Raw genomic sequence first — 56,639 nt, 5'->3', positions numbered from 1 at the left:
GCAAGTTGGACAGAGAAAACCCATCTTGAGATGGAGTGTAGCTGAGACATGTCCACGGGTCAAGTCAAGCCCCCGTCCGAAATTTCTGCCGACCGCTCCCCCGGGGACGCGCGCGCCGCCGCGCTCGCGGCCGAGCAGCGGCGTGTCGCGCGCGTGTACGCCCGGCTGGACGCGGAACGGGCCGCGGCCGAGCGCGTCCTGTCGGCGGGTCCGGGCCGGGGCGGCGGCGCGGGCTTCCAGGCGCAGATCGAGCGGGAGGTGGGCGTGGCCGAGGCCGGGCGGCGGCTCGCCCGGCTGAACGGCGTCGAGCGCGCGCTGGTCTTCGGCCGGATCGACCACCGGGGCGACGGCGACGAGCCCGGCGACACGTTCTACGTCGGCCGCGTCGGACTCCGCGACGAGGACCGCGAACCCCTGCTCATCGACTGGCGCGCGGCGGCGGCCCGGCCGTTCTACACCGCCACCGCGAGCGACCCGGGCACCCTCGCCCGCCGCCGCCACCTGCACCTGCGCGGCCGGACGGTCCGCCGGGTCGACGACGAGGTCTTCGACCTGGCGGGGCTGCGGCCCGGCGACCGCGCGGAGATCGTCGGGGAGGCGGCGCTGCTCGCCGCGCTGCGGCGCGGGCGCACCGGGCGGATGGGCGACGTCGTCGCGACGATCCAGGAGGAGCAGGACCGGGTGATCCGGTCCGGGCTCCAGGGCGTCCTCGTCGTGCAGGGCGGGCCCGGCACCGGAAAGACCGTCGCGGCGCTGCACCGCGCCGCGTACCTGCTCTACACCTACCGGGACGTGCTGGAGCGGCGCGGCGTCCTCATCGTCGGGCCGAACGCGACGTTCCTGCGCTACATCGAGCAGGTGCTGCCCGGCCTCGGGGAGAGCGACGTCGCGCTCGCGACGGTCGGGGAGCTGTTCCCTGGCGTGCGCGCGACGGCCGAGGAACCGCCGGACGCCGCCGTGGTGAAGGGCGACGTCCGGATGGCGGGGCTGGTCGAGGCGGCCGTCCGCGACCTGCAGCGCGTCCCGCCGGGCGGCCTCGCGGTCGAGGCGGACGGGCTGACGCTGCGCGTTCCCGAGGACGCGTGCCGCCGCGCGCGGGACCGGGCGCGCGCGCTGCGGGCCGGGCACAACGTGGCGCGGCGGCTGTTCGTCCACGACCTGCTGGACGCCCTCGCCCGCGACCGGGCCGCGCAGTACGACGCGCTGGCGGACGAGCCGATCCAGGAGATGATCGACGCGGGGACCGTCCCGGCCTGGCTCCAGGAGCTGATGGACGAGGCCGAAGACGATCCGCTGCTCGACGAGGAGGACGTCCGCCTGTCCAAGGCGATGCTGTGGGAGCAGCCCGCCGTCCGCGCCGCGATCGACGCGCTGTGGCCGGAGCTGACGCCCGCGCGGCTGCTCGACGGCCTGTTCGCCGACGCCGACGCGCTGCGCCGCGCGGGCGGCGACGCGTTCACGGCGGACGAGCTGGCGCTGCTGGAGCGGCCGCCGGGCCTGCCGTGGACGGTCGCGGACGTCCCGCTGCTGGACGAGGCCGCCGAGTGGCTGGGCCGCGACGACTCCCGGGAGCGGGCGCGCGAGCGCGCCGCCGCGCAGGCCCGCGCCGTGGACGAGCGGTACGCCCGCGAGGTGCTGGAGTCGGCGGGCATCGAGGAGTCCGACGTGGTGGACGCCGCGTCGCTGGCCGACCGCAACGCCGACGACGGGCCGCGCCGCACGACCGCCGAGCGCGCCGCCGCCGACCGCGAGTGGGCGTACGGGCACGTCATCGTGGACGAGGCGCAGGAGCTGTCGGCGATGGCGTGGCGGTCGGTGATGCGGCGCGTCCCGACGCGGTCCCTGACGGTCGTGGGGGACGTCGCGCAGACGGGCAGCGCGGCGGGCGCGCGCTCGTGGGGCGAGATGCTGGACCCGTACGTGGCGGGGCGGTGGCGCGAGCAGCGGCTGATGGTCAACTACCGGACCCCGGCGGCGATCATGCGGGTGGCGGAGCGCGTCCTGGCGCGCGTCGCCCCGGACCAGGTCCCGCCCGAACCGGTCCGCGACGACGGCCCGCCCCCCTTCCGCGTCCGCGTCTCCCCGACCGACCTCCCCACCGCCCTCCCCGCGCTCATCACCACCGAACTGGCAGCGGTCACGACCAAAACCCCGACCGCCGAGCCGAACACGCCGCCCGCCGCCGACGCGGCGGCCGTCGCTGCGGCCGACGCGGCGTCGCCCGCTGCGCGGGACGCGGCACCCGCCGCACAGGACGCGGCCGATGAGGTGGATGCCGGGCGGCTGGCGGTGATCGTTTCGGGGCGGCGGCACGCGGCGGTGTGCGCGGCGCTGCCGGACGCGGGCGTCGGCGCGGCGCCGGAGGCGCTGGACGCCCCGGTGGTCGTGCTCACCGCGGGCGAGGCGAAGGGCCTGGAGTTCGACGCGGTGGTCGTCGTCGATCCGGCGGGGCTGCTCGCGGCGTCCCCGCGCGGCGGCCAGGACCTCTACGTCGCGATCACGCGGGCGACGCGCCGCCTGACGTTCGTCCACGACGGCGACCTGCCGCCCGACCTGGCGGACTGAGCGCCCGGCACCGAGCACCGCCCCGGCGCGCCGCGCGGCGGGAGGGGAGGTCCGCGCGGCGCCCACCGGCCCGGCCGCCGCGCGGACTTCCCCTCCCTTGATGAACAAGCGTACGCTTGGTTACTCGGTGACGGGAAGGGACGGCGATGACGGAGCCGCACGAGTACTCCAACCTGATCGGCGGCGAGCCGCGTCCGGCGGCGGACGGGCGCACGCTCGACTCGGTGAACCCCGCGACCGGCGAGGTCTGGGCGCGCGTCCCGCGCGGCGGCGCGGCCGACGCGGCGGCGGCCGTCGCGGCGGCCCGCGCCGCGTTCCCGGCCTGGTCGCGGCTGCCCGCCGCCGCCCGCGCGCACACGCTGCGCAAGGTCGCCGGGGTCATCGCCGCGAACGCGCGGGAGCTGGCCGAGCTGGAGACCCGCGACAACGGCCGGACGATCAACGAGACGGCCGGGCGGGACCTGCCGGGCATGGCGTACCTGTGGAACAACGCGGCGGCCGAGTGCGCGTCGGCCGCCGAGGGACGCAGCGTGGACTTCGGGCCGGGCAGCCTCGGCCTCACCCGGCGCGAGCCGTACGGCGTGACGCTCGGGATCATCCCGTGGAACTCCCCGATCTCGACGTTCTCCGCCAAGGCCGCGTTCGCGCTCGCCGCCGGGAACACCGTGATCATCAAGCCCGCCGAGCAGGCGGCGGTGTCCTCGCTGCGCCTCGGGGAGCTGCTGCGCGAGGTGCTGCCGCCGGGCGTCCTCAACGTCGTGTCGGGGCTCGGGGAGGAGGTCGGCGACCCGCTCGTCCGCAGCCGGGACGTCGACAAGATCAGCCTGACGGGCTCGGTCGGCACCGCGCGGGCCATCACGCGCGCGTCCGCCGACGCGCCCAAGCCGCTGGCGCTCGAACTCGGCGGCAAGTCCCCCAACATCGTCTTCGCCGACGCGGACCTGGACAAGGCCGCGCCCGGCGTCACCACGCAGGCGATCTTCACGGCCAACGCGGGGCAGATCTGCTACGGCGGTTCGCGCGTGCTGGTCCAGCGGCCCGTCTACGACGAGATGCTGCGCCGCATGACCGAGATCGCCGCCGGAATCCGGCTCGGCGACCCGTCCTCGCCCGGGACGGGCATGGGGCCGATCGTGTCCCGCGACCAGTTCGAGCACGTCACGTCCTATCTGGAGACGGGCGTGAAGGAGGGCGCGGAGCTGGTGTTCGGCGGCCGGTCCGGCGCCGCCGCGATCGACGATCCGGCGCTGGCGGGCGGCTACTGGGTCGAGCCGACGCTGTTCGCGACGGCCGACAACTCGCTGCGGATCTGCCAGGAGGAGATCTTCGGGCCGGTCGCGGTCGTGCTGCCCTTCGACACCGAGGAAGAGGCCGTGGCCCTCGCCAACGACTCCGTCTACGGCCTCGCGGCGGGCGTCTGGACGCGCGACCTCGGTACCGCGCAGCGCATGTTCCGCGAACTGGAGACCGGGACGGTCTGGGTCAACACGTTCCGCAAAGTGCTCTTCCCCTTGGAGGGCGTCAAGGACAGCGGCTACGGCCACGACTCCGTACTCGCGTACACCCGCGAAAAGGCGTGCGTCATCGAAATCTGACCCGCGCCGGGCGGGTCAGAGGCCCGGGGGGAACGGCAGGTCGGGGCGGTCGAGGCCGGTGTCGGCGTAGGACACCGGGTCCTCGATGGGTTCCAGGTGGGTGAACACGGTCGCGTGCGGGAGCGCGGCGCGCAGTGCCGCCTCGACGGCCTCGGCCTGATCGTGCCCGCGCTGGACCGTCCACGCGCCGGGGACGAGCAGGTGCAGCGACACGAACGCGCGGCGGCCCGACTGGCGCGTCCGGACGGCGTGGAACGCGACGCCGCGCTCCTCGAAGCCCGCGAGCACCGCGCGGATCGCGTCCTGCTCGGCGGGTTCCAGCGCGCGGTCCATCAGGCCCGCGCCCGAGCGGCGCAGCAGCCCGACGCCCGCGTACACGATGTTCGCGGCGACGGCGAGCGCGATGACCGGGTCCAGGACCGTCCAGCCGGTGACCGCGACGGCCCCGACCGCGACCAGCACGCCCGCCGACGTCCACACGTCCGTGAGCAGGTGCTTTCCGTCCGCCTCCAGGGTGATCGACCGGTGCCGCCGCCCGGACCGCAGCAGCGTCAGCCCGACCGCGAGGTTGATCGCGGACGCGACCGCCGACACCAGCAGGCCCGGCCCGACCTGCTCGATCCCGTGCGGGTGCAGCAGCCGGTCGATCGCGGCGACGGCGATGGCGAGCGCCGCCACGAAGATCATCATGCCTTCGGCGCCCGCCGAGAAGTACTCCGCCTTGGTGTGCCCGTAGGCGTGCTCGGCGTCGGCGGGCTTGCTGGCCCAGCGCAGCGCGCCGAGCGCGACGATCGCCGCGACGAGGTTGACCACCGACTCCAGCGCGTCCGACAGCAGCCCGACCGACCCGGTCACCGCGTACGCGGCGGTCTTCAACGCGATCGTCGCGACCGCCGCCGCCACCGACAGCCACAGCAGCCGATACAGCCGAGGCCCTCCCCCGGCGTCCCCGCCGCCCGCGCTGCCGCCGCCGTTCGAACCGTCGTCCGTGATCTCGTTCAATCCCGGCCCGCCACGGTGCTGCGCCGTTCCAGGTACACCACGTCGCGCCACACGGACCGGCCGCCGAAGTCGTGCCGGCCGATCCGCTCGCGGACGCCGACGAGCCGGAACCCCAGCGCCTCGTGCAGCCGCAGGCTCGCGGTGTTCTCCGGGAAGATCCCGGCGAGCAGCGACCAGATCCCCCCGCGCTCGCTGGAGTCGATGAGCGCGCCGAGCAGCGCGCGCCCCACGCCGCGCCCCTGCGCGTCGGGGTGGATGTAGATGGAGACCTCGGCGACGCCCTCGAACACCGGTCGCGCCGACGTCGGGGACAGCGCGGCCCAGCCGAGGATCTGCTCGGCGTCGCGCGCGACGAACCGGTGTTCGGCCAGTTTCCCGGCCGAGAACACCGCCCAGTCGGGCACGGCGGCCTCGAACGTGGCGTTGCCGCCGTCGATGCCGTGCTGGTAGATGGCGAGCACCTCGGGGGCGTGCTCGGGAAGCATGGGTACGATCTCCACGACCCCAACTTTACGGACGCGAACCCGTCTCGCGAACCGCCGTCCACACTGTGGATAACTCGGGTCAGGCGCCGAGTGCGGCCAGCGTGCGGGCCAGTTCGTCGGCGACGGCGGTGCGCGCGGCGGCCGGGTCTCCGGCGCGGATCGCGGCGACGAGCGCGGCGTGCGCGGCGGCCCCGTGCGCGGCGTCGTGGGCGCGGGCGTCGATCATCCGGACGAGGTCGAGCAGCCCCTCCCGCAGCACCGGCGTGAACCCGGTGAACAGGTCCGCCAGCAGCGCGTTGCCCGCCGCCGCGACGGCCGTCGCGTGCAGGGCGATGTCGGCGTCGACGTACTCCTCGTCCGTCCCGTCCGCGACGGCCCGGTCGCGGGCGGCGAGGGCGCGGTCGAGCGCGGCGAGGTCGGCGTCGGTGCGGCGCTCCGCCGCCAGCTCGGCCGCCCGCACCTCGACCATCAGCCGGATCTCGTACAGCTCCGCGACGGACGCGCGCCGCACCCGCTCCGGCCAGCCCTCCGCCGCCTCGGCCGCGAGCACGAACACGCCCGCGCCCTGCCGCGCCCGCACGAGCCCGGCCCCGGCCAGCACGCGGATCGCCTCGCGGACGGTCGAGCGCCCGACGCCGAGGTCGCGCGCGAGCGTGGTCTCCCCGGGCAGCTTCGCGCCGACGGGCCAGACCCCGGCGGCGATCTGGTCGCGCAGCCGGTGAGCGGCCTGTTCGACCAGCGGGCTCGGGCGGAGGGGGCCGAGGGACACGAAGACCTCTCAGGTTGTCTGAGGAGCTGATGTGTGCTTATGCTACCGGCCATGTCGCAGCGCGTCCTCCTTCTCGGCCGCCGCGGCGGGGCCTGATCCGGACCGGCACCCCGCCGCGGGGTCCGGTGCTGCCGGTCGACCGAACCGGCCCCGAACCAGGAAGACCCCGACATGTTCCCCACGCTCCGCACCCCGTCCGGCCCCGTCGCGGACGACGCCCCGTTCTGGAATCCGCAGCGCGCCAGTTCCATGCCGTCCCACCGGTACCGGTCGGTGTACGACCGCGTCGAAGTTCCCGAGTTCACGCGGATCTGGCCGACGCGGCGGCTGGAGGCCCCGCCGCTGTGGGTTCCCGTCGACCTGCGCGACGGCAACCAGGCGCTCGCCGAACCGATGGACCCCGCCCGCAAGCGCCGCTTCTTCGACCTGCTCGTCGCGATGGGCTTCAAGGAGATCGAGGTCGGCTACCCGTCCGCGAGCCGCGCCGACTTCGACTTCGTCCGGCACCTGGTCCGCGATGATCTGGTCCCGGACGACGTGACGGTCGTCGTGTTCACCCCGGCCCGCGCCGACCTCATCGAGCGGACGTTCGCGTCGATCGAGGGCCTGCCGCGCGCCGTCGTCCACCTCTACACCGCGACCGCCCCGACCTGGCGCGACGTCGTCCTCGGCCGGGACCGCGACGAGCTGCACCGCCTGGTCCTGGACGCGGCCGGGCTGGTCGCGCGGCTCGCCGGGGACCGGCCCGGCGTCCGCTTCGAGTTCTCCCCCGAGGTGTTCAACCAGACCGAGCCCGACTACGTCCTGCGGGTCTGCGACAGCCTGACCGAGCTGTGGGACGCGTCCCCCGACCGACCGGTTATCCACAACCTGCCCGCGACGGTTGAGATCGCGTCCCCGAACGTGTACGCCGACCAGATCGAGTTCATGCACCGCAACCTGGCCCGCCGCGATTCGGTGATCCTGTCCGTCCACCCGCACAACGACCGGGGCACCGGCGTGGCCTGCGCGGAACTGGCCGTCCTCGCGGGGGCGCAGCGCGTCGAGGGCTGCCTGTTCGGCAACGGCGAGCGCACCGGCAACGTGGACCTGGTCGCGCTCGCGCTGAACCTGCACGCGCAGGGCGTCGACCCGCGGGTGGACTTCTCCGACATCGACGAGATCCGGCGCACCGTCGAGCACTGCAACCGCATCGCCGTCCACGAGCGCCACCCGTACGGCGGCGACCTGGTTTACACCGCGTTCTCCGGCACGCACCAGGACGCGATCGGCAAGGGCATGGCGCACCACGCCGAGCGGGCCGCCGCGCTCGGCGTCGCGCCCGGCGAGGCGCCGTGGAACGTGCCGTACCTGCCGATCGACCCGCGCGACGTGGGCCGCGACTACGAGGCGGTCATCCGCGTCAACAGCCAGTCCGGCAAGGGCGGCGTCGCGTACCTGCTGCGGACGGGGCACGGCTTCGACCTGCCGCGCGGGCTGCGCGTCGAGTTCTCGCGCCGCGTCCAGGCCGCGACGGACGCCAGCGGCGCGGAGATGACGGCGAAGGAGATCGGGGAGCTGTTCCGCGCCGAGTACCTGGACGCGACCGGCCCGGTCTGCGCCGTGGACTGGCGGACGGCGTCCACCGGCCCCGGCCGCCGCGACTTCACGGTGACCCTGCGCGTGGCCGGAACCGACCGCACCGCCATCGGCGAGGACCCCGCCGCCGCGCTGACGAACGCCCTCCGCGCGGCGGGAACCCCCGTCGAGATCACCGACCTGATCCCGCAGCCCGACGACCCGACCACCGTCTACGCCGCCGTCCGCGTCAGCGGCCGTCCCGCCTGGGGCGCCGCGACCGACCCCTCCCCCGCGACCGCCACGATCAACGCCGTCCTCAGCGCCGTGAACCGAGCCCTGACGACCTGACCGCCCCGCGTCAGTGCCGGTCGTCGGGTGGTGTCGCGAGTTGGGTGAGTGCTTCGGCGGCGGCGTCGGTGCTGCCGCCGAAGTACGTCCGGACGACGGCCGCGAGCGCGCCCAGCGCCCGGGGCGGAAGGTCGCGTCGCGCGCCGGGTGGTCGCAGCATGGGGTCGATGTCGCGGACGCGGTATCGGCGTTGGCCGCCGGGCAGCAGGATCGAGGGGATCTGCCCGTCCACGGCCCAGCGCAGCACCGTGTTGGGTCCGACGCGGAACAGTCCCGCGACCTCTTGCGTGGTGTAGAGCGGTTCGACCGGTGGCTTCGTCATTGGTCTTTCCTGGGGGTTGGTGGGGCGGCCTCCGGGCCGTGCTGCGGGGTCGCGCCGATAGGGGGCACGGCCCGGAGGGGTTCGGGTCGGACGTCCGTGGGCGCCCTGCGGACAGGTGCGCCGGACGCCCGTGGGGGTCCGGCGGACGGGTGCGCGGGACGCCCGTGGGCGTCCGGCGGACGGGCGCGCGGGACGCCCGTGGGCGTCCGGCGGACGGGCGCGCGGGACGCCCGTGGGCGTCCGGCGGACGGGTGCGCGGGCCGCGCCGGGGGGCGTCCCCGGTGCGGCCCGCGCGGGGACGTCACGGGGCGGGTGCCTCCGGGTGGAGTCCCCTCCTGGGGGACGGGTCGTCGGGCGGCGGGACCGGTCCCCGCTCCACCCGGAGGAGTTCGGCGTCCCGCGCGGCCGCCGCCAGCGTCGGGAAGAGAAGACGTGCCCGCTCCCGCACCGCGTCCACGGTCAAAGGCGCGAGGCCGTGCCGCAACATCGCCGCACGGAACACGGCCTCGGCCAACGCCCAGGCATCGCCCTCGGGAACCCAGCAGGCGACGGGCGGTTCATGCATGACGCTCCTTCGACGGACGATCCCGGCCGCGCACCACGGACGCCCCGGCACTGATCCGGGCCGAGGGACGCCCTAGCCTGTCTCTACCTGTCCTGATGGGCGATGGGAACGACCCGAATGAAAGACGAGACCAGACCCGGACGGACGACCCCGGCGCGGCGAAGCTTGCGATCCCGATGGGCGACATGGCTGGCCGCGAACTCGCTGAGGGAGCCGTCAGGGACAGGCGGACGGACGACGGACAGGCGGACGGACGGACGGGCGGCGGGCGGCGGGCGGGCGGACGGACGGGCGGCGGGCGGGCGGGCGGGCGGGCGGGGTCAGCGTCCGGGACGTTCGGGAATCCCGAGGACGGCCGCGATGACCTGGGCGGCCCGCACCGGGTCTCCGGCCGGCCCGATGACGCGACGCGGGTCGAACCCCCAGACGAACGTCCAGCCGTCGTGCGTGAGGTCGGCCCCGACGTCCTTGCCGATGTTGCGCCAGCGGATGCGCAGGATCGGCGGCAGCCCGGCGGTGAAACGGGCGACCTCGGTCGACACGCCGGAGTACCGCTCCCCCAGCGTCATGCCCAGCGCCTCCAGGAAGACGACCCGCTGGTTGACCGGCCGGGGCGGCTCGGGCGGTTCGGGCGGCTCGTGATTGGGATTCTCACCGAACTGGGAATTCCAGTCAGCGTCATCGATCCTCTCCGCTCTTTCCATAACGGGCGGCGGGACGATGTTCGGGGCGTTCCCATAAGGGAACCGCCGATGCGTCGGCATCGCGCTCCTTCCTTCCGGGGCCGTTTTGAGCATGATCGAACCCCGGCCTAAAAAATCTTGACCGAGTTTTCCCTGCGCTCTACCGATCGTCCTCCGTCCCCGTTACTCTCGCCACGAAGCGTCAACAACTGCTTACGTTAGGGGGCTGCCATGACGCTCGCCGACGAGATCGATCCGGACAATTCGCTCTGGGACTGGCTCGCCTTCGAGGTGCGTCGATGGCGGACCGTCCACGGCATCTCGCAGTCGCTGCTGGCCAGGAGGGCGAAAACGCATCGGCAGACTGTAAACAACGTGGAGTCGGGCCAGCGCCCACCCACCGAAGAGCTGTGCGACGCGATGGACGAGCTGTACGGCTCGCAAGGGTTCTTCCGCCGCCTGCTGATGTTCGCCCGACTTGCCCACAATCGTGACTGGTTCCGCCAGTTCGTGGACTACGAGAAGCGGGCCTACCTCATCAAAATTTACGAGCACTCGCTGATCCCCGGCCTGCTCCAGACCGAGGACTACGCCCGCGCGTGTTTGCGTGCCGGGCGTTTCAAGGATCTGGAGGCCGAAGTCATCAAGCGCATGAAGCGGCAGTCGATCCTGTCCCGCCCCGACGCGCCCCGGCTCCAGGTCCTGCTCAGCCAGTCGGTCCTCTACCACTGGGTCGGCGGCCCGGAGGTCATGAAGGCCCAGCTCGCGCGGCTGCTGGAGTTGTCGAAGCATCCCGACTACATCATCCGCATCGCGCCTTGGCGTGCCGGAGCCCATCCCGGCATGGATGGCGCATTCCGGCTGGCCCGCGTTGCGGAAGGGGAAATCGCGTTCACCGAGGCTCCGGGTGGTGGAAGACTGGTCGAAGAGCCCGCCGAAGTCCTCGACTTCTCCGTGTGGTACGACTGCATCGGCGCCGTGGCTCTGTCCGAGGACGCCTCCCGGCGTCTGATCGAGCGAGTGATGGAGAGTTTTGATGACCCGTCCGACCTGGCGTAAGGCAACCCGCTCCACCGTCACCAAGGGTGGCGACTGCGTGGAGCTGGCGGCCCTACCGAGCGCGCTGGGCGTCCGCGACTCCAAGCACCCCGAGGCCGGTCACCTGACCCTCCCCACCGAGGCCGCCACCGCATTCCTCACCGACGCGAAGTCCGGCGTCCTCGACCCGCGCTGGTAACCGCGCCGCCCCGCTCCCGAGGCCCGTCCCCCTGACCGGGATGGGCCTCGCCGCATTGTCGGGACCTCGTCGGGGGTAGACCTCCACGCACCGACCCCCGACCAAGGGAGATCCCCCATGCCCCGTCCCACCTGGCGCAAGGCAACCCGCTCCACCGCCCAAGGCGGCAACTGCGTGGAACTGGCCGCCCTACCGAGCGCCCTCGGCGTCCGCGACTCCAAACACCCGGACGCGGGCCACCTGACCCTCCCCGCCAAGGCCGCCACCGCATTCCTCACCCAAGCGAAGTCCGGCACCCTCGACCCGCACTGGTAACCCCGCCGCCCCACTCCCGAGGCCCGTCCCCTGACCGGGATGGGCCTCGCCGCATTGCGGGCTCGTGGTGGCGGGTACAGATGCGTCGTCGGTGCCCGCCCAAGCAAAGGAGACCCCATGACCCGTCCGACCTGGCGCAAGGCAACCCGCTCCACCGCCACCAAGGGTGGCGACTGCGTGGAACTGGCCGCCCTACCGAGCGCCCTCGGCGTCCGCGACTCCAAGCACCCCGAAGCCGGTCACCTGGCCCTCCCCGCCGAGGCCGCCACCGCATTCCTCACCCACGCGAAGTCCGGCGTCCTCGACCCGGGCTGGTAACCCCGCCGCCCCCACCTTCGACGCCACCCCGACCAGCGTGACCATCGGGATCTACGGCTCGGATGCCGCCGCCCGGATCACCGTGCTGCGCGTGATGCTGGCCGCGCTCGTCACCGAACACGGGCCGACCCCCCGCGACGGCCCCTGGTGAACATCACCCGTTTCCCGCGTCCCGGCTCTTACCGCGCGAGGAACTCGTGTGCGCCGCGCAGGCGGGTCGTGAGTTGTTTCTGGGTGCGGGTTCCGTCGAGGCGGATATCCAGTGCTCCCGGCCTCGCGGAGTCGGCGCGGCGGCCGGGTCGCAGCAGGGCGGGGTCGAGTCCGTCGCGGCGGGCGAGGAGGACGCCGAGTTCGTGGCGGCTGACCGCGTCCGTCCCGGCGAGGTGGACGGTCCCGGTTCCGTCTCCGGCGGCGATCTCCAGGAGGGCGGCGGCGAGGTCGTCGGCGTGGACCGGGCAGCGGATGTCGTCGACGAACAGTTCACCGTCGCGTCGCCCGGTGGCGAGGTCGCGGACGAGCGTCTCGTGTTTGGAGTCGCCGTCTCCGATGATCAGGGAGGTGCGGGCGATGACGGCCGAGGGAGTCAGCGCGCGGATCGCCGATTCGGCGGCGGCCTTCGCCGCACCGTAGGGCGTGACGGGATCGGGGAGGGCGTTCTCGTCGTAGTGGACGTCCCTGCCGGAGAAGACGGCGTCGCTGGAGACGTGGACCAGACGGCACCCGTGCCCACCGACCGCGGCGGCCAGGCGTGCGGCTCCGTCAGCGGTGGTGGCCCAGTCCGCCGACCGGACCGCGACGTTGATCACGACGGACGGGCGGACGGCGGTGAAGGCGGCGGCGATCTGCTCGGGAACGCGCAGGTCGACGGACAGCCACCGCACGTCGGCGTCACCGGGACGGCGGGTGTAGGTGGCTGCCACGGCGTGCCCGGCAGCGACGGCTTGCCGGACGACACAGCGGCCCAGGTAACCGCTTCCGCCCACGATCAGAATGCTCACGGGCGGAAACGATAGGACCCTCACGCCGGGTGGGCCGAGGAACCGTCCCGGCTCGCCGGGTTCGCGGCCTTCGACACCGGCCGCCACCAGGCCGCGTCGAAGTCCGCCCGTCGTACGGGGACGGAACGGGCGGGCGTCTCCAACTCCGTCCCGCCGACCGCGCCGACGCGGTCCAACAGGGCGGTCGCCAGGTCTTCGGCGTCCTCGGGTTCCTGGACGGCCTCGGTGAGGACGGCCCGGACATCGGCTTCCACGGGAACCACCTCCTAGGACATCAGCGCCCGCAGTGCCGTCATTCGGTGGGGCGGGCCTTGCTGGGTTGGACCCGTTTGGGCTCGCCCGCCATCTTCGGGTAGTTGGGCGGGTACGGCATGTCGCCGAGGCCGTGGTCGCGTTCGTCGCGGTCGGCCAGGTCGAGCAGGGGCTCCAGGGAAAACCGGCGGTCGTCGATGGCGGCGTGGACGTCGCCCAGCTCGGCGAAGCGCGCGGGCATCGTCGCGATCGTGAAGTCCTCGGTGGCGACGTCCGGCAGCTCGTCCCACGTCACCGGGGCCGACACGGTCGCGGCCGGGACCGGGCGGACGCTGTACGCCGACGCGATCGTCCGGTCCCGCGCGTTCTGGTTGAAGTCCACGAAGACCTGCTCGCCGCGCTCCTCCTTCCACCACTTCGTGGTGATCTCGCGGGGGGCGCGGCGCTCGATCTCCCGGCCGAACGCGAGCGCGGCCCGGCGGACCTCGGTGAACGTCCAGCGCGGCTCGATCCGCACGTAGATGTGGACGCCGTGCTTGCCGGACGTCTTGACGAAACCCGTGTAACCCAGCTCGTCCAGCAGGTCGCGGGCGGGGCCGAGCGCGACGCGGACCGCGTCGGCGAAACCGGTGCCGGGCTGCGGGTCCAGGTCGATGCGCAGCTCGTCGGGGTGGTCGACGTCGGCCGCGCGGACCGGCCACGGATGGAACGTCAGCGTGCCGAGGTTCGCCGCCCACGCGATCACCGCCCGCTCCGTGGGGCACACCTCGTCCGCCGAGCGGCCGGACGGGAAGTCGATGCGGGCCGTGCCGACCCAGTCGGGCGCGCCCTTCGGAACGCGCTTCTGGTAGAACGCGTCGGCGTTGCGGCCGTCCGCGCGCGTCGCCAGCTTCGCGCCGGGGAACACCCCGGACGGCCAGCGCTCCAGCGTCGTCGGCCGGTCCCGCGTGGCGCGCAGGATGCCGTCGCCGACCGCCAGGTAGTACTCCACGAGACGCCGCTTGGTGTAGCCGTGCTCCGGAAAGTAGACGCGGTCGGGATTGCTCACCTTGACGAGCCGATCCCCGACCGGGATCTCGATGAAGGGCGAGGCCATATCCGCACGGTAACCCAGGGGTCCGACAGCTCCCGGGGCCGCCCTCGGCGCGGCGCGCCGCACGCGCCGAGGTACCGTCAGGGGCATGGAGAAGATCCGCAAGAGCGACGCGGAGTGGCGGGCGCAGCTCAGCCCGGAGGAGTTCCACGTCCTGCGCGAGGCCGGCACCGAACGGCCGTTCACCGGCGAGTACACCGACACCAAGACCGTCGGCGTGTACCGGTGCCGCGCCTGCGGCACCGAGCTGTTCCGCTCGGAGGCGAAGTTCGAGTCCCACTGCGGGTGGCCGTCGTTCTTCGAGCCGTCCAAGTCGGAGGCGGTCGTCCTCAAGCAGGACGACTCGCTCGGGATGACCCGCGTCGAGGTGCGGTGCGCCACGTGCGACTCGCACCTCGGGCACGTCTTCCACGGCGAGGGGTACGACACCCCCACCGACGACCGGTACTGCATCAACTCGGTCTCGCTGACGCTGGAACCGGCCGAGTGACGCCGGAGCCCTGACACGGGGCCGGGACGGGCGTCCGCCCGTCCCGGCTCCCAGCGTTACGGCAGGGACGCGATCAGCTCGCCGATGTCGCGGCGGCGGCCGGTGTAGAACGGCACCTCCTCGCGGACGTGCAGCCGCGCCCGCGACCCGCGCAGATGGCGCATCAGGTCCACGATGCGGTGCAGCTCGTCGGCCTCGAACGCCAGCATCCACTCGTAGTCGCCCAGCGCGAACGACGACACCGTGTTCGCCCGCACGTCGGGGTAGCCGCGCGCCATCTGCCCGTGCTCGGCGAGCATCGCGCGGCGCTCCTCGTCCGGCAGCAGGTACCAGTCGTAGGACCGGACGAACGGGTACACGCACACGTAGTCGCGGGCCTGCTCCTCGGCCAGGAACGCCGGGACGTGGCTCTTGTTGAACTCGGCGGGCCGGTGCAGCGCCATCTGCGACCACACCGGGTCGCTCGCGCGGCCCACCGCCGTGCGGCGGAACCGCGTGTAGACCTCCTGGAGGTCCTCGGCGGTCGGCGCGTGCCACCAGAACAGGTAGTCGGCGTCGGCGCGCAGGCCCGCGACGTCGTAGGCGCCGCGCGTCACCACGTCCTTCTCGGCGGCCTGGTCGAGCACGGCCGCGACCTCGGCGGCGTCGCGCTCGCCGAACTCACCGGGGGTCCTCACCCGGAAGACCGACCACATCGTGTAGCGGATCACCTGGTTCAGGTCCCGCGCCTTCGGCCGGCCCTCCCTCTCCGTCGCTGCCATGCTCCGCTCCTCCCCGACGCTCCAGATGTTCCAGTATCCGCCCGGCCGCCGCGTCGGCCGACGCGAGGCAGGCGGGGATGCCGACGCCGTCGTAGGCGGCGCCCGCGACGGCCAGTCCGGGGACGGCGGCCACGGCGGCGCGGACGCGCCCCACGCGGTCGGCGTGCCCCACGTTGTACTGCGGGAGCCCGCCGCCCCACCGGGTCACGCGGGCGTCGATCGGCAGCTCCGTCACCCGGGACGTCGCCGCCAGCTCCGCGAGGGCGGCGGCCTTCAGCTCGTCGTCGCTGCGCTGCAACGCCGCCTCGTCGCCGAACCGGCCGATCGAGCAGCGCACCGCGATCACGTCGGGATCGCGGTCCCGCAGGTGCGGCCACTTCACCGAACTGTAGGTGACGGCCTTGACGGCGCGGCCCTCGACGGCGGGCACCAGGTACCCGGTGCCGGTCGGCAGCTCCGGGAACGCGCTCGGCCGGTACGCCAGCGTCACGATCGCCATGCTCGCGTACTCGATCGCCGCCAGCTCGCGTGCGGCGGCGGGCACGTCCTCGGCCAGCAGCCGCGCGGCGGGCGCGGCGGGGACGGCCAGCACGACCGCGTCGGCCGTCAGGACCTCCGGGTCGCGGGCGGAGCCGACGACCAGCCGCCAGACGTCGCGGCCGTCCTCGGTGCGGCGGCGCAGCTCCCGCACCGTCGCGCCGGTCCTGATCTCGCCACCGGCGCGTTCCACGTCGGCGGCGACGAGTCCCGGGAGCGTCCCGATCCCGCCCGGCAGCGTCGCGAACACCGGCCCGGGCGACGCGGGCGACGCCGCCCGCAGGCCGCGCGCCGCCTGGATCAGCGACCGGTGCGCCCGCGCGGCCGACGCCAGCGCGGGCATCGTCGCCTCGAACGACAGCAGCTCGACGCGGCCCGCGTAGACGCCGCCGAGCAGCGGCTCCACCAGCCGGTCCACGGCCTCGCGGCCCAGCCGCGCCCCGACGTACGCCGCGACGGACACGTCCCCGCCGCGCCGCGTCGCGGGCAGCGCCAGGTCGAGCGGGACGCGCGCCAGGCCGCCCGTGGACAGCACCCCCGACGACGCCAGCGCGCCGAGGTCCGCCGGGACGCCCATCATCTGGCCCGCGGGCAGCGCCCGCAGCTCGCCGCGGCTCAGGATCGCCGACCCCGACCCGCCCGGATGCACCAGCTCGTCGCCGCGCCCCAGCGCCCGGACCAGGCCGACGCCCTCCGGCCGCCGCGCCAGCATCGACTCCGCGCCCTCGTCCACCGGAACCCCGGCGACCTCGCTGACGTGCAGCTTCCCGCCGATCCGCGGCGAGCCCTCCAGCACCGTCACCCGGACGCCGCGCAGCGCCAGCGAGCGCGCGGCGGCGAGCCCGGCGATGCCCGCGCCGATGACGATGGTTCGCACGTTCCTACTTCGCAGTCTGCTCGTGGACGAATTCCGTGAGGCGGGTGAGGACGTCCGGGTCCGTGCGCGGCTGGACGCCGTGGCCCAGGTTGAAGATGTGCCCCTCGGCCGCCTTCGCGTTGTCGAGGACGAGACGGGTCCGGCTCTCGATGACGCTCCACGGCGTGAACAGCGTCGCCGGGTCCAGATTGCCTTGGAGCGCCTTGCCCGGCCCGACCCGCTTGGCCGCGACGTCCAGCGGGACGCGCCAGTCGACGCCCACGACGTCCGCGCCCGCCTCGGACATCTGCCCGAGCAGCTCGCCCGCGCCCACCCCGAAGTGGATGCGCGGGACGCCCAGCTCGCCGATCTCGTCGAGGATGCGGCGCGAGTACGGCAGGACCGACGTGCGGTAGTCGATCGGCGACACCGCGCCCACCCACGAGTCGAAGAGCTGGATCGCGCTCGCGCCCGCCTCGACCTGCACGCGCAGGAACGCCAGCGTCAGGTCGGTCAGCGTCTCCATCAGCGCGGCCCACAGGTCCGGCCGCCCGTACATCATGGCCTTGGTGCGGTCGTGGCCCTTGGACGGGCCGCCCTCGATCAGGTACGACGCCAGCGTGAACGGCGCGCCCGCGAACCCGATGAGCGGCGTCGCGCCCAGCTCCCCGGCCAGGTTCCGGACGGCCTCGGCCACGTACGGCACGTCGTCGGGCGTCAGCGCGCGGATCGCCCGGACGGCCGCCTCGTCGCGCACCGGCTCCGCGATGACCGGCCCCACGCCCGGCTTGATGTCCAGGTCCACGCCGACGGCCTTGAGCGGCACCACGATGTCGCTGAAGAAGATCGCCGCGTCCACGCCGTAGCGCCGCACCGGCTGGAGCGTGATCTCGGTGATCAGGTCCGGTCTGCGGCACGCCTCCAGCATCGGGACGCCCTCGCGGACGCGCAGGTACTCCGGCAGCGCGCGCCCGGCCTGGCGCATGTACCAGACGGGGGTGCGGTCGACGGGCTCGCGGCGGCAGGCGCGCAGGAACGGGCTGTCGCGCAGCGCGGCTGCGCGCTGATCGGTCGGGTGCTCGGCTTGGTGTACGGCCACCCCCCGATCGTCCCACGGCCCCGCGGGCGGCCCGATCCGGCCCCGGCCGCCGGGCGCGGCGGACGAAGTTCCGGACACGCCGAGCGAAGTCCCGCATTCTGTCGGCGGAGCGTGCGAACGTGATCCGTGTCATAGCCGAGGGAGGTCCCCCGTGTTCCGCTTCACCTGCGGCGACGGACGAGCCGCGCCGCGCACCGCCGCCCGCGACGGCCGCGTCCGCCCGGGTCCGGTCCCAGCACCGGGCCTCCCGTCCCGCCCCGCGCGGGCCGCGGCCTGACGGCCCGGCCCTGGAAACGAAACCCCGTGTCGTGCCTGCATCCCCGCTCTGCCCCCCGCTGGCCCCGGCGGCCCGGCCCGCGCCGCCGCCCGGTGCGCCCATGACCCCCCCGACCCCGCCCGCGCCCGAACCCCCCGCGTTCCGCCGCGCCGCCGACGCGCTGCGCGCCGTCCTGTCCGGCCCGCCGCTGCGGCCCGAACTGGACCTGGAGGAGATGCCCGCCCCGCAGCGCCTCGCCCCGTACGCGGCGGCGCTGTCGGGCGGCGTGTGGCGCGACGACGACACCGAGGCCGCCACCGGGCGGCTGATCCTGCTGTACGACCCCGCCGGCCGCGACGGCTGGACGAACGGGTTCCGCATCGTCGCCTACATCCAGGCCGACCTGGAGCCGGAGATCGCCGCCGACGAGCTGATCGGCCCGGTGGCGTGGAGCTGGCTGCTGGAGGCGCTGGAGCCCGCGGGCTACGCGGGCGAGTCCGGGACGATCACCCGCGCCGTGTCGGAGAGCTTCGGCGACAAGGCCGGGGAGCCGTCCACGACGGAGCTGGAGCTGCGGGCGTCCTGGTCCCCGACCGGCGACGACCTCACCGGCCACGTCGCGGCGTGGTGCGAGGTCATGTGCGTCACGGCGGGGCTGCCGCCGGCGGGCGTGACCGCGCTGCCCCCGCGCGAGGGCGGTTTCGGGCGTTGAGCGACGTACGGTAGGAGTCGTGGGTAGCACAGCGTCCGAGACCGATGCGGCAGGCGAGAACACCGAGACCGCGGGAGCGCCTGAATCACCGCCCCCGACCGTCGAGCCGGCGGCGGTGCCGCTGCTGGAGCCGCGCGAGGGCGTCCCGCCGGTCCTGACCACGGCGGCCGAGCTGGACCGCGCCATCGCGGCGTTCGCCGCCGGGACGGGACCGGTCGCGGTCGACGCCGAGCGCGCGTCCGGCTACCGGTACGGGCAGCGCGCCTACCTGATCCAGCTCCGGCGGCGGGGCGCGGGCTCCGCGCTCATCGACCCGATCGCGCTGCCCGACCTGTCCGGGCTGGACGCGGCGCTCGCCGACGCCGAACTGGTGCTGCACGCCGCGAACCAGGACCTGCCGTGCCTGGCCGAGGTGGGGCTCGTCCCGCGCCGCCTGTTCGACACCGAGCTGGCGGGGCGGCTGCTGGGCTACCCGCGCGTCGGGCTCGGGTCGATGGTGGAGAACGTCCTGGGATTCCTGCTCGAGAAGGGGCACTCGGCGGCCGACTGGTCGACGCGGCCGCTCCCGGAGGACTGGCTGAAGTACGCCGCGCTGGACGTCGAACTGCTGGTCGAGCTGCGCGACGCCCTCGCCGAACGCCTCGCCGAGACCGGCAAGCTGGCGTGGGCGCTGGAGGAGTTCGCCGCGATCCTCGACGCGCCGCCCAAGCCGCCGCGCGCCGACCCGTGGCGGCGGACGTCCGGCATCCACAAGGTCCGCAACCGGCGGGCGCTCGGCATCGTCCGGGAGCTGTGGGAGACGCGGGACCGGATCGCCCGCGAGCGCGACCTGTCGCCCGGCCGGGTGCTGCAGGACGCGGCGATCGTCGAGCTGGCGACCAAGCCGCCGCGCACCGCCGCCGACCTGACGGCGCTGCCGTCGATGCGGAACCGGGGCGCGCGGCGGCACCAGGCGCAGTGGCTGCGGGCCGTCCACCGGGCGCGGGCCATGCCCGACCGGGAACTGCCCGAGCCGAGCGTGCCCGGCGACGGGCCGCCGCCCGCGCACCGGTGGGCCGAGCGCGACCCGGTCGCGGCGGCGCGGCTGGCGGCGGCGCGCGCGGCGGTGACGGCGCTGGCCGACAAGCACGAGATGCCCGCCGAGAACCTCGTCCAGCCGGACGCGGTGCGGCGGCTCGCCTGGACGCCGCCCGGCGACGCCTCGGCCGAGGCGGTCGGGGACGCGCTGCGCGCGCTCGGCGTGCGGGAGTGGCAGATCGGGCTCGTCGCGGAACCGGTCGCGGCGGCGCTGCGGCACCCCTAGGGCCTCCGCGCGGGCTCCGGCGGGCGGATGTGAGCAGCGTCCCACCGCCGGGGCTTGCCATCGCCGCACGTCGGGCGCACAGTATTAAGGTTTGCTTTACCTAAGTGCTGTCCCGGAGGAGCGCGACGATGCTGGGCAACTATCTCATCGGGCTGCGCGAGGGGCTTGAGGCCGCCCTCGTCGTGACGATCCTCATCGCCTACCTCGTGCGGTCCGGGAACCGCGCCGCGCTGCGGCCCGTGTGGGCGGGCGTCGCGCTCGCCGTGCTGTGCGCCGTCGGGTTCGGGATCGCGCTCACCGCCGCGTCCGCCGAGATGCAGTTCAAGACCCAGGAGTTCTTCGGCGGCAGCCTGTCCATCATCGCGGTCGGGCTCGTCACCTGGATGGTCTTCTGGATGCGGCGCACCGCCCGGTTCATGAAGGCCGAACTGGAGGGCAAGCTGTCGGACGCCCTCAACGTCGGGCCGGCCGCGCTCGCCGCCGTCGCGTTCCTCGCGGTCGGCCGCGAAGGGCTGGAGACCGCCCTGTTCCTGTGGACCAACATCAACAGCTCCACCGACGGGTCCGCCGTCCCCATCGTCGGGGCGCTCCTCGGCCTCGCCACCGCCGTCGTCATCGGCTACCTGCTGTACCGGGGCGGGCTCAAGCTCAACCTCACCCGGTTCTTCACCTGGACGGGCGCGGCGCTCATCGTCGTCGCCGCGGGCGTCTTCGGGTACGGGTTCCACGACCTCCAGGAAGCCGACGTCCTGCCCGGCCTCAACTCCGTCGCCCTCGAACCCGGCGTGTTCTTCGCCGAGTACGGCAGCTTCGGGGACTGGGTGCAGCACCTGCTCCAGGGCGTCCTCAACGTCACGCCGCAGATCACCTGGCTGCAGCTCGTCATGTGGGCGCTGTACCTCGTGCCCGTCATGACGGTGTTCCTCTGGCGGTCCGGCGGCGCGCCCAAGCCGCGCAGCGCCGCGCCCGCCGCGCAGCACACCGCGTCCTAGCCGCTCACAGATCCGGGAGCGGGTCGCGGGGCAGCAGCTCCGGGTGGAACGCCTCCGCGTCCGCCGCGTTCAACACCGGGACGTACTGGTCGTCCAACTCGAAATACGAGCCGTCGAACTCGAACACTCCGTCGTCCGGGTCCACCGGGCCGATCCGCGACTCCCGCGGATACGTCCCCCACACGCTCTTCGGCTTCTCCCGGCCCAGACCGCCGGTCGACAACACGCTGATCTGGTCGTCCGTCACCACGAAGAAGAACCCCGCCCCGCCGCCGCGCGCCGACGCGGGGAACAGATAACGGATGCCGTCCCCGGCACCCAGGAACTCGCGGCAACGATCGCGCGCCGGACGTGACACGGGCATGGCGGACAGGCACCTCCCGGGGGGACGGACGGCATCGGCCGCTTTCATGATGCCCTGTTTTTTGTGGGGGGACGACCCCCCACGCCCCCCGCGAGCGGTGAGGCTTCGTCCTCGCTCGCTGGCGCTCGCTGCGGTAAGCCTCACCGCTCGCGTTCGCCCGGCCACTCGCTGGCGCTCGCGGCCGGGCGAACGCGTGGGGTCTTGGGTGGGCCGCCGCTGTTTCTTGGGTTGGTCGTCGTTGTCTGGTTTTCTTCTGGGCTTGGCTGGGTTGCGTGACTGGTGGGGGTTCTGGGGGTTGTGGGGGGTCCGGTTCGCGGTTGGCTGACAAAGTCGGGGGGTGAAGATATGAGCCAGCCTCAATACAGCGGTGCCGAAATGCCGCAATAATCCGTTCGGTGTCCAGCCAAACTGGGGCGCCGCCGTCCGACGACGACGTCCGGCTGACCGAAGCCCTCCGCGAACGGCGTCCGGGGGCGGTCGGCCACGTCTACAACGTTTACGGCCCTTGGCTCTTCGCCTACGCCCAGGAGATCATCGGGGACCGCGACCAGGCCGTCGAGGCCGTGCGCGCGGCCCTGCTCACCGCGCGCTCGGACCCCGACCGCATTCCGCCGCCCGAGCAGTTCCAGAACTGGCTGACCGACCTCGTCCGCGCCGAGTGCCGCAAGACGGTGCCGGAACCCGCGCCGGAGCCGGTGGCCGAGCCCGCCGCGAAGCCCGTGGTCGAGCCCGTGGTTGAGCCCGTGGTCGAGCCTGCGCCGGAGGCCGACTCCGCGCCCGCCGCCGTCGAGGACGCGCCCGCGCAGGCGCCCGCGCCCGCGCTCGACGAGCCGCAGGAGCAGCGCAAGCGGCTGACGATGCGCGCCATGCGGTCGCTGCTGTCGGGGAAGTCCGCCCCGGCCGCGCCCGCCGCGCCGCCCGCGCCCCCGGCCGTCGCGGACGAGCCCGCCGAGCGGACGCCGCCGCCCGACCCGGCCGCTCCCCCGCCGCCGCTGCGGTCGCCGCTGGCGTTCCGGCCGATCCCCGTCGTGCAGCCCGGCCCCGAGTCGCGGCCCGCGCCGCGGGACGTCCGGTCCGCGCCCGCCGCGCCGCCCGCCCCGCCCGCGCCGAAGACCCCGCCGCAGGCCCCGCCCGCGTTCGGCGCGGGCGCCCCGCCGGACGCCCCGGTGTTCGACGAGCTGCCGGACGCGCCCGACGCGCCCGTCGGCCGGACCGTCTGGGAGGACGCGCCGCCCGCGACCGAGCCGCCCGCCGCGCCGCCGCTGTTCGACGCGACGGCCGACCGCCGCCCGGACCCGCTGTCCGCGCCCCTCTTCGACCTCGCCCCGCCGCGCCCCGAGCCCACGCGGGCCGAGCCGGCCGCGCCGCCCGCGCCGACCGACGAGCCGCCCGCGACGGACACGGTCACCGACCCGCCCGCCGCGCCCGCGCCGCAGCCCGAGCCCCCGGCGCAGGAACCCCCGGCGGTCACGGTCACGGACCTGCCCGCCGTCCCACCGACGCCCCAGGACACCGCGCCGCCCACCGAGGAAGCACCCGCCACCGCGCAGGCCACACCGCCCGTCGAGGAAACGCCCGTCCGGGACGCCCCCGTCGCGCAGGACGACGTTCCCCCGATCGCGGAAACGCCCGCCGCCGAGGTCCCCGCCACGCAGGACGACGCGCCCCCGGTCGAGGAGGCTCCCGTCCCGGAAGGGCCCGCCGCGCAGGACGGCGTGCCGCCGGTTGTCGTGGACGAGCCCGAGACGACGAACGACGCGTCCACGACCGTCGTGGACCTGCCCGCCGTCCCCGCGCCGCAGCCGGAGGCCCCGGCCGACGAGCCCGTGGCCGAGGCGGAGCCGGACACGAGTGCCGCCGTCGCGGTGGACGGCAAGCCCGCCGACGCCGCGACCGCCGTGGACCTGCCCGCCGTCGAGGCCGACGCGGAGGCCGACAAGCCCGCCGAGGGCGAGGGCTCCGCGCCGGTCACCGTCGTGGATCTGCCCGTGGTCGAGGCGGCTCCGGTCGGGGACGCCGCGCCGGACGAGCCCGAGTCCAAGAAGGGCGCCGCCGGTGCGGCCGTCGCGGCCGGTGCGGCCGTCGTCGCGGTCGGCGCGGGTGCGGCGGCGGACGAGAAGCCCGCCGAGGACGCCGCGCCGGACGCGCCCGCCGACGACCCCGCGTCCGACGACGTCCCCGTCGCCGGTGCGGCCACCGCGTCCGAGAGCGCGCCGGACGAGCCCGCCGGAGACGCGTCCTCGACCACCGCGCCCGTCACCGTCGTGGACGCGCCCGCCGCGGCGTCCTCCACCGACGCGCCCCTGGGCGGCACGCCCGTCGTCGTTCCCGACGCCGCGCCCAAGGACGACGAAGGCGGCAACGCCACCGCCGTCCTCGCTGCCCCCGCAGGCGGCGACGGCGGCGACGGAAACGACGGCGACGCCCCGAACAAGCGCCGCCCCGCCGGCCTCAGCCCCAAGCAGGCCCGCCTCCTGCTCGTCGCGGGCACGGCCGCCGTGATCGTCGTCCTGCTCGCCGTCCTGCTGATGCCCGGCGACGGCGGCCCGCCGCGCACCGGAGCCGCCCCGGCGACGGGCGAGCCGGTGGCCTCGCAGGGCCCGGCCGTGCCGAGCGAGTCCGCGACGCCGAGCCCGACGCCGAAGGAGAAGAAGAAGGCGAAGGACGAGCCGAAGTCCAAGCCCAAGAAGAAGCCCGCGCCCAAGAAGAAGACCTCGCCGAAGAAGCGGTCCGGCGGCCACGGGTCGCTGGTCGTCAGCTCCAACGGCTGCCGGGGCGTGCGCGCCAGCTCGCTCGGCGGGTCGTGCCGGATCACGGTGACGGCGCGCGGCGGGACGGTCCGCTGGTCGGTGCGCGGGGTGTCGGGCCGGATGTCGGCGCGCGGCGGGGGGACGCTGCGCTCCGGCCAGTCCGCGACGGTCACCGTCCGCATCTTCGCCCCGCTGAGCTGCGCGCTGGGCGCGGGCGGCAGCGGCACGGTCGCGTTCTCGCCCTCGGGGGCCGCGGCCGTGACCTACACGTGCCACCTGCTCTGATCCTTATCGGGGTTTAACGCCCGGCACGCGATGCTCGTCCCGGTCAGGGGAGGGGACGGACATGCGCGTGCTGGTCGTGGAGGACGAGCGGGTGCTCGCCGACGCGATCGTCCGGGGCCTCCGCGAGGAGGCCCTGGCGGTCGACGTCGTGTACGACGGGGACGCGGCGCTGGAGCGCGCCGCCTACGTCCAGTACGACGTGGTCGTGCTGGACCGCGATCTGCCGACGGTCCACGGCGACGACGTGTGCCGCGGGCTGGCGGGCGGTCCGGGCCGGGTGCTGATGCTGACGGCGGCGGGCGGCGTCGCCGACCGGGTGGACGGCCTGGCGCTCGGCGCGGACGACTACCTGCCGAAGCCGTTCGCGTTCGCGGAGCTGGTCGCAAGGATCAGGGCGCTCGGCCGCCGGTCCGCGCCGCCGGTGCCGCCGGTGCTGGAGCGCGCGGGCGTCCGCCTGGACCCGCACCGCCGGACGGTCCACCGCGACGGCCGTCCCGTCCGGCTGACCCGCAAGGAGTTCGGCGTGCTGGAGGAGCTGCTGCGCGCGGACGGCGGCGTGGTCAGCGCGGAGCGGCTGCTGGAGAGCGCGTGGGACGAGCACCTGGACCCGTTCAGCAACATCGTCCGGGTGACGATGGCGACGCTCCGCCGCAAACTCGGCGAACCGGCCGTGATCGAGACGGTGACGGGCGCGGGGTACCGGCTGTGAGGCGTCCGGCGCGCCCCCGGATGAGCGTCCGCACGCGGCTGACGCTCGTCTACGGGACGCTGTTCCTGGCGTCGGCGGGCCTGCTCGTCGGCGTCACGTACGCGCTGACGGTCCGCGCGCTCGACGGCGCGTTCGGGGCGCACCCAATCCAGACGATCGTCCGCGTCCAGAACGGCCCGGACGGTCCGCAGAGCGAGATCGGCGCCCGCCTCGACACCTCCGACCTGCGCTACCGGGTGGACGACCAGGTCACGGCGGCGATCGGCCGGCAGAAGCACGCGGCCCTCCAGGAGATCCTGCAGAGCACGGCGGTGCTGCTGGTGGCGCTGTGCGCGCTGGCGGTGGTGATCGGCTACGTCGTGGCGGGCCGGGTGCTGCGCCCGCTGCACACGATGACCGAGCGCGCGCGGCGGCTGTCGGGCAGCACCCTGCACGAGCGGTTCGCGCTGGACGGCCCGCAGGACGAGATCAAGGACCTGGCCGACACCTTCGACGGCATGCTGGACCGGCTGCACCGCGCGTTCGACGCGCAGCGCCGGTTCACCGCGAACGCCTCGCACGAGCTGCGCACCCCGCTGACGATCAACCGGACGGTCCTGGAGGTCGCGCTGGCGAGCCGCCGGAACCCGCCGGAGACCAAGGCCCTCGCCGAGGTGCTGCTGGGGAACACGGCCCGGCACGAGCGGCTGATCGAGGGGCTGCTGCTGCTCGCGACGTCCGAGCGCGAACCGCAGGAGACGACGGCCGTGACGCTCCCGGACGTCGTCCAGGGCGCGCTGGACCAGGCGGGAATCCCGGAGAACATCACGCTGGACGCGGATCTGGCCGACGCCCCGGTCGAAGGAGACCCCGTCCTGCTGGAGCGCTGCGCGGCGAACCTGATCGAGAACGCCGTCAAGTACAACGTCGCGGACGGCCGCGTCGAGATCACCACCGGCCGCGAGGACGGCATGTCCGTCCTCCGCGTCGCCAACACCGGCAACCCGGTCCCGCCCTACGAGGTCGCGCGGCTGTTCGAGCCGTTCCGGCGGCTGCGCGGCGACCGGGTCCGGTCGGCGGACGGCGCGGGCCTCGGCCTGTCGATCGTCGCGGCGGTCGCCGCCGCGCACGGCGGCCGCGCGGACGCCCGCCCGCGCCCCGGCGGCGGCCTGGTCGTCACCGTCGCGTTGCCCGCCCCGTCAGGTTGACGGCTCGGCGGGCTGCCGGGCGGGCCACGCCACCCGCCCCTCGGGCTGCGTGCTGCGCGGCCCCGCGACGAGCCACCGGTGGACGACCTTCCCGACCGCGTTGCGGGGCAGTTCGGCGATGAAGTGGACGTCGCGCGGGACGGCGTACCGGGCGACGCGCGCCCGGACGTGGTCGCGCAGCGCGTCCGGGTCGGGCTCGTGCCCGTCGTGCAGCACGACGTAGGCGGCGAGCCGCTGCCCCCAGGTGTCGTCGGGGACGCCGATGACGGCGACCTCGTGGACCTGCGGCAGCTCCAGCAGCGCCGCCTCGACCTCGCCGGGCACGACGTTCTCGCCGCCGGTGACGACCATCCCGTCCTTGCGCCCGTCGACGAACAGCAGCCCGCGGTGGTCGATGTGGCCGAGGTCGCCGGTGGCCAGCAGCCCGTCGCGGACGACGATCGGGTCGCCGCCGGTGTACCCCTCGAAGATCAGCTCGTTGGCGGCGTGGATCTCCCCGATCGTGGAGCGGCCGACCGGCTTGCCCTTGTCGTTGAGGATCGCCAGCGAGGTGTTGCGCGGCGGGCGGCCCGCCGTGCGCGGGTCGGTGCGCAGGTCGCGCGGGGTGGCGATGGACACCCACGACGCCTCGGTGGAGCCGTAGACGTTGTAGACGCAGTCGCCGAACGCGTCCATGAACCGGGTGGCGAGGTCGCCGGGCAGCGCCGACCCGCTCAGCGCGACGATCTTGAGCCCGGACGCGTCGTAGACCTCGCGGACGTCCGGCGGCAGGTCCAGAATCCGCTGGAGCATCACCGGCACGGCGAACAGCGCCGTGCTGCGGTACGCGGTGACCGCCGCGAGCGTCCGCGCCGGGTCGAACCGCCGGTGCAGGACGATCGGCGCGCGCAGCGCCCACGCCATCTGCAGCGCCGCGTAGCCCCAGGTGTGGAACAGCGGCGCCTCGATGATCATCGTGTGCCGGGCGCGCAGCGGGATGCGCGACGTCATCGACGCCAGCGGCCACAGGCCCGGCCGGGGCGGGCGGCGCGCGCCCTTGGGCCGCCCGGTGGTGCCGGAGCTGAGCATGATCGTGCGGTTCTGCGTGTCGGGGACGGCGATCCGCGTCACGGGCGTCGCGGCGACGATCTCGGCGATGGTCGGCCCCGCGCCGGGCACCGGGGACCGGTCCGTCCACACGATGGACCGGCGCAGCGCGTGCGGGACGCCGCGCAGCAGCGTCGCGAACTCGGCGTCGGCGATGATCAGGTCCGTGCGCAGCTCGCTGAGCACGTTCCGGAGCTGCCCGGCGCCGAACGCGGTGTTGATCAGCACGACCTCGACGCCGCGCTTGCCGCAGGCGACCAGCGCCTCGACCGCGCCCCGGTGGTTGCGGCACAGCACGCCGACGCGGGGCCGGGGGCCGGACAGCGGCAGCCCGGCGGCGAGCCGGGTGGTACGGTCGTCGACCTCGCCGAAGCTGAGCGTGCCGGAGTCGTCGACGAGGGCGGTGCGGCCGGGGTTGCGGGCGGCGGCGGCGACGAGGATGCCCGCCAGGCTGGTCCCCCAGCGGCGCAGTTCGCGGATCTGGCGGGGGCCGGTGTGCAGGGGGCCGGAGAAGACCACGCCGGTGCGCAGCAGGAGCGCGGTCAGGTCGCGCAGGTGCCCGGCGCGGCGGCGCGGCCCCGGGTGGTAGATCGGCCTGGCGTGCGCCACCGGCGACCTCCTCGGCGATAGTTCCGTCACGGTACCCAGCGGCTGTCCAGGGAACAAGAGTGTTCGGGACGAGGTTTCGGCGTCAGTGGTTACTGACGAGTAGCATTGCCGGTTACCAGCGAGTAGCATCGGATTCGTGGGTACTCGCGCCGCCCGCCGCCGGGCGGCGCGAGGCTCAACCGAACGACGATCGTCTCGCGACGACCTCGATCGGCATCCCGATCGGCCCCACTCTCCCAGGAGGGACGACACCGTGCCTCGCACCGCACGCGACGTCGTGTTCATCGACGGCGTCCGCACGCCGTTCGGCAAGGCCGGCCCCAAGGGCCTGTACGCCGAGACCCGCGCCGACGACCTGGTCGTCCGCGCCATCCGCGAGCTGATGCGCCGCAACCCGGCCCTCCCGCCCGAGCGGGTGGACGAGGTCGCCGTCGCCGCCACCACCCAGACCGGCGACCAGGGCCTGACCATCGGCCGGTCCGCCGCCGTCCTGGCCGGACTGCCCAAGAGCGTCCCCGGCTACGCGATCGACCGCATGTGCGCGGGCGCGATGACCGCCGTCACCACCAGCGGCGCGGGGATCGCCTTCGGCTCCTACGACGTCGTCATCGCGGGCGGCGTCGAGCACATGGGCCGGCACCCGATGGGCGAGGGCGTCGACCCGAACCCGCGGTTCCTGGCCGACAAGCTCGTCGACCCGTCCGCCCTGGTCATGGGCTCGACGGCGGAGAACCTGCACGACCGGTTCCCCGGCATCACCAAGGAGCGCGCCGACGCCTACGCGGTGCGCAGCCAGCAGAAGGTCGCCGCCGCCTACGCCGCCGGGAAGATCCAGCCGGACCTGGTGCCGGTCGCGATCCGCTCCGCCGAGAAGGGCTACGGCCTGGCGACCGCCGACGAGCCGCCGCGCCCCGGCACCACGCTGGAGGACCTGGCCAAGCTCAAGACGCCGTTCCGCGTCCACGGCAACGTCACCGCCGGGAACGCCGCGGGCCTCAACGACGGCGCGACCGCGTGCCTGCTCGCCGCCGAGGACGTCGCCCGCGACCTCGGCCTCGCGCCGAAGATGCGGCTGGTCGACTTCTCCTTCGCGGGCGTCGAGCCGGAGGTCATGGGCGTCGGCCCCGTCCCGGCCACCGAGAAGCTGCTCGCCCGCAACTCCCTCACGATGGACGACATCGGCCTCATCGAGATCAACGAGGCGTTCGCCGTCCAGGTGCTCGCGTTCCTGGAGCACTTCAAGATCGCCGACGACGACGCGCGGGTGAACCCGTGGGGCGGCGCCATCGCCCTCGGCCACCCGCTCGCCTCCTCCGGCGTGCGGCTGATGAACCAGCTCGCGCGGCTGTTCGAGGAGCGCGCCGACGTCCGGTACGGCCTCACCACCATGTGCGTCGGCATGGGCATGGGCGGGACCGTCCTCTGGGAGAACACGAACTGGGAGGGCGACAAGTGAGCGCGTCCAACATCGCGGAGATCTTTCAAGACGAGATCGTCACGCACGTCCGCGTCCGCGACGTCGAGCTGCCGTACGGCGCGGGCACCCTCGCCCTGATCACGCTGGACAACGGCTTCGACCACACCAAGCCCAACACCTTCGGCCCGAACGGGCTGCTGGAGCTGAACGCCGCCCTGGACGGGATCGCCGCCCGCGACGACCTCGCCGCCGTCGGCGTCACCGGCAAGCCGTTCATCTTCGCCGTCGGCGCGGACCTCAAGGGCGTCCCGCTGATCGAGCGCCGCGAGGACGCGCTGGCCGTCGGCAAGCTCGGCCACGACGTGTTCCGGCGGCTCGGCGAGCTGGACGTCCCGTCGTTCGCGTACTACAACGGCGCGGCGATGGGCGGCGGCGTCGAGATCGGCCTGCACTGCACCTACCGGACGGTCTCCGCGGGCGTCCCGGCGCTCGCGCTGCCCGAGGCGTTCCTCGGCCTGGTCCCCGGCTGGGGCGGCACGTACCTGCTGCCGAACCTGATCGGCGCCGAGAAGGCGCTGAAGGTCGTCATCGACAACCCGCTCGCGCAGAACCGGATGCTCAAGGGCCGCCAGGCGTTCGAGCTGGGCATCGCCGACGCGGTCTTCGACTCGGCCGACTTCCTGGAGGAGTCGCTGCTGTGGACCGCGCGCGTCCTCACCGGCGCGGTGACGGTCGAGCGCCCCGAGGTCGACAAGGGCAAGGCGTGGGACGACGCGGTCGCGCTCGCCCGCTGGAACCTCGACGGCAAGCTGCACGGCGCGGCCCCGTCCTACGTCCGCGCGCTGGACCTGGTCGCCGCCGCCAAGGACCGCACCCGCGACGAGGGCTTCGCCGCCGAGGACGAGGCGCTGGCCGACCTCATCATGAGCGACGAGCTGCGCGCCGGGCTGTACGCGTTCGACCTGACGCAGAAGCGCGCCAAGCGCCCCGCGGGCGCGCCCGACAAGGCCCTGGCCCGCAAGGTCACCAAGGTCGGCGTCGTCGGCGCGGGCCTGATGGCCTCGCAGCTCGCGCTGCTGTTCGCGCGCCGCCTGGAGGTCCCGGTCGTGCTGACCGACCTCGACCAGGAGCGCCTGGACAAGGGCGTCGGCTACGCGCACGCCGAGATCGACAAGCTGCTCGGCAAGGGCCGCGTGTCGGCGGACAAGGCGAACCGGCTCAAGGCCCTCATCACCGGCTCGCTGACCAAGGACGCGTTCGCCGATGCGGACTTCGTCATCGAGGCCGTGTTCGAGGAGATGTCGGTCAAGCAGCAGGTGTTCGCCGAGGTGGAGGAGCACGTCTCCGCCGAGTGCGTCCTCGCGACCAACACCTCGTCGCTGTCGGTGACGGAGATGGCGTCGAAGCTGAAGCACCCCGAGCGGGTCGTCGGCTTCCACTTCTTCAACCCGGTCGCGGTGCTGCCGCTGCTGGAGATCGTCCGCGGCGAGGCGACCGACGACGCGGCGCTGGCGACGGCGTTCGCGGTCGGCAAGCAGCTCAGGAAGTCGTCGGTGCTGGTCAAGGACGCCCCGGCGTTCGTGGTCAACCGCGTCCTGCTGCGCCTGATGGCCGAGATCATCCAGACCGTGGACGAGGGCACGCCGATCGACGTGGCCGAGCGCGCCGCCGCGCCGCTGGGCCTGCCGATGCCGCCGTTCGTGCTGATGGGCCTGGTCGGCCCGGCGATCGCGCTGCACGTCAACGAGACGCTGCACGGGAAGTTCCCCGAGCGGTTCCCGCTGTCGGAGAAGTTCGCGAAGTTCGTGGCGTCCGGCAAGCGCGGCGTGTACCTGCCGGACTTCACGCTGGACCCGGAGGCCGTGGCGCTGTTCGGCGGCGGGACGAGCCCGTCCACCGAGGAGCAGGTCCTGGAGCGGGCGCTGGCCGGGCTCGCGCAGGAGATCCGGATCATGCTGGACGAGGGCGTCGTCGCGGCGGCCGAGGACATCGACCTGTGCATGATCCTCGGCGCGGGCTGGCCGTTCCACCTCGGCGGCATCACGCCGTACCTGGACCGGGCCGGGATCTCGGAGAAGGTCACGGGCCGGCGGTTCCTGGAGCCGGGCGTCGCGTCCGTCGCTCGCTGACCGACAAAAGGCATATGGCACCGCGAAAGCGGCACCATTTCGGGGAGTAGAGGGGCGTTCCGCTCACGGCGGAACGCCTCTTTTCCGTCATTCGCCGCCTTACGGTCGTGTCGACGTTTGGCCCTCCTTCCTCGGGTGATCAAGACTGCGACGGCGGTCCCCGGACGAAGGAGGGCGCGTGCATCTGCTGCGCACCAAGTCGGTCGAGCAGTCCATCCAGGACACCGAGGCTCCCGAGCACCGGCTGCGGCGCGACCTGTCCGCCCTGGACCTCACCGTCTTCGGCGTCGGCGTCATCATCGGCACCGGGATCTTCGTCCTCACCGGGCAGGTCGCCAAGGACAAGGCCGGGCCCGCCGTCGCGATCTCATTCGTCCTCGCCGCCGTCGTCTGCGGGCTCGCCGCGCTCTGCTACGCCGAGTTCTCCTCCACCGTCCCGGTCGCCGGGTCGGCGTACACGTTCTCCTACGCCACGCTCGGCGAGTTCCCCGCGTGGATCATCGGCTGGGACCTCATCCTCGAACTCGCCCTCGGCGCGGCCGTCGTCGCCGTCGGCTGGTCCGGGTACGCCGCGTCCCTGCTGGACACGCTCGGGATGCCGCTGCCCGCCGCGATCAGCCATCCGCCGGGCGAGCACGGCGGCGTCGTCAACGTCCCGGCGATCCTGCTGGTGTTCGGCGTGACGATCCTGCTGGTCACCGGGGTGAAGGTGTCGTCGCGGGTCAACGCCGTCGTCGTCGGGATCAAGCTCGCCGTCGTCCTGCTGATCATCGTGGCCGGGCTGTTCTTCATCAAGGGCGCGAACTACACGCCGTTCATCCCGCCGTCCAAGCCGACCGGCTCCGTCGAGGGGGCGGGCGCGCCGCTCATCCAGGTGCTGTTCGGCCTCTCGCCCGTCAGCTACGGGTGGTTCGGGATCTTCGCGGCCGTCGCGATCGTGTTCTTCGCCTACGTCGGGTTCGACGTCGTCGCCACCGCCGCCGAGGAGGCCCGCAACCCGCAGCGGGACGTCCCCATCGGGCTCATCGGGTCGCTCTTCGTGACCGCGATCCTGTACGCGGCCGTCTCGCTCGTCGTCGTCGGCATGCAGAACTACACTCGCCTCAGCGACGCCGCGCCGCTCGCCGACGCGTTCCGCGCGGTCGGACACCCCGCGTTCGCGACGATCATCAGCGTCGGAGCCGTCGCCGGACTCACCACCGTCGTGCTGATCCTGCTGCTCGGGCAGAGCCGCGTGTTCTTCGCGATGAGCCGGGACGGGCTGCTGCCGCCCTCGCTGTCGTCGGTCCACCCGCGCTTCGGCACCCCCTACCGGTCCACGATCCTCATGGGCGCGATCGTCGCGGTGCTGTCGGGGTTCATCCCGCTCGCCAAGCTCGCCGAACTCGTCAACATCGGGACGCTGTTCGCGTTCTGCCTGGTCGCCGGGGGCGTCGTCGTCCTGCGGCGCACCCGGCCCGACCTGCACCGCGCGTTCCGCGCGCCGTTCGTCCCGGTGGTGCCCGCGCTGGCCATCCTCGGCTGTCTGTTCGTCATGCTCAACCTTCCCGTCGAGACATGGCTGCGGTTCATCGGCTGGATGGCGCTCGGCACCGTCCTGTACCTCTTCTACGGCTACCGGCACAGCCGTGTCGGCGCTTCGGCGACCCCGACCGCGCCGACCGCCCCGCCCGCCGAGCCCCTGGGCGGGGCCTCGCCCATCGACCCGGCCGGGTGAGCCGATCCCCGACAGGGGTGCGGTGACGCTCCGCACATGGGCACACTGTGCGCATGGTGGAATCTGTGCGCGTCGCAGTCATCGGGTCGGGCCCCGCGGGGCTCTACTCCGCCGAAGCCCTCGTCAAGCAGTCCGGTGGGAACGTCCGCGTGGACGTCCTGGACCGGCTCCCGACCCCGTACGGCCTCGTCCGCTACGGCGTGGCCCCCGACCACACCTCGATCAAGTCGATCGCCCGCTACCTGCAGCGAGTCCTGGAGGACGGCGCCGTCCGGTTCCTCGGCTGCGTCGAACTGGGCGTCGACCTCACCCGCGACGACCTGCTGAGCTGCTACGACGCCGTCGTGTACGCGACCGGCGCGATGGTGGACCGGCGGCTCGGCGTCCCCGGCGAGGACCTGCCGGGCAGCGTCGCCGCGACCGACTTCGTCAACTGGTACTGCGGCCACCCCGACGCCGCCGACCACGAGTTCGACCTGTCCGTGGCGGACGTGGCCGTCATCGGCGTCGGCAACGTCGCCGTGGACGTCGTCCGCATCCTCGCCAAGACCGCCGACGAGCTGCGCGCCACCGACGTGCCGCAGCACGCGCTCGACGCGCTCGCCGCCAGCCGCGTCCGGCGCGTCCACCTCATCGGGCGGCGCGGCCCCGCCCAGGCCAAGTTCACCACCAAGGAGGCCCGCGAGCTGGGGCAGCTCCCGGCCGCCGAGATCTACCTCGACCCCGCCGACCTGGACGCCGACCCCGCCGACGCCGAACTCGCCGAGGCCGACCGGCACGTCCGGGGGAACCTCAAGGTCCTCGCGGGCTGGACCGCCGAACCCGCCGGGGACCGGCCGCGCCGCATCGACGTGCGGTTCTGGCGCTCGCCCGTGGAGATCCTCGGCGCCGACCGCGTCGAGGGGCTGCGGCTGGAGCGGACCCGGCCGGACGGCGCGGGGCGCGTCGTCGGCACCGGCGAGTACGAGACGCTGCCCGCCGGGATGGTGCTGCGCTCGGTCGGCTACCAGAGCGTTCCGCTGCAGGGCGTCCCGTTCGACGACCGCGCCTCGGTGATCCCCAACGACGGCGGGCGCGTCCTCGGCGCGGACGGGGCGCCCGTGCCGCGCGAGTACGTCGCGGGCTGGATCAAGCGCGGCCCGAGCGGCGTCGTCGGCACCAACAAGTCCGACGCGGCCGAGACCGTCGCGAACCTCTTGGCCGACCTGGACAAAGACCCGTCCCCCGCCCCGGCCCGCACGCCCGACGAGGTGTTCGCGGAACGCGGGCTGGAACCCGTCACCTACGATGGATGGCTGGCCCTGGACGCGGCGGAGGCGGCCCTGGCGAGAACGTTGAGCAGGGGCGACCGGGTGAAGCTGGGCCACTGGCAGGCCATGCGCGACGCGTGTAGCTGATGTGGGGGGTCGCCCCCCACGGGTTGCGCGTCGTTTCCGCGTTCACTACCTGGCATAACGCACAATATTCGCGAAGCGGAGCGGTGCGGCGGGAAATCCGGACGCCGGACGGGCCGGGCCGCTAGCGTGCGCGTGTGATCACTGCCGGAGCGCACGGGCGCCCGCCGCTCGACCCGCCACCGGGCCGGAGGTCCGGCGCGGCGGCGGGCCGGGCGGTCCCGTCAGTCGTGGGCGGCGGCGGTGCGGGACGAGTCCGTGCCCGCTCCCGTGCCGTCGTGGCCGAGCTGGGCGGCGGCCTCGGTGACGTCGCGGGCCAGGCCCTGCGGGGTCAGCCGCAGGTCCGCGAGGATCTGCGCGCGCGAGGCGTGGTCGAGGAACTCCTGCGGGATGCCGAACGTGCGGACCGGGACGTCCTCCCCCGCGTCGCGCAGCAGCCGCGCGACGGCGTCGCCGACGCCGCCCGCCCGGCCGTTGTCCTCCACGACCGCGACCAGCGAGTGCCCGGCGGCCAGCTCGACCAGCGCCGGGTCCAGCGGCTTCACCCAGCGCGGGTCGACGACCGTGACGCCGATGCCCTGCGCGGCGATCAGCCCGGCGGCCTCGACCGCCGCGCCCGCCAGCGAGCCGACCGCGACCAGCAGCACGCGGGTGCCGTTGGTGCCGTCGTGCCGGGCGAGGACGTCCACGCCGCCGACCGTCTCCAGCGCGGCCAGGTCGTCGGCGGCGGGGCCCTTCGGGTAGCGGATCGCCGTCGGCCCGTCCTCGGTCGCGACGCACTCGCGCAGCAGCTCGCGCAGCCGCGCCGCGTCGCGCGGCACCGCGACCCGCAGGCCCGGGACGACGTTCAGGATCGACAGGTCCCACATGCCGTTGTGGCTCGCGCCGTCGTCGCCGGTGACGCCGGAGCGGTCCAGCGCGAACGTGACGGGCAGCCGGTGCAGCGCGACGTCCATCAGGACCTGGTCGAACGCGCGGTTCAGGAACGTCGCGTACAGCGCGACGACCGGGTGCAGGCCGCCCGCCGCCAGGCCCGCCGCCGACGTGGTGGCGTGCTGCTCGGCGATGCCGACGTCGAACACGCGGTCGGGGTAGGACTCGGCGAACGGCGCGAGGCCGACCGGGTGCAGCATCGCGGCCGTGATCGCGACGACGTCCGGGCGCTCGGCGCCCAGCTCGACCATCTCCGCGCCGAACACCGACGTCCAGCTCGGGCCGCTCTTCTTGGCGAGGCCGCGGCCGGTCGCGGGGTCGAACGCGCCCGCGCCGTGCATGCAGTCCTCGGTGTCGTTCTCGGCGGGCGCGTAGCCGCGGCCCTTCTGGGTGATCGCGTGGACGATCACCGGGCGGCCGAAGCCGCGGGCGCGGCGCAGCGCGTCCTCCACGGCGAGCGCGTCGTGCCCGTCGATCGGGCCGACGTACTTCATGCCGAGGTCCTCGAACATGGCCTGCGGCTGCAGGACGTCCTTGAGGCCCTTCTTGATGCCGTGCAGCGCCTCGTAGGCGGCCGGGCCGACGACGGGCGCGCGCGGCACGGTCTTCTTGATCAGGTCGAGCGCGTGCTCGTAGCCGCGGGTGACGCGCAGCCCCGCCAGATGGCTGGCCAGCCCGCCGATCGTCGGCGAGTACGAGCGGCCGTTGTCGTTGACGACGATGATCACCGGGCGGTCGGTGCCCGCGGCGATGTTGTTCAGCGCCTCCCAGCACATGCCGCCGGTCAGCGCGCCGTCCCCGACGACCGCGACGACGGCGCGGTCGGCCTCGCCGCGGAGCTGGAACGCCTTGGCCAGGCCGTCGGCGTACGACAGGGCCGTCGAGGCGTGGGAGTTCTCGATCACGTCGTGGTCGGACTCGGCCCGGCTCGGATAACCCGAAAGCCCGCCGCGCCGACGCAGGTCCGTGAAGTCGTGGCGGCCGGTCAGCATCTTGTGGACGTAGGACTGGTGACCGGTGTCGAAGAGGATCTTGTCGTGCGGGGAGGCGAAGACGCGGTGCAGGGCGATCGTCAGCTCGACGACCCCCAGGTTCGGGCCCAGGTGCCCGCCGGTCTTGGCGACGGCGTTCACCAGGGCCTCACGGATCTCCGCCGCGAGACGAGGCAGTTGCGTGGCGTCCAGTCGTTTGAGGTCCTCCGGACCCTTGATCGACTCCAGCAGGGTCACGCGTTTCAACTCCTCCACCAGGGGCTCGGCCGCCCCTGTTCGTCGGGCCGTTTCGAGTTTAGTCCGGTCGCGCGGCACGGGAGCCCGGACTCGGCTCCAGCCAGCATCTCCACACATCAACCGCATATCAACGATTGGGGCAGGGAACGCATATGGGTGTCGAGGAAATCGTTCTGCTCAACGCGGCGGACGAGGCCGTGGGCACGGCTCCCAAGCTCGCGAGCCATCACGAGGACACCCCCTACCACCTGGCCTTCTCCGCCTACGTGGTCGGTCCGGACGGCCGCGTCCTCATCACCCGGCGGGCGCTGTCCAAGCGCACGTTCCCGGGCGTGTGGACGGGGAGCTGCTGCGGGCACCCCGGCCCCGGCGAGCCGCTGCGCGACGCGGTGGCCCGGCGGCTCCGGGAGGAGCTGGGCGTGACGCTCGACACCGTCTCGCCCGTCCTGCCCGGCTTCCGCTACCGCGCGGTCGCCGAGGACGGGACGGTGGAGTTCGAGCGCTGCCCGGTGGTGCGCGTCACCACGGCGAGCGCGGACGTCGCGCCGAACCCCGACGAGGTCGAGGACGCGCAGTGGTGGTCGTGGGACGACTGCGTCGCGCTCGTGGACCGGCCGGAGTCCTCGCCCTGGTACCGGCTGCAGATGGCCGAGCTGGTCCCGCTCGGGCCGCCGGAGCGGTGGCCGGACGCGGGGACCGCGGGCCTGCCGCCCGCCGTGCGCTGGTGAGCGGCCGGGCGGCCGGGCGGGGCGCGCGCGTCCGGCCCGGCCGCCCGGTACGGCGACGGAAGAATTGAGACATCTGTCACGGAAACCACACGTACACCACCGTTTCGGACCGGCCGGATCAGGCCAGAACCCGGTGATAACGACGGCCGTTGACACCCGCCGAACCCCCTCCCACCTGCGGTGACGCCGGGACGTCCGATGCGGTTCCACACCGTTCGCCCGGAAGGCAGTGTTTCGTAGCTCCGAATTCCCCTTGTCTTCCCCGTCCGCCCCGTTAGGCTGCCGCCCCGAAATCTCTTTTTGCTCCCGATCACTCGTTCTTGCCCCGGACCGGCATGTCCGTCGCCGCCCGGCGCGCGTCCCCCGCACCCCCGCCATGCCCCCCGCGGACCGGCGGCACACGGGTGAAGCGAGCAGTACTCCCGATCTCAGGAGAATCCATGCGCGCAGCACGACTCGCCGCGGCCGGCGCCGCGGCGGGGCTGGCGGTCCTCGGCACCGCGGGCGCGGCCCTGGCCGCCGCCCCGACGCCGACCATCAGCGTCACGCCCAACCCGTTCACCCCCGGCGCCAAGCTCACCGTCAAGGTGACCGAGTGCATCAAGGCGCCGACGGGCGACGCCACGTCCATCTTCGCGTCGGACCTGGCGTTCACCGGTACGGCGGGCGGGACCTGGACCGCCGTCGGGGCGACCAAGTCCTCGCTCCAGCCGGGCCACACCTACACGGCCGTCCTCACCTGCGAGGTCGAGGGCGGGACCGGCAAGCTGACGCTGACGGTGAACCCGGCGAAGCCGAAGCCGACCGAGCCGGCGCCGCCGAAGTTCTCGTTCGGCTACGACGACGTGACGCTGTCGACCCGCAAGGTCGTCTCCGGCGGGAAGATCGGCCTCACGGTGCGCTGCCCGTCCGCGGTGACCGTCACCGGCAACGGGTTCACCAGCCCGTCGCTGCCGGTGAAGACCGTGAAGACCGGCGTGTACTCGGCGGCCGGCACGTTCCGCTCCGGCAAGCTGCCCGACCCGACGACCATGAAGGTCGCGTGCAAGGGCTACGGCTACGTCACCTACAGCACGAAGCCGGGCCAGCCGATCAAGCACGGCAAGAAGTCCCCGACCGTCCCGGTCGGCGCCCCGCAGACGGGCGACGGCAGCCTCTACGGGCAGCCCGCGGACGGGTCGGCGACGCCGTGGCTCGCGGGCGGCGGCGCCGTCGCGGCGGCCGGCGTCCTGGGCGGCGGCCTGGTGCTGCTGCGCCGCCGCTCGGCCGGGCGGGAGCAGGCGTAGGTGCCCCGCGACGCCACAAGCTCCGGCCGCCGCGCCCCGCGCGCGGCGGCCGGCGCGCTCGTCGGCGCGGCGCTGCTCGCGGGCGCGCTGTCCGGATGCGGCGGGGACGACAAACCGGACGCGGCGTCGTCGGCGCCCGCCGGGGCGGGGCCGTCCTCCGCCGCGCCCGCCGTGGACAGGTCCGCCGCGCCGATGAAGCGGTCGCTGCCGAAGTCCATCAGCATCCCGTCGATCGGCGTGTCCGCGCCGGTGACGCAACTCGGGTTGAAGCCGGACGGCACCGTCGAGGAGCCGCCGCTGTCGCGGCCGAACCTGGCGGGCTGGTACGACAAGGGGCCGACGCCGGGCGAGGAGGGCCCGTCCGTGGTCCTCGGGCACGTCGACGCCAACAAGAAGGCCGCCGTGTTCTTCAAGCTCAAGCAGTTGAAGAAGGGCGACCGGATCTCGGTGACCCGGCAGGACGGCTCCGTCGCGACGTTCGCCGTCCAGCGGCTGGAGACCGTGCCGAAGAAGGAGTTCCCCGGCGAGAAGGTGTACGCCGAGGACCTCGACTACGCGGCGCTGCGGCTGGTGACCTGCGGCGGCGCGTTCGACGCGAGCACCGGCCACTACGTGGACAACACGATCGCGTACGCGCGGCTGGTGGGCTCGTCCTGACGGCCCGCGCGGGTCGCACGGCCCGTACCGTCCGCCGGTCCGCCCGGCGGGCGGCGGGCCGTTCCGGTCGGTGAAACGACGGCGGGAGGCGGTCGGCCAAGGGGTTTTCGGCACTGTGCGGCGGGGCGGTCCGGGACGCGCCCCCTTGCATTCTGTGCGGATGGTGTGAGAAATCATTCCATGCACCATTTGCCCCACGAGAGTGATTTTCTGACGTGACGATCCCGAACGGACTGCCCGCCGGCCCCGGCCGGCACGCGTACCCCGCGTCCGCCCGGCGTCACGCCCCCGCCCCGGCGCGCAGCCCGGCGCGCACGGCCGCGCCCGACGACGCCGCCCGCCCCGCGGAGCCCGGCGCGCGCGTGCGGGCGATCAGCGTGCAGCAGCCGTGGGCGTTCGCCATCGCGCGCGGCGGCAAACCCGTCTCGAACCAGCCCGCGCCCACGGCGTACCGGGGGCCGGTGCTCGTCCACGCCTCGATGCGGGTGGACCTCAAGGCGTGCGACTCGCCGCTGGTCCGCGCCGCGGGCTGGGACCCGCGCGACCCGCTCGCCACGATCGGCGCCGTCATCGCGGCCGCCGAGCTGACCGACGTGTGCTCCGCCGCCGCGCACGGCGACTGCGGCTGCGGGCCGTGGGCCGACCCCGGCGCCCACCACTGGCGGCTCGGCGACGTCCGCCCGCTCCCCCGCCCCATCGTCGCCCTCGGCCGCCTCGGCCTCTGGGAACCGGCCCCCCACCTGGTGGCGGCGGTCCACGCGATGCTCAGTGTTTGATTGCCGCGCTCCGCGCGGCGGCGCGCGGCCCCCTGCCGCGGCGGCTTCCCTCGTCACGTGCTCGCTCGTTCCTCGCTCCGCGCGCTCCTCAATCCAGCCACCGCGGGGCCGCGCAGCGTCTGATTGCCGCGCTCCGCGCGGCGGCGCGCGGCCCCCTGACGCGGCGGCTTCCCTCGTCACGTGCTCACTCCTTCGTCGCTCCGCGCGCTCCTCAGTCCAGCCACCGCGGGGCCGCGCGCGTTCGATGGCCGCGCGTTAGTCGGGCGTTGCCGCTTGGCGGAGGCGGGCGAACTCGTTCGCTATGCGGTCGAGGGACCAGCTCGCGTTCAGGCCGCTGGGGTTGGGGAGGATCCAGAGGCGGGCCGGGCCGAAGGTCTCGTCCTGGGGGCCGATCTGGGCGCGGGGGTGGCCGAAGGCGGTCCGGTAGGCGGTGACGCCCGCGACGGCGAGCCAGCGGGGGCGGTGCTCGGCGACGAGGGCGGCCAGGCGCGCGCCGCCCGCGCGCAGTTCCTCGGGCGTCAGCTCGTCCGCGCGGGCCGTGGCGCGCTGGACCAGGTTGGTGATCCCGAGGCCGCGTCCGGCGATGAGGTGCTGCTCGGCGGGCGAGAGGAGCCGGTCGGTGAAGCCGGAGCGGTGCAGCGCGGGCCAGAAGCGGTTCCCGGGCCGGGCGAAGTGCAGGCCGGTCGCGCCGGAGTACAGGCTCGGGTTGATGCCGCTGAACAGGACGAGCGCGGTGCCGGGGGCGGGCAGGACGTCCGGGATGATCCGGTTCCGCGCGGCCGCCAGGTCGGCCTTGGTCGGGGGCGGGAAGGGGCGCATCAGATCAGGCTACGGGTGATCAGCGTCAGCGCGGACGCGCCGACGACGACGAGCACGGCGACGCGCATCCGTCCCGCGTCCAGGTACCGCCGCACCGGCCCGGCGACGGCGAATCCCGTCAGCACGAACGGCGTCAGCGCGAGTCCGGCCGTGACCTGGGCGCGCGGCAGTTCGCCGACGGCGGCGAGCGTGATGAGCGAGACCAGCGCCCCGACCGTGAAGAACACCGCGAGCGTCGCGCGGACGCGCGGCCCGCTCTCGCGCTGGTAGAGCAGCGCGATGGGCGGCCCGCCGATGGCCGAGGCGGTGCCGATCGCGCCCGCGAGCAGCCCGGCGGCGGTGAGCGTCCCCGGGTTGCGCGGGACGTGCGCCGACGACGCGGTCGTGACGAGCGCCGCCAGCACGACGCAGCCGATGACGAGCCCGAGCGTCCGGTCGGAGACGGACGCGACCACCCACAGCCCCACCGGCGTCCCGACCGCGCGGCCCGCGAACGCCCAGCCGAGCCCGCGCAGGTCGGCGTGCCGGACCTCGCGGGCGAGCGTGGCCAGCGGCAGCACGGTCGCGGCGACGAGGATCGCGCCCGGCATCAGCTCGGGGAACAGCAGGGTGACGACGGGGGTGGCGACGAGACCGACCCCGAGGCCGACGCTGCTCTGGACGATCGCGCCGAGCAGCGCGGCCAGTCCGCCCGCCAGAAGAAACTCGAAAGTCGGCATAACGCCGTGGAACGGTACATCTCCACTCTTCCGATCGGGAGGACCGGGTGCCCGCCGCTCAGCCGGACGCGGCGGTCAGCGCGGCGGCCTCCTCTTCCGTCAGCTCGGTGTCCGCGACCTGGAGCAGCGGGCCGAGCTGGTCGGGCGTCCGCGCGGAGGCGATCGGCGCGGCGACGGTGGGCCGCGTCGCCAGCCACGCCAGCGCGACCGTCGCGATCGGTACGCCGCGCGCGGCGGCGATCTCGTCCAGCGCGGCGAGGACGCGCGGGCCCCGGTCGGTCTTCAGGTACTCGGCGGCGCGGCTCGCTCGGACGCTCTCGACGTCCTGGCCGGGCCGGTACTTGCCCGTCAGGAAGCCCGCCGCGAGCCCGAAGTAGGGCAGCGCGGCGAGGTCGTACCGTTCGGCGACGTCCATCAGCGGGCCCTCGTAGGTGTCGCGGGAGACCAGGTTGTACTCCGGCTGGAGCGCGACGTACCGGGCGAGTCCGGCGGACTCGCTGTGCGCCAGGGACGCCTCCAGGCGGTCCGGCGCGATGTTGGACGCGCCGATCTCGCGGACCTTCCCGGCGCGCACCAGCTCGTCCAGCGTCCCGATGATGTCCTCGACGGGGACTTCCGGGTCGTCGAAGTGCGTGTAGTACAGGTCGATCCGGTCGGTGCGCAGCCGGGTGAGGGACGCGTCGGCGGCCGCGCGGATGTTGTCGGGGCGCAGGCCGCGGAAGTCGGGGTGGTGGGCGACCTTCGTGGCGATGACGATCTCGTCGCGGTTGCCGCGCGCGCTCGTCCACTCCCCGATCAGCGTCTCGGACTCGCCGCCGCTGTTGCCGGGCGCGCTCGCCATGTAGGAGTCGGCGGTGTCGACGAGGTTGCCGCCCGCCGCGTGGAAGCCGTCGAGGATCGCGAAGGTCGCGTCGCGGTCGGCGGTCCAGCCGAAGACGTTGCCGCCGAGGGCGAGCGGGTAGACGTCGAGTTTTCCGATGCTCGTCACAGGTCTGCTCCGATCTCAGGGTGCGACGGTTCCCGTCCCCGGACCTCCCCCGGCGGAAACCGGGCGGAGCTGGGCGGCGACGGCGGCGGCGAGCCGGTCGGCGGACGCGGCGTCCAGCTCGGCGTGCCCGACCAGGCAGCGGTACCACAGGACGCCGAAGACCTGGTCGGCGGCCAGTTCCAGGTCTGCGTCGGCGCGGATCTCGCCGCGCGCGCGGGCGGCGTCCAGGACGGCCCGCAGCGCGGCCCGGCGGCGTTCGGCGAACGCGCGCATCAGCTCGCCCGCGTGCGCGTCGCGCAGCGCCTCGGCCATCGTGCCGCGCAGCGCGGCGAGCGTCCCCGGCCGCCGCGCGGTCTCGAACGTCGCGCGGACGAAGGCGGCGAGGTCCGCGGCGAGGTCGCCGGTGTCCGGCGGGACGATCTCGGCGGCGGCGCGTTCGGCGAGGGCGTCGAGCAGGACCGCGCCCTTGGACGGCCACCAGCGGTAGATCGTCTGCTTGCCGACGCCCGCGGCGGCGGCGACGGTGTCGATGGTGACGGGCGTCCCGTCCGCCGCGCCGAGGAGGGCCACGGCGGCGTCGAGGATGGCGCGGCGCGCGGCTTCGTTGCGGCGGCGGCCCGTGTGGGAGCGGCGCTGGTTCATGACGGCATTCTACCCATTTGACGAGACTGGGAGTCTCGGTAATCATTTGTCGAGACGAACGGTCCCGCCAAAGGAGAAACCATGTCGCTCACCGGACAACGCGTACTGATCATGGGCGGCGGCTCGGGCATCGGGGCGGCCGCCGCCGCCCTGTTCGCCGCGCGCGGCGCGGAGGTCGTCATCACCGGCCGCACGCCGGACCGGCTCGACGCCGCCGCCGCGTCGATCGAGGGGAAGGTCACCGCCCGGCGGGTGGACGCGGCGTCGGAGCGGGAGGTCGCGGACTTCTTCGCCGAGGACGTCTCCTACGACCACCTGGTGCTGGCCGTCAGCGGCGGCTCGGGCGCGGGCCCGTTCGCCGGTCTGGACCTGGACGCGCTGCGCGGCGCCTTCGAGGCCAAGGTGTTCCCGCAGTTGCGCGTGCTGCAGGCGGCGCTGCCCCGGCTGACCGCCTCCGCGACGCTGGTGACCGCGTCGTCCGCGCGCGCCGCGCTCCCGGGCACGGCGGGCCTCGCGGCCGTGAACGGCGCGCTGGAGGCGGCGGTGCGGCCGCTGGCCGTCGAGCTGGCGCCGCTGCGCGTCAACGCGGTCTCCCCCGGCGTCATCGACACGCCGTGGTGGGACGCGGTGCCCGCCGAGCGGCGCGCGGCGATGTTCGCCGCGTCCGCCGCCGCGCTGCCGGTCGGGCGCGTCGGCCGCCCGGAGGAGCCCGCCGAGGCGATCGTCTTCGCCGCGACCAACGGGTTCGTCACGGGGCAGGTGATCGAGGTGAACGGCGGCCTGACGCTCCCCACCGGCCGCCCCTGAGAGACGAACAAGGGCCTTCCCCGAGCGGGGAAGGCCCTTGCCGTCAGGACGTCACTTGCGGAGCAGGTTCCGCAGCACGTACTGCATGATGCCGCCGTTGCGGTAGTAGTCGGCCTCGCCCGGGGTGTCGATGCGGACCACGGCGCGGAACTCGCGGCCGTCGGCCTTCACCGTCACCTCGCCGGGGATGCCGCCCTCGTTCAGCGCCTCGACCCCGGTGATCTCGAAGGTCTCGGTGCCGGTCAGGCCGAGGGACTCGGCGGACTCGCCGTCCCTGAACTGCAGCGGCAGGACGCCCATGCCGATCAGGTTCGAGCGGTGGATGCGCTCGTAGGACTCCGCGATGACCGCGCGGACGCCCAGCAGCGCCGTGCCCTTGGCCGCCCAGTCGCGCGACGAGCCCGAGCCGTACTCCTTGCCCGCCAGGACGATCAGCGGCGTGCCCTGCGCGGCGTAGTTCTGCGCGGCGTCGTAGATGTACGACTGCGGGGCGCCGTCCTTCGTGAAGTCGCGGGTGAAGCCGCCCTCGACGCCGTCCAGGAGCTGGTTGCGCAGCCGGATGTTGGCGAAGGTGCCGCGGATCATGACCTCGTGGTTCCCGCGGCGCGAGCCGTAGGAGTTGAAGTCCTTGACGGCGACGCCGTTCTCCTGGAGGTACTGCGCGGCCGGGGTGCCGACCTTGATGGACCCCGCCGGGGAGATGTGGTCGGTGGTGACCGAGTCGCCCAGCTTGGCCAGGACCCGAGCGCCGTGGATGTCGGTGACGGGCTCGGGCTCGTGCGCCATCCCGTCGAAGTACGGGGCCTTGCGGACGTAGGTGGACGACGGGTCCCACTCGAACGTCCCGCCGGTCGGGATGTCCAGGCCGCGCCAGCGCTCGTCGCCCTTGAAGACGTCGGCGTAGTCCTTGGCGAACATGTCCTGGCCGATGGAGGACGTGACGATCTCGGCGACCTCCTCCGGCGCGGGCCAGATGTCGCGCAGGTACACCGGGCCGTCGGCGCCCTCGGCGATCGGGTCGTTGAGGATGTCGATGTCCATCGTCCCGGCGAGCGCGTACGCGATGACCAGCGGCGGCGACGCCAGGTAGTTCATCTTCACGTCGGGGCTGATGCGGCCCTCGAAGTTCCGGTTGCCCGACAGGACGGCCGTGACGGCGAGGTCGTTGTCGTTGACGGCCTTGGAGATCTCCGGCTGCAGCGGCCCGGTGTTGCCGATGCAGGTCGTGCAGCCGTAGCCGACGAGGTTGTACCCGATCTTGTCCAGGTACGGGGTGAGCCCGGCGCGCTCCAGGTAGTCGGTGACGACCTGCGAGCCGGGGGCCAGCGAGGTCTTCACCCACGGCTTGCGGGTGAGGCCCTTCTCGACGGCCTTCTTGGCGAGCAGGCCCGCGCCGACCATGACGTACGGGTTCGAGGTGTTCGTGCAGGACGTGATGGCCGCGACGGCGACGTGGCCGTGGTCCAGCTCGAACGACGGGCCGTCGCCGAGGGTGACGGTGACCGGGTTGTTCGGCCGGGCCGCGGACCCGCCGACCTGCTCGCGCGGCCGGTCGGCGGCGTCGTCGCGGCTGTTGGCGGGCGAGTCGGACGCGGGGAACGACTCGGCGCTCGCCTCGTCGGCCGGGCCGAAGCCGGTGGTGACGTAGTTGCGGACGTCGCGGCGCCAGGTCTCCTTGGCCGCCGACAGCGAGATGCGGTCCTGCGGGCGCTTGGGGCCGGCCAGCGACGGGACGACCGTCGACAGGTCCAGCTCCAGGTACTCGGAGAACTCCGGCTCGACCGAGGGGTCGAGCCACATGCCCTGCTCCTTGGCGTACGCCTCGACGAGCGCGACCTGCTCCTCGCTGCGGCCGGTGAGCCGCAGGTACGACAGCGTCTCGCCGTCGATCGGGAAGATGGCGCAGGTGGAGCCGAACTCGGGGCTCATGTTGCCGATGGTGGCGCGGTTGGCCAGCGGCAGCGCCGCGACGCCCTCGCCGTAGAACTCCACGAACTTGCCGACGACGCCGTGCTGGCGCAGCATCTCGGTGATCGTCAGGACGAGGTCGGTGGCGGTGGTGCCCGCGTCCAGCGAGCCGGTCAGCTTGAAGCCGACGACGCGCGGGATCAGCATCGAGATCGGCTGGCCGAGCATCGCGGCCTCGGCCTCGATGCCGCCGACGCCCCAGCCGAGGACGCCGATGCCGTTCTCCATCGTGGTGTGCGAGTCGGTGCCGACGCAGGTGTCGGGGTAGGCGACGCCGTCGCGGTCGAACACGACGCGGGCGAGGTGCTCGATGTTCACCTGGTGGACGATGCCGGTGCCCGGCGGGACGACCTTGAACTCGTCGAACGCGGTCTGGCCCCAGCGCAGGAACTGGTAGCGCTCCTTGTTGCGCTCGTACTCGACCTGCACGTTGCGCTCGAACGCCTCGGGCGAGCCGAAGTAGTCGACGATGACGGAGTGGTCGATGACCATCTCGGCGGGCGCGAGCGGGTTGATCTTCGTCGGGTCGCCGCCGAGGTCGCGGACGGCCTCGCGCATCGTGGCGAGGTCCACCACGCAGGGCACGCCGGTGAAGTCCTGCATGATCACGCGGGCGGGCGTGAACTGGATCTCCTGGCTGGGCTGCGCGTTCGGGTCCCACCCGGCGAGGGCGCGGACGTGGTCGGCGGTGACGTTCGCGCCGTCCTCGGTGCGCAGCAGGTTCTCCAGGAGCACCTTGAGGCTGTACGGGAGCCGGGCCGAGCCGTCGACGGCGTCCAGCCGGTAGATCTCGTACGACTTGCCGCCCACCTGCAACGTGTTACGGCTGCCGAAGCTGTTCGCGGACACGGACTCCTCCTCCGTCGCCACCGCGCGGCCCGGTCCGGGACATGACGGCGCGGCGTATCACTGTGGCTCTTCGGTCGCTCGCGGCCCGGGTCCCGGGGGGTGGTCCTCCGGGCCTCGGCTCACGGGGCCTCGTCTTATTCGTCGTGGTCTCTATGCATCCTGCCGTAGGCGCGCACCGGTCCACGACGCGGGTCCGCCTAACTTCCGCAGGTTTTCTCTTGACGTCAAGCTATCTCCGATTTATCTCGATATCAAGTTACCTCCCGTCGCCGGACGGCCGGGAACCCGGGTTCCCTCGCGTACGTTCTCGATATATCGTTGTCCTATCGCGAAGGCTCTGAGACGGATCTCCGAAGGTGAGGAACCACCCATGCGAGGAACACACGGCGGGCCCGCGGACCCGCTGAAGGCCCTCGCCGCGCTCGCGCTCGGCGCGACGGCGGCACGGCACCTGCACGCGCACGCCCACTGGCACGGGGACGGACGCGGGCACGGGCGCGGGCGCGGCTTCGGACCCGGCGCCCACGGCGGCGGCTTCGGGCCGGACTTCGGGCCGTTCGGGCCGGGCTTCGGTCCCGGGCCGTTCGGCGGACGGGCGTTCGGGCGCGGGTTCGGGCCGGGGCGCAAGGCCCCGCGCGGCAACGTCCGGGCGGCGGTGCTCAGCCTGCTGGCCGAGGGGCCGCGCAACGGCTACCAGATCATCCAGGACATCGAGGAGCGCAGCGGCGGCGCGTGGAAGCCGAGCCCCGGCGCGGTCTACCCGGCGCTCCAGCAGCTCGCCGACGAAGGGCTCATCGAGGGCGAGGAAGAGGGCGGGCGGCGCACCTTCCGGCTCACCGACGCGGGGCGCGCGCACGTCGCGGAGCACGCCGACGAGCTGGCCGAGCCGTGGGCGGCGATGCGGCCCGCGTTCGGCGAGGGCGTGCCGGAGGTGTTCCGGGAGGCCGCGCAGACGGGCGCGGCCGTGATGCAGGTCGTCCGGTCGGGGTCGCCGGAGCAGGTGGCGCGGGCCAAGGACGTCCTCGCGGCGGCGCGGCGGGACCTGTACCGCCTGCTCGCCGACGACGCGCCGGCCGCGGACGGCACGGTTCCCGACGCGGCGCGGGACGGGGAGGAGTCGTGATCGGCACCGGGACGAGCACCGCCGACGGGCTGCGGGTCGGGGACGCCGAGCGCGACGCCGTCGCGACGGCCCTGCACGACCACTTCGTCCAGGGCCGTATCGACCAGGCGGAGCTGGACGAGCGGCTGGACGCGGCGCTGGCCGCCAAGACCGTCGCGGACCTGCGCCGCGTCGTCGCGGACCTGCCCGGCCCGAACGGCCTGCCCGAGGACGGGCCCGAGCCGTCCGCGTTCCCGTTCGGCGGGCCCTGGGGTCCGGCACTCGAACACGGCGCGCTGCAGCACCACCGGATGACGCAGCACCACATGCGGCGGCAGCTCCACCAGCAGATGCGGGAGGCGCACCGCGCCCACCGCCATCCGCACGGGCACCACCACGGGCCGTACCACGGGCACCACCACGGGCACCACCACGGGCCGCACGCCGCGTTCCCGCTGCTGCTCGTCGTGTTCCTGTCGCTGCTGTGGACGGCCGGGATCGGCACGGCGTTCGCGGGCGTGTTCACGGCCGCGTTCCTTGTCTGGACGGTCCGCGCGGTCTTCCACGTCGCCCGGCACCGGCGGGGCGCGCCGTCCTGACGCGCGGCGCGGTCCCTCAGAGCCCGGCGGCGTAGGCGAGCAGCCCGGCCTCGACGCGGTCGGCGCAGCCGAGCCGGTCCAGGACGCGGGCGACGCGCCGCTCCACGGACGCGCGCGGCAGCCGCAGGCACCGGGCGAGCTGCCGGTCGGTGAGACCTTCGCCGAGGCAGGCCAGCACCTCGGCGTCCCGGCCGCCGAGCGTCCGCACGCGGGCGGTCGCGGCGGGGCCGCCGGGCGGTCCGGCGGGGCCGAGCACGGTCTCCCCGGCCGCCGCCGCCCGGACGAGCCGGGCCAGCTCCGGGCCGGGCAGCGCGGCGGGCGCGTACCCGCGCGCCCCGGCCCGCAGCGCGCGCAGCACACGCCGGTCCGGCCGCTCCCCGGTCAGCACCAGCACGGCGGGCGCCCCGGCCCCGGCAACAAGTCCCGTGAGCACCGCGAGCCCGGCCGACTTCGCGTCCGGCGGCCCGAGATCGAGCAACACGACATCGACGTCCACCGGCCACGCCCCGGACGCCGCCCCAGACGCCGCCCCGCCGACGTCCCCGTTCGTGCCCCCGCCCACGACGGCGGCCGTTCCACCGCCCGCGCCGCCGCCCACGTCAACGCCCGTGCCGCCGCCCGTGCCACGGTTCGAGTTACCGCCCGTGCCACCGTTCGAGCCGCCGCCCGAGCCGCCGTTCGAGCCGCCGTTCACGACGCCACCCGCGACGTCGTCCGCGTCGGTGGTGGTGATGCCGATGCCTGCGGCGGTCAGCGCGTCCGCCACGCGTGCGCGGACGGCGGGACCGGCCACGACGCGGACCCGGAGGGAGGCGGGCGCGGCGGGGGCCGCGCCGCCCGTTCGGCGGAAGGGCACGCCGCCCACCGTAGGCGACGTGCCGGTGATGTCCGCCTTGCCGGAAGGAGACATCCGTGTGGACGCAGGGAAAGGCCCGTGTGGAAGCCCGTGTGGAGGCCCGTGTAGAGGCCGTGGTGAGGGCATGTGTGGAGGCCGTGGCGAGGCCCTGGTTGACGCCGGGGCGGGCGCTCCGGTGAGCACCTGGGCGGGCACCCGGATAGGCACCCGGGCGGGGCCCCGGGCGGGCGCCCGGGTTAACGCCGTCAGCGCAGGGCGGCCGCCGCGCGCGCCAGTTCCTCGATCCGGCCGAAGTCCCCGGCGGCGACCGCGTCGCGCGGCGTCAGCCAGGTCCCGCCGACGCAGCCGACGTTGGGCAGCGCGAGGTAGTCGGGGGCGTCGGCGGGCGTGATGCCGCCCGTCGGGCAGAACCGCACCTGCGGCAGCGGCCCGCCGAGCGCCTTGAGGTACGGGACGCCGCCCGCCGCCCGCGCCGGGAAGAACTTCAGCGCCGTCAGCCCGCGCTCCAGCAGCGCGACGGCCTCGGACGCGGTCGCCGCGCCCGGCAGGAACGGCAGCCCGGTCCCCGTCATCGCGTCGCACAGGCTCCGGGTGCAGCCGGGGCTGACCAGGAACCGCGCGCCCGCCTTCGCGGCGGCGGCCGCGTCGTCGGCGGTGACGACGGTGCCCGCGCCGACGACCGCGCCGGGCACCTCGGCGGCGATCCGCTCGATGGCGGGCAGCGCGGCGGCGGTCCGCAGCGTCACCTCGATGGCGGGCAGGCCGCCCGCGACGAGCGCGCGGGCGAGCGGGACGGCGGCGTCCGCGTCGTCCAGGACGACGACGGGGATCACCGGCGCGAGGCCGAACAGGTCTCCGGCGGTCGCGGGGGTCGGGGCGGTCACGCGGCCTCCAGCAGGGTGAGTTTCGCGGCGGCGCCCGCGAGCGCGGGGCCGGGGTGGACGATGAGCCGGGTCGGGATCGCCGCGAGGTAGTCCGCGACGGGCGGCTTGTCCTCGAAGCGGGCGCGGAACGCGCCGGTCCCCAGCGCGTCGGGGATGCGTGGCAGGATGCCGCCGCCGAGGTAGACGCCGCCGCGCGCGCCGAGCGTGAGCGCGACGTTGCCCGCGTACGAGCCGAGCAGCGCGCAGAACGTCGCGACGGCCTCGGCGCAGCGCGGGTCGGCGGGCCGGGCGCAGATCTCGGCGGCCGACAGCGGCCGGACCGGGACGCCGTCGAGCGCGGCGAGGTACCGGTGCAGGCGGCTCAGCCCGCGCCCGGACAGCAGCAGTTCGGCCGCGCCGGAGCCGTGCTCGGCGCGCAGCAGCCGCAGGACCTCGATCTCGCGGTCCGTCGCGGCGGGCGCCTCCACCTGGCCGCCCTCGCCGGGCAGCGGCTGCCATCCGGCGGCGGTGCGGACGAGCCCGGCGGTGCCGAGCCCGGTGCCGGGGCCGACGACGGCGAGCGGCCCGTCGCCGGGCGGCAGCGCGGGCCCGACGTGCGGCGCGTCGTCGGCGGTCAGCGACGGCAGCGCGCGGGCCAGCGCCTCGAAGTCGTTGATGACGTCCACCCGCGGGATGCCGAGGTGCTCCGCGACGTTCGCGGCGGTGTCGGCGGGCCAGCCCGCGTTCGTCAGCCGGAACCGGCCGCCGACGACGGGCCCCGCGACGGCGAGGCACGCGGCGGACGGCCGCGCGCCGGGCGCGTGGCCGGCGAGGTAGGCGGCGGCGGTCTCGGCGAGGCCGGGATGGTGCGCGGTCGGCAGGACGGCGACGCGCTCGGGTTCCGCGCCGGGGCCGTCGAGCAGCGCGAACCGGGCGTTGGTGCCGCCGACGTCCGCGACGAGCCAGGGGCGCGTCACCGGAAGATCCCCGCGCCCCGCTCGGCGGGCCCGACCGCCGCGCGGAACGCGGCGAACAGCTCCCGTCCGGTGCCGAACGTTTCCGCGCCGGGAGCGCCCCCGCCGGGCTCCCGGGCGGCCAGCTCGTCGTCGGGCACGCGGACGGTCAGCTCGCCCGCGCCGGTGTCGAGCCGGACGACGTCGCCGTCGCGGACGCGCGCGAGCGGGCCGCCCGCCGCCGCCTCCGGCGACACGTGGATGGCGGCGGGCACCGACCCCGACGCCCCCGACATGCGCCCGTCGGTGACGAGCGCGACCCTGAACCCCCGGTCCTGGAGGACCGACAGCGGCGGGGTGAGCCGGTGCAGCTCGGGCATCCCGTTGGCGCGCGGCCCCTGGTAGCGGACGACGGCGACGACGTCGCGGTCCAGTTCCCCGGCGGCGAACGCGTCCTGCAGCTCCTCCTGCGAGGCGAACACGCGGGCGGGCGCCTCGACGACGCGGTGCTCGGGCGCGACCGCCGACACCTTGACGACGGCGCGGCCGAGGTTGCCGGTGACGGTGTGCAGGCCGCCGTGGTCCTCGAACGGGTCGGCGGCCGAGCGCAGGACGGTCTTGTCGCCGGTCTCGGCGGGCGCTTCCCGGTAGCCGAGCGCCTCCCCGTCGAGCCCCGCGTTCTCAAGCACGGGAGTCGCGCGGTAGTCCGCGAGGGTCGCGCCGCCGACCGTGCGCGCGTCGGCGTGCAGCAGCCCCGCGTCGATCAGCTCCCCGATGAGGAACGCCGTGCCGCCCGCCGCGTGGAAGTGGTTCACGTCGGCGGTGCCGCTCGGGTAGAGGCGGGTGAGCAGCGGCGTGACGCGCGACAGCTCGTCGAAGTCGTCCCAGGTCAGGTCGAGTCCGGCGGCGGCGGCCATCGCGACGAGGTGCAGCGTGTGGTTGGTGGACCCGCCCGTGGCGAGCAGCGCGACGACGGCGTTGGCGAACGCGCGCTCGTCCAGCAGTTCGCCGATCGGCGTGTAGGCGTCGCCGAGGGCGGTCAGCTCCAGGACGCGGCGGCCCGCGGCGTCGGTGAGCGCGTCGCGCAGCGGCGTGCCGGGCGGGACGAAGCTCGCGCCCGGCAGGTGCAGGCCCATGACCTCCATCAGGAGCTGGTTGGAGTTGGCCGTCCCGTAGAACGTGCAGGTCCCGGGCGCGTGGTAGGACTTCGCCTCGGCCGCGAGCAGGTCGTCGCGGCCGATCTCCCCGGCGGCGTACCGCTTGCGGACGGCGGCCTTCTCGGCGTTGGGCAGCCCGGACGGCATCGGCCCGGCGGGCACCAGGACGGCGGGCAGGTGCCCGAAGCTCAGCGCGCCGATCACCAGGCCGGGGACGATCTTGTCGCAGACGCCGAGCAGCAGCGCCCCGTCGAACATGTCGTGCGACAGCGCGACGGCCGTCGCCATCGCGACGACGTCGCGGCTGAACAGCGACAGCTCCATGCCCGCGCGGCCCTGCGTGATGCCGTCGCACATCGCCGGGACGCCGCCCGCGACCTGCGCGGTGCCGCCCGCCGCCGTGATCGCGGCCTTGAGCCGGTCGGGGTAGTCCTTCAGCGGCTGGTGCGCCGAAAGCATGTCGTTGTACGCGGTCACGATCGCGATGTTCGGTGTCTCGCCGCCGCGCAACCGCAGCTTGTCGCCGGGGCCGCAGGCGGCGAAGCCGTGCGCGAGGTTGGCGCAGCCGAGCCCGCCGCGCGCGGGTCCGGCGGCGCGCGCCTCGGCGGTCCGGCGCAGGTAGGCGGCGCGGCGGTCGGCGCTGCGCGCGGCGATGCGGTCGGTGACGCGGGCGAGGACGGGGTGCGGCGTGGTCAACGGAGCGCTCCTGGGCCGGGGACGGCGACGAAGCGGCAACTTACCGAGACATCCGTCAGTCGACAACCCTACTTTTGAACTTTGGATGACATAAGTCCCGGACTTCGCTGACTCGACCTGCCTAACCGCTCCGTGCTTCACTGTCCGGATGACCCGACGTCCCACCCCGGCGCGCACGGTCCCTCGCACGGGCCCGCGCACGGGCCCTCGCACGGGCCCGCGCACGGCCACGGGCGGCGACCTGCTGCACCTCGTCCGCGTCGGCGGCGTCGACACCCGCGCCGAGCTGTGCCGCGCCACCGGCCTGTCCCGGCCCGCCGTCGCCGCCCGCGTCGCCGCGCTCGTCGACGCGGGGCTGCTCACCGAGCGCACCGACGGGCCGTCCACCGGCGGCCGCCCGCCCGCGCGGCTGGCGTTCAACGCGGCGGGCGGCGTCGTGCTCGTCGCCAACCTCGGGCACTCGCGCGGCCAGCTCGCCGTCTGCGACCTGGCCGGGCGCGTCCTCGCGCAGCGCGACGCGGGACTGCCCCCGGCCGCCGCGCCCGCCGACGCGCTGCCGCGCCTGCTCGACGGCTGGACGGAGCTGATGGCGTCCGCCGACATCGGCGCGCCGGTGCGCGGCGTCGGCCTCGGCGTCCCCGACGCGGTCCCGGCGGGCCGCTGGGACGGCCTCGACCCGTCCCCCGCCGTCGCCGCCCGCTTCGGCGTCCCCGCCCACCTCGACAACGAGGTCAACGCCGCCGCGCTCGGCGAGCACCACGCGGGCGCGGCCCGCGACGCCGACGACGTCCTGTTCGTGAAGCTGTCCACCGGCATCGGCGCGGGCCTGATCATGGGCGGCCGGGTGCAGCGCGGCGCGTTCGGCGCGGCGGGCGAGATCGGGCACGTCGCCGTCCCGGGCGGCGGCGACGCCCCGTGCCGCTGCGGCGCGTCCGGTTGCCTGGAGGCCGTCGCGGGCGGCGCGGCGCTGCTGGCCGGCTCCCCCGCCGCCGACCTGGCCGAGCTGTCGGCGCTGGCCCGCGCGGGCGACCCGGCGACGGTCGCGCTGGTCCGCGCGGCGGGCCACCGGATCGGCGCGGTGCTGGCGGGCGCGGTGAACCTGCTGAACCCGGCGCTGGTCGTCCTCGGCGGCGACCTGACGGGCGCGTACGAACCCCTCGTCGCGGGCGTCCGCGCGGAGGTCTACGGCCGCGCCACCGCCCCCGCGACCAGCCGGCTGCGCATCGAGCCGAGCGCCCTCGGCGACGCGGCGGGCGTCATCGGCTGCGCCGCGATGGTCCTCGACCGCATCCTCGCCCCGACCGCCGTCGACACCGCCCTCGCCTGACCGTCAGGCGTTCTCGGCGGGGTCGTCGGAGTAGATCTCGGTGTCGGGGGCGCGGTGGATGACGGCGGCGAGCTGCATCTGGGTGTTGGGCACCGAGACGCGCCCGTCCTTGCCGTCCAGTTCGACGTACAGGACGCCGATCTGCTGGACGACGCCCTCCAGCGGCCCGCCGAGCGGCCCGGACCGCACCGTGACGTGGTCGCCGATCTTGAAGGGCCGCGCGTAGAGCATCACGACGCCCGCGAAGACGTTGGCGAGCGACTGCTGGCCCGCGATGCCGAGCAGCGCGCCGATGATCGCGCCGCCGAGGATGAGCTGGCCGATCGGGACGCGCACGAGCGTCAGCGCCAGCAGGATGATGACCAGCCCGCCCGCCAGCACGACCGCGACGCGCAGCAGCCCGGCCCGCGAGTCCCCGACGACGGGCAGCGTGACCCGGCGCGTCTCCTCGGCCGTCCGGAACGTCGCGCCGAGCCCGAAGACGCAGAACGCCACCGCCCCGCACCAGGCCAGCACGCGCGTCCACCACGGCCCGGTCGCGGGGTCGCCGATCCAGGAGACGACGGCCGCGCCGATCGCCAGCACGCTGAGGACGATGATCCGCCCCAGCCGCGGCCGCGCGGGCGCGTGGGGCACGGGCACCGGCAGATCGAGGTCCATCGCGCACCGCCTCCCGGTCGGCTCCGTCCGCGCTGTCGCTGACGAAATGTCCGCGTCCGTCGTTCCGGTAACCCAAGCGGTGATCAAGATCGCGGGCCAAATGTTGGCAACGCCCGCCACGATTCCCCCCGGAGCAGGATTAACCGGACGCCAGACGTGTATCGGTACCGCATGGACCTCGCTTTCCTTCGACCGTTGTACGAGACCGACGGCCCCGTGGCGTCGGTCCACCTCGACACCACGCGCGACACGGCCGACGCGGAGAAGATGATCGAGCTCCGCTGGCGGGCGCTGCGCGACGACCTCGCGCGGCAGGGCGCGGACGAGCCCACGCTCACCGCGCTCGACGGCGTCGCGGGCGGCGTCAGGGGGATCGGCGGGCCGCAGGGCGAGGCGCTGTACGCCGCGCGCGGGGAGGTGCTGGGCGTCCACACGATGGCCCGGCCGCCCGCCCGCGACCGGGCGTCCTGGCTGCCGGTCGCGGACCCGTTCGACCTCGTCCTGGACCGCGACCACCAGCTCCCGTACGTGGTGGTGGCGATCGACCGGGAGGGCGCGGACGTGTTCTCCTACGCCGCGGCCGCCGCCGACCCGTCGACGGCGCGGTTCTTCAACGGCGGCACGCTGCACATCCAGAAGGTCAACGCGGGCGGCATGGCGCACGGGCACTACCAGCGCCGCGCCGAGAACCTGTGGGAGAGCAACGCCGAGGAGGTCGCGCGGGACGTCGAGCGCGCGGTCCGCGACGTGGCCGCCGCCGTGATCTTCGTGGGCGGCGACGAGCGGTCCATCGGCTTCATGCGCGAGCACCTGGCCAAGCTGGAGCCGCCCGTCGTGGAGCTGCCCGGCGGCCGCGCCGACTACAGCGCCGCCGACAGCCTGCGCTCGGCGGTCGACGCGGCGCTGGAGCGCGAGTCGGCGCGCACCCGCGAGGACGTCGTGGACGACTTCCACAACCGCGTCTCGCAGGGCACCGCCGTGGACGGCGAGCCCGGCACGCTCCGCGCGCTCACCGACGGCCAGGTCGAGACGCTGCTGCTCGCCGCCGACCGCTGCGGCGAGGACTGGCTGTACTCCGCGCCGGACGAGCCGCGCGCCCTCGCGACGGTCCCGTCCGTCCTCACCGACCCCGACCGCGCCCTCCGCGCCCCGGCGACGGCGCTGATGCTGCGCGCGGCCGCGCTCGGCGACGCGGGCTTCAGCGAACTGCCCGCCGAGGACTCCGCCTCGCCCACCGCCGCGACGCTCCGCTTCGCGATGTAGTC

At 74.5% G+C, this 56,639-nt stretch carries 52 protein-coding genes; 27 read left to right on the top strand and 25 right to left on the bottom strand.

All coding sequences use genetic code 11. The features are described from left to right. Positions 1-48: 48 nt before the first annotated feature. Together G339_RS0112335 and G339_RS0112330 are read left to right on the top strand one after the other, a co-directional pair. Positions 49-2,565 carry a HelD family protein gene (locus tag G339_RS0112335; RefSeq protein ID WP_019631390.1) on the top strand — a complete coding sequence of 839 codons (2,517 nt, stop codon included), beginning with the start codon at positions 49-51 and terminating at the stop codon, positions 2,563-2,565. 146 nt (positions 2,566-2,711) lie between these two features. Next, positions 2,712-4,160 (top strand): aldehyde dehydrogenase family protein, encoded by a 1,449-nt coding sequence (locus G339_RS0112330; protein WP_019631389.1) that lies wholly within the window; start codon positions 2,712-2,714, stop codon positions 4,158-4,160. 15 nt (positions 4,161-4,175) lie between these two features. Here the strand turns inward: G339_RS0112330 and G339_RS0112325 are convergent, their stop codons facing one another. From G339_RS0112325 to G339_RS0112315, 3 genes are all read right to left on the bottom strand, one after another. Next, a complete protein-coding gene (locus G339_RS0112325) occupies positions 4,176-5,162 on the bottom strand; it encodes a cation diffusion facilitator family transporter (protein WP_019631388.1) in 987 nt (328 codons plus the stop codon). Continuing rightward, the gene (locus G339_RS0112320; protein WP_026341382.1) at positions 5,159-5,662 is read right to left on the bottom strand and encodes a GNAT family N-acetyltransferase; all 504 of its coding nucleotides are present in this window, start codon (positions 5,660-5,662) and stop codon (positions 5,159-5,161) included. Before G339_RS0112320 ends, G339_RS0112325 begins: the two co-directional genes overlap by 4 nt. 64 nt (positions 5,663-5,726) lie before the next feature. Next, on the bottom strand, positions 5,727-6,416 hold the full coding sequence (locus G339_RS0112315) for a FadR/GntR family transcriptional regulator (RefSeq protein WP_019631386.1): 690 nt from the start codon (positions 6,414-6,416) through the stop codon (positions 5,727-5,729). Positions 6,417-6,587: 171 nt separating this feature from the next. On the opposite strand from G339_RS0112315, the gene G339_RS0112310 reads away from it, so the two are divergent. Then, complete coding sequence (locus G339_RS0112310) at positions 6,588-8,324, top strand: 2-isopropylmalate synthase (protein WP_019631385.1); 1,737 nt, start codon at positions 6,588-6,590, stop codon at positions 8,322-8,324. 10 nt (positions 8,325-8,334) lie between these two features. Here the strand turns inward: G339_RS0112310 and G339_RS41070 are convergent, their stop codons facing one another. From G339_RS41070 to G339_RS40380, 3 genes are all read right to left on the bottom strand, one after another. Then, complete coding sequence (locus G339_RS41070) at positions 8,335-8,646, bottom strand: helix-turn-helix domain-containing protein (RefSeq protein ID WP_019631384.1); 312 nt, start codon at positions 8,644-8,646, stop codon at positions 8,335-8,337. Between the two features lie 301 nt (positions 8,647-8,947). Next, positions 8,948-9,211: a hypothetical protein gene (locus G339_RS0112300; protein WP_019631383.1), complete on the bottom strand. Its 264-nt coding sequence runs from the start codon at positions 9,209-9,211 to the stop codon at positions 8,948-8,950. 320 nt (positions 9,212-9,531) lie between these two features. Continuing rightward, positions 9,532-9,975 carry a hypothetical protein gene (locus G339_RS40380; protein ID WP_240489793.1) on the bottom strand — a complete coding sequence of 148 codons (444 nt, stop codon included), beginning with the start codon at positions 9,973-9,975 and terminating at the stop codon, positions 9,532-9,534. Positions 9,976-10,125: 150 nt separating this feature from the next. Here G339_RS40380 and G339_RS33420 point away from each other — a divergent pair, with 150 nt between their 5' ends. The 4 genes from G339_RS33420 to G339_RS0112275 all read left to right on the top strand — a co-directional run bounded on the left by G339_RS33420 (position 10,126) and on the right by G339_RS0112275 (position 11,764). After that, on the top strand, positions 10,126-10,953 hold the full coding sequence (locus G339_RS33420) for a helix-turn-helix domain-containing protein (protein ID WP_019631381.1): 828 nt from the start codon (positions 10,126-10,128) through the stop codon (positions 10,951-10,953). Beyond that, positions 10,931-11,131 (top strand): DUF397 domain-containing protein, encoded by a 201-nt coding sequence (locus G339_RS33415; RefSeq protein ID WP_033322857.1) that lies wholly within the window; start codon positions 10,931-10,933, stop codon positions 11,129-11,131. The genes G339_RS33420 and G339_RS33415 overlap by 23 nt, the downstream gene beginning before the upstream one ends. A gap of 117 nt (positions 11,132-11,248) precedes the next feature. Beyond that, a complete protein-coding gene (locus G339_RS0112280; protein ID WP_026341381.1) occupies positions 11,249-11,446 on the top strand; it encodes a DUF397 domain-containing protein in 198 nt (65 codons plus the stop codon). Between the two features lie 117 nt (positions 11,447-11,563). Then, positions 11,564-11,764, top strand: coding sequence for a DUF397 domain-containing protein (locus G339_RS0112275; protein ID WP_026341380.1), 201 nt, complete (start codon positions 11,564-11,566; stop codon positions 11,762-11,764). Between the two features lie 179 nt (positions 11,765-11,943). Here the strand turns inward: G339_RS0112275 and G339_RS0112265 are convergent, their stop codons facing one another. Genes G339_RS0112265 through G339_RS0112255 form a run of 3 tightly spaced genes read right to left on the bottom strand, consistent with a single transcriptional unit; the run spans position 11,944 to position 14,110 of the window. Further along, complete coding sequence (locus tag G339_RS0112265) at positions 11,944-12,762, bottom strand: sugar nucleotide-binding protein (protein ID WP_026341379.1); 819 nt, start codon at positions 12,760-12,762, stop codon at positions 11,944-11,946. 20 nt (positions 12,763-12,782) lie between these two features. Further along, on the bottom strand, positions 12,783-13,016 hold the full coding sequence (locus G339_RS33410) for a hypothetical protein (protein ID WP_019631375.1): 234 nt from the start codon (positions 13,014-13,016) through the stop codon (positions 12,783-12,785). 38 nt (positions 13,017-13,054) lie between these two features. After that, entirely contained in the window at positions 13,055-14,110 is a 1,056-nt protein-coding gene (locus tag G339_RS0112255; RefSeq protein ID WP_019631374.1) for a DNA polymerase domain-containing protein, read from the bottom strand. 85 nt (positions 14,111-14,195) lie between these two features. Here G339_RS0112255 and msrB point away from each other — a divergent pair, with 85 nt between their 5' ends. Further along, the gene (msrB, locus tag G339_RS0112250) at positions 14,196-14,597 is read left to right on the top strand and encodes a peptide-methionine (R)-S-oxide reductase MsrB (protein WP_019631373.1); all 402 of its coding nucleotides are present in this window, start codon (positions 14,196-14,198) and stop codon (positions 14,595-14,597) included. 56 nt (positions 14,598-14,653) lie between these two features. On the opposite strand, the gene hemQ is transcribed toward msrB, so the two are convergent. Genes hemQ through hemE form a run of 3 tightly spaced genes read right to left on the bottom strand, consistent with a single transcriptional unit; the run spans position 14,654 to position 17,850 of the window. Beyond that, positions 14,654-15,358 carry a hydrogen peroxide-dependent heme synthase gene (gene hemQ, locus G339_RS0112245; protein WP_051107833.1) on the bottom strand — a complete coding sequence of 235 codons (705 nt, stop codon included), beginning with the start codon at positions 15,356-15,358 and terminating at the stop codon, positions 14,654-14,656. Next, positions 15,258-16,772: a protoporphyrinogen oxidase gene (gene hemG, locus G339_RS33405; protein ID WP_019631371.1), complete on the bottom strand. Its 1,515-nt coding sequence runs from the start codon at positions 16,770-16,772 to the stop codon at positions 15,258-15,260. The genes hemQ and hemG overlap by 101 nt, the downstream gene beginning before the upstream one ends. Positions 16,773-16,776: 4 nt before the next feature. Beyond that, positions 16,777-17,850, bottom strand: coding sequence for a uroporphyrinogen decarboxylase (gene hemE / locus G339_RS0112235; protein ID WP_019631370.1), 1,074 nt, complete (start codon positions 17,848-17,850; stop codon positions 16,777-16,779). Between the two features lie 377 nt (positions 17,851-18,227). On the opposite strand from hemE, the gene G339_RS0112225 reads away from it, so the two are divergent. The 3 genes from G339_RS0112225 to efeU all read left to right on the top strand — a co-directional run bounded on the left by G339_RS0112225 (position 18,228) and on the right by efeU (position 21,113). Beyond that, positions 18,228-18,818: a DUF3000 domain-containing protein gene (locus G339_RS0112225; RefSeq protein WP_019631369.1), complete on the top strand. Its 591-nt coding sequence runs from the start codon at positions 18,228-18,230 to the stop codon at positions 18,816-18,818. A gap of 115 nt (positions 18,819-18,933) precedes the next feature. Further along, positions 18,934-20,121: a ribonuclease D gene (locus G339_RS0112220; protein WP_019631368.1), complete on the top strand. Its 1,188-nt coding sequence runs from the start codon at positions 18,934-18,936 to the stop codon at positions 20,119-20,121. Between the two features lie 128 nt (positions 20,122-20,249). Beyond that, positions 20,250-21,113: an iron uptake transporter permease EfeU gene (efeU, locus tag G339_RS0112215; RefSeq protein WP_019631367.1), complete on the top strand. Its 864-nt coding sequence runs from the start codon at positions 20,250-20,252 to the stop codon at positions 21,111-21,113. Between the two features lie 4 nt (positions 21,114-21,117). Here the strand turns inward: efeU and G339_RS0112210 are convergent, their stop codons facing one another. After that, positions 21,118-21,477: a hypothetical protein gene (locus tag G339_RS0112210; protein WP_019631366.1), complete on the bottom strand. Its 360-nt coding sequence runs from the start codon at positions 21,475-21,477 to the stop codon at positions 21,118-21,120. 395 nt (positions 21,478-21,872) lie between these two features. Here G339_RS0112210 and G339_RS0112205 point away from each other — a divergent pair, with 395 nt between their 5' ends. The 3 genes from G339_RS0112205 to G339_RS0112195 all read left to right on the top strand — a co-directional run bounded on the left by G339_RS0112205 (position 21,873) and on the right by G339_RS0112195 (position 26,408). After that, positions 21,873-24,512, top strand: a complete 2,640-nt coding sequence (locus G339_RS0112205; RefSeq protein ID WP_026341377.1) for a hypothetical protein — start codon at positions 21,873-21,875, stop codon at positions 24,510-24,512. A gap of 61 nt (positions 24,513-24,573) precedes the next feature. Further along, the gene (locus G339_RS0112200; RefSeq protein WP_019631365.1) at positions 24,574-25,221 is read left to right on the top strand and encodes a response regulator transcription factor; all 648 of its coding nucleotides are present in this window, start codon (positions 24,574-24,576) and stop codon (positions 25,219-25,221) included. A 20-nt stretch (positions 25,222-25,241) separates the two neighbouring features. After that, positions 25,242-26,408 carry a sensor histidine kinase gene (locus tag G339_RS0112195; RefSeq protein WP_019631364.1) on the top strand — a complete coding sequence of 389 codons (1,167 nt, stop codon included), beginning with the start codon at positions 25,242-25,244 and terminating at the stop codon, positions 26,406-26,408. Here the strand turns inward: G339_RS0112195 and G339_RS0112190 are convergent. Continuing rightward, positions 26,400-28,103 (bottom strand): AMP-binding protein, encoded by a 1,704-nt coding sequence (locus G339_RS0112190; protein ID WP_019631363.1) that lies wholly within the window; start codon positions 28,101-28,103, stop codon positions 26,400-26,402. The two genes, G339_RS0112195 and G339_RS0112190, sit on opposite strands and share 9 nt — an antisense overlap. 253 nt (positions 28,104-28,356) lie before the next feature. Here G339_RS0112190 and G339_RS0112185 point away from each other — a divergent pair, with 253 nt between their 5' ends. The 4 genes from G339_RS0112185 (at position 28,357) to G339_RS0112170 (ending at position 34,763) form a co-directional block, all read left to right on the top strand. Further along, positions 28,357-29,559, top strand: coding sequence for a thiolase family protein (locus G339_RS0112185; RefSeq protein WP_026341376.1), 1,203 nt, complete (start codon positions 28,357-28,359; stop codon positions 29,557-29,559). Beyond that, positions 29,556-31,649 (top strand): 3-hydroxyacyl-CoA dehydrogenase NAD-binding domain-containing protein, encoded by a 2,094-nt coding sequence (locus G339_RS0112180; protein WP_019631361.1) that lies wholly within the window; start codon positions 29,556-29,558, stop codon positions 31,647-31,649. The genes G339_RS0112185 and G339_RS0112180 overlap by 4 nt, the downstream gene beginning before the upstream one ends. 178 nt (positions 31,650-31,827) lie before the next feature. After that, positions 31,828-33,366, top strand: coding sequence for an amino acid permease (locus G339_RS0112175; RefSeq protein ID WP_019631360.1), 1,539 nt, complete (start codon positions 31,828-31,830; stop codon positions 33,364-33,366). Between the two features lie 53 nt (positions 33,367-33,419). Then, positions 33,420-34,763, top strand: a complete 1,344-nt coding sequence (locus G339_RS0112170; protein WP_033322852.1) for an FAD-dependent oxidoreductase — start codon at positions 33,420-33,422, stop codon at positions 34,761-34,763. A 221-nt stretch (positions 34,764-34,984) separates the two neighbouring features. On the opposite strand, the gene dxs is transcribed toward G339_RS0112170, so the two are convergent. Beyond that, the gene (dxs, locus tag G339_RS0112165) at positions 34,985-36,922 is read right to left on the bottom strand and encodes a 1-deoxy-D-xylulose-5-phosphate synthase (RefSeq protein WP_019631358.1); all 1,938 of its coding nucleotides are present in this window, start codon (positions 36,920-36,922) and stop codon (positions 34,985-34,987) included. Between the two features lie 152 nt (positions 36,923-37,074). Between dxs and idi the strand changes: the two genes are divergently transcribed. From idi to G339_RS33400, 4 genes are all read left to right on the top strand, one after another. Beyond that, positions 37,075-37,650: an isopentenyl-diphosphate Delta-isomerase gene (gene idi / locus G339_RS0112160; RefSeq protein ID WP_019631357.1), complete on the top strand. Its 576-nt coding sequence runs from the start codon at positions 37,075-37,077 to the stop codon at positions 37,648-37,650. 440 nt (positions 37,651-38,090) lie between these two features. Beyond that, the gene (locus G339_RS0112155) at positions 38,091-38,936 is read left to right on the top strand and encodes a hypothetical protein (RefSeq protein ID WP_019631356.1); all 846 of its coding nucleotides are present in this window, start codon (positions 38,091-38,093) and stop codon (positions 38,934-38,936) included. Further along, positions 38,937-39,593, top strand: coding sequence for a class F sortase (locus G339_RS0112150; protein ID WP_019631355.1), 657 nt, complete (start codon positions 38,937-38,939; stop codon positions 39,591-39,593). A gap of 215 nt (positions 39,594-39,808) precedes the next feature. Continuing rightward, positions 39,809-40,369, top strand: coding sequence for an ASCH domain-containing protein (locus tag G339_RS33400; protein ID WP_019631354.1), 561 nt, complete (start codon positions 39,809-39,811; stop codon positions 40,367-40,369). 255 nt (positions 40,370-40,624) lie between these two features. On the opposite strand, the gene mug is transcribed toward G339_RS33400, so the two are convergent. Genes mug through G339_RS33395 form a run of 4 tightly spaced genes read right to left on the bottom strand, consistent with a single transcriptional unit; the run spans position 40,625 to position 43,537 of the window. Then, complete coding sequence (gene mug / locus G339_RS0112140) at positions 40,625-41,188, bottom strand: G/U mismatch-specific DNA glycosylase (RefSeq protein ID WP_019631353.1); 564 nt, start codon at positions 41,186-41,188, stop codon at positions 40,625-40,627. Next, the gene (locus tag G339_RS0112135; protein WP_019631352.1) at positions 41,188-41,907 is read right to left on the bottom strand and encodes a sulfite exporter TauE/SafE family protein; all 720 of its coding nucleotides are present in this window, start codon (positions 41,905-41,907) and stop codon (positions 41,188-41,190) included. The genes mug and G339_RS0112135 overlap by 1 nt, the downstream gene beginning before the upstream one ends. 58 nt (positions 41,908-41,965) lie before the next feature. After that, positions 41,966-42,895 (bottom strand): aldo/keto reductase, encoded by a 930-nt coding sequence (locus G339_RS0112130; RefSeq protein ID WP_019631351.1) that lies wholly within the window; start codon positions 42,893-42,895, stop codon positions 41,966-41,968. A 15-nt stretch (positions 42,896-42,910) separates the two neighbouring features. Continuing rightward, positions 42,911-43,537 (bottom strand): TetR/AcrR family transcriptional regulator, encoded by a 627-nt coding sequence (locus tag G339_RS33395; protein ID WP_019631350.1) that lies wholly within the window; start codon positions 43,535-43,537, stop codon positions 42,911-42,913. An 81-nt stretch (positions 43,538-43,618) separates the two neighbouring features. Between G339_RS33395 and G339_RS0112120 the strand changes: the two genes are divergently transcribed. Continuing rightward, positions 43,619-44,344: an SDR family oxidoreductase gene (locus G339_RS0112120; RefSeq protein WP_026341374.1), complete on the top strand. Its 726-nt coding sequence runs from the start codon at positions 43,619-43,621 to the stop codon at positions 44,342-44,344. Between the two features lie 51 nt (positions 44,345-44,395). On the opposite strand, the gene G339_RS0112115 is transcribed toward G339_RS0112120, so the two are convergent. Next, on the bottom strand, positions 44,396-47,161 hold the full coding sequence (locus G339_RS0112115) for an aconitate hydratase (protein WP_026341373.1): 2,766 nt from the start codon (positions 47,159-47,161) through the stop codon (positions 44,396-44,398). Positions 47,162-47,531: 370 nt separating this feature from the next. Here G339_RS0112115 and G339_RS0112110 point away from each other — a divergent pair, with 370 nt between their 5' ends. After that, a complete protein-coding gene (locus G339_RS0112110; protein WP_019631347.1) occupies positions 47,532-48,284 on the top strand; it encodes a PadR family transcriptional regulator in 753 nt (250 codons plus the stop codon). Further along, positions 48,281-48,862 (top strand): DUF1707 SHOCT-like domain-containing protein, encoded by a 582-nt coding sequence (locus G339_RS39810; protein WP_026341372.1) that lies wholly within the window; start codon positions 48,281-48,283, stop codon positions 48,860-48,862. Before G339_RS0112110 ends, G339_RS39810 begins: the two co-directional genes overlap by 4 nt. A 16-nt stretch (positions 48,863-48,878) precedes the next feature. Here G339_RS39810 and G339_RS0112100 read toward each other — a convergent pair whose 3' ends face one another. The 4 genes from G339_RS0112100 to edd all read right to left on the bottom strand — a co-directional run bounded on the left by G339_RS0112100 (position 48,879) and on the right by edd (position 53,387). After that, positions 48,879-49,718 carry a helix-turn-helix transcriptional regulator gene (locus G339_RS0112100; protein ID WP_157407532.1) on the bottom strand — a complete coding sequence of 280 codons (840 nt, stop codon included), beginning with the start codon at positions 49,716-49,718 and terminating at the stop codon, positions 48,879-48,881. A 245-nt stretch (positions 49,719-49,963) separates the two neighbouring features. Next, on the bottom strand, positions 49,964-50,602 hold the full coding sequence (gene eda, locus G339_RS0112095) for a bifunctional 4-hydroxy-2-oxoglutarate aldolase/2-dehydro-3-deoxy-phosphogluconate aldolase (RefSeq protein WP_019631345.1): 639 nt from the start codon (positions 50,600-50,602) through the stop codon (positions 49,964-49,966). After that, positions 50,599-51,558, bottom strand: coding sequence for a glucokinase (locus tag G339_RS0112090; protein WP_019631344.1), 960 nt, complete (start codon positions 51,556-51,558; stop codon positions 50,599-50,601). The genes eda and G339_RS0112090 overlap by 4 nt, the downstream gene beginning before the upstream one ends. Then, entirely contained in the window at positions 51,555-53,387 is a 1,833-nt protein-coding gene (gene edd / locus G339_RS0112085; protein WP_019631343.1) for a phosphogluconate dehydratase, read from the bottom strand. The genes G339_RS0112090 and edd overlap by 4 nt, the downstream gene beginning before the upstream one ends. 148 nt (positions 53,388-53,535) lie before the next feature. On the opposite strand from edd, the gene G339_RS0112080 reads away from it, so the two are divergent. Continuing rightward, the gene (locus G339_RS0112080) at positions 53,536-54,714 is read left to right on the top strand and encodes an ROK family protein (RefSeq protein WP_019631342.1); all 1,179 of its coding nucleotides are present in this window, start codon (positions 53,536-53,538) and stop codon (positions 54,712-54,714) included. A gap of 3 nt (positions 54,715-54,717) precedes the next feature. On the opposite strand, the gene G339_RS0112075 is transcribed toward G339_RS0112080, so the two are convergent. Further along, the gene (locus G339_RS0112075) at positions 54,718-55,374 is read right to left on the bottom strand and encodes a mechanosensitive ion channel domain-containing protein (protein ID WP_019631341.1); all 657 of its coding nucleotides are present in this window, start codon (positions 55,372-55,374) and stop codon (positions 54,718-54,720) included. A 195-nt stretch (positions 55,375-55,569) separates the two neighbouring features. Between G339_RS0112075 and G339_RS0112070 the strand changes: the two genes are divergently transcribed. Next, positions 55,570-56,637 carry a baeRF2 domain-containing protein gene (locus G339_RS0112070; RefSeq protein WP_019631340.1) on the top strand — a complete coding sequence of 356 codons (1,068 nt, stop codon included), beginning with the start codon at positions 55,570-55,572 and terminating at the stop codon, positions 56,635-56,637. Positions 56,638-56,639: the final 2 nt, after the last annotated feature.

The sequence above is a fragment of the Actinomadura atramentaria DSM 43919 genome (assembly GCF_000381885.1).
In the GTDB taxonomy this organism is placed as follows: domain Bacteria; phylum Actinomycetota; class Actinomycetes; order Streptosporangiales; family Streptosporangiaceae; genus Spirillospora; species Spirillospora atramentaria.
This window is presented reverse-complemented; position numbering and strand designations above follow the sequence as displayed.

Bases quoted from the DNA above. Each gene is read 5' to 3' on its own strand.
- G339_RS0112335 (WP_019631390.1), top strand. From the start codon at position 49: ATGTCCACGGGTCAAGTCAAGCCCCCGTCCGAAATTTCTGCCGACCGC.
- G339_RS0112330 (WP_019631389.1), top strand. From the start codon at position 2,712: ATGACGGAGCCGCACGAGTACTCCAACCTGATCGGCGGCGAGCCGCGT.
- G339_RS0112310 (WP_019631385.1), top strand. From the start codon at position 6,588: ATGTTCCCCACGCTCCGCACCCCGTCCGGCCCCGTCGCGGACGACGCC.
- G339_RS41070 (WP_019631384.1), bottom strand. From the start codon at position 8,646: ATGACGAAGCCACCGGTCGAACCGCTCTACACCACGCAAGAGGTCGCG.
- G339_RS0112300 (WP_019631383.1), bottom strand. From the start codon at position 9,211: ATGCATGAACCGCCCGTCGCCTGCTGGGTTCCCGAGGGCGATGCCTGG.
- G339_RS40380 (WP_240489793.1), bottom strand. From the start codon at position 9,975: ATGCCGACGCATCGGCGGTTCCCTTATGGGAACGCCCCGAACATCGTC.
- G339_RS33420 (WP_019631381.1), top strand. From the start codon at position 10,126: ATGACGCTCGCCGACGAGATCGATCCGGACAATTCGCTCTGGGACTGG.
- G339_RS33415 (WP_033322857.1), top strand. From the start codon at position 10,931: ATGACCCGTCCGACCTGGCGTAAGGCAACCCGCTCCACCGTCACCAAG.
- G339_RS0112280 (WP_026341381.1), top strand. From the start codon at position 11,249: ATGCCCCGTCCCACCTGGCGCAAGGCAACCCGCTCCACCGCCCAAGGC.
- G339_RS0112275 (WP_026341380.1), top strand. From the start codon at position 11,564: ATGACCCGTCCGACCTGGCGCAAGGCAACCCGCTCCACCGCCACCAAG.
- G339_RS0112255 (WP_019631374.1), bottom strand. From the start codon at position 14,110: ATGGCCTCGCCCTTCATCGAGATCCCGGTCGGGGATCGGCTCGTCAAG.
- msrB (WP_019631373.1), top strand. From the start codon at position 14,196: ATGGAGAAGATCCGCAAGAGCGACGCGGAGTGGCGGGCGCAGCTCAGC.
- hemQ (WP_051107833.1), bottom strand. From the start codon at position 15,358: ATGGCAGCGACGGAGAGGGAGGGCCGGCCGAAGGCGCGGGACCTGAAC.
- G339_RS0112225 (WP_019631369.1), top strand. From the start codon at position 18,228: ATGACCCCCCCGACCCCGCCCGCGCCCGAACCCCCCGCGTTCCGCCGC.
- efeU (WP_019631367.1), top strand. From the start codon at position 20,250: ATGCTGGGCAACTATCTCATCGGGCTGCGCGAGGGGCTTGAGGCCGCC.
- G339_RS0112210 (WP_019631366.1), bottom strand. From the start codon at position 21,477: ATGCCCGTGTCACGTCCGGCGCGCGATCGTTGCCGCGAGTTCCTGGGT.
- G339_RS0112200 (WP_019631365.1), top strand. From the start codon at position 24,574: ATGCGCGTGCTGGTCGTGGAGGACGAGCGGGTGCTCGCCGACGCGATC.
- G339_RS0112195 (WP_019631364.1), top strand. From the start codon at position 25,242: ATGAGCGTCCGCACGCGGCTGACGCTCGTCTACGGGACGCTGTTCCTG.
- G339_RS0112170 (WP_033322852.1), top strand. From the start codon at position 33,420: ATGGTGGAATCTGTGCGCGTCGCAGTCATCGGGTCGGGCCCCGCGGGG.
- idi (WP_019631357.1), top strand. From the start codon at position 37,075: ATGGGTGTCGAGGAAATCGTTCTGCTCAACGCGGCGGACGAGGCCGTG.
- G339_RS0112155 (WP_019631356.1), top strand. From the start codon at position 38,091: ATGCGCGCAGCACGACTCGCCGCGGCCGGCGCCGCGGCGGGGCTGGCG.
- mug (WP_019631353.1), bottom strand. From the start codon at position 41,188: ATGCGCCCCTTCCCGCCCCCGACCAAGGCCGACCTGGCGGCCGCGCGG.
- G339_RS0112135 (WP_019631352.1), bottom strand. From the start codon at position 41,907: ATGCCGACTTTCGAGTTTCTTCTGGCGGGCGGACTGGCCGCGCTGCTC.
- G339_RS33395 (WP_019631350.1), bottom strand. From the start codon at position 43,537: ATGAACCAGCGCCGCTCCCACACGGGCCGCCGCCGCAACGAAGCCGCG.
- G339_RS0112120 (WP_026341374.1), top strand. From the start codon at position 43,619: ATGTCGCTCACCGGACAACGCGTACTGATCATGGGCGGCGGCTCGGGC.
- G339_RS0112110 (WP_019631347.1), top strand. From the start codon at position 47,532: ATGCGAGGAACACACGGCGGGCCCGCGGACCCGCTGAAGGCCCTCGCC.
- G339_RS0112080 (WP_019631342.1), top strand. From the start codon at position 53,536: ATGACCCGACGTCCCACCCCGGCGCGCACGGTCCCTCGCACGGGCCCG.
- G339_RS0112075 (WP_019631341.1), bottom strand. From the start codon at position 55,374: ATGGACCTCGATCTGCCGGTGCCCGTGCCCCACGCGCCCGCGCGGCCG.